Source organism: Massilia sp. UYP11 (assembly GCF_050434805.1).
GTDB lineage: Bacteria > Pseudomonadota > Gammaproteobacteria > Burkholderiales > Burkholderiaceae_D > Telluria.
This window is the reverse complement of sequence record NZ_JBNDJE010000003.1, coordinates 1-56,751: the sequence shown is the minus strand read 5'-3', so window position 1 is coordinate 56,751 and position 56,751 is coordinate 1. Positions and strand designations below refer to the sequence as shown.

At 66.5% G+C, this 56,751-nt stretch carries 50 protein-coding genes and 6 tRNA genes (1 of these 56 only partly in view); 42 read left to right on the top strand and 14 right to left on the bottom strand.

Annotated features, from left to right (window positions below; all coding sequences use genetic code 11):
- From ABIB38_RS06895 to ABIB38_RS06850, 10 genes are all read right to left on the bottom strand, one after another.
- Positions 1–463, bottom strand: partial view of a TssQ family T6SS-associated lipoprotein gene (locus tag ABIB38_RS06895; RefSeq protein ID WP_429202927.1) — the 5' portion only. Its footprint begins 29 nt before the window's first position; 463 of the gene's 492 nt are visible here — the first part of the coding sequence; its start codon is at positions 461–463; the stop codon falls past the left edge of the window.
- Positions 460–1,716, bottom strand: a complete 1,257-nt coding sequence (locus tag ABIB38_RS06890; RefSeq protein ID WP_429202925.1) for a hypothetical protein — start codon at positions 1,714–1,716, stop codon at positions 460–462. Before ABIB38_RS06890 ends, ABIB38_RS06895 begins: the two co-directional genes overlap by 4 nt.
- Before the next feature lie 137 nt (positions 1,717–1,853).
- Entirely contained in the window at positions 1,854–3,263 is a 1,410-nt protein-coding gene (dbpA, locus tag ABIB38_RS06885) for an ATP-dependent RNA helicase DbpA (RefSeq protein ID WP_429202923.1), read from the bottom strand.
- Between the two features lie 28 nt (positions 3,264–3,291).
- Positions 3,292–3,549 carry a hypothetical protein gene (locus tag ABIB38_RS06880; RefSeq protein ID WP_429202921.1) on the bottom strand — a complete coding sequence of 86 codons (258 nt, stop codon included), beginning with the start codon at positions 3,547–3,549 and terminating at the stop codon, positions 3,292–3,294.
- Positions 3,550–3,621: 72 nt separating this feature from the next.
- A tRNA-Met gene (locus ABIB38_RS06875) sits at positions 3,622–3,698 on the bottom strand.
- Positions 3,699–3,777: 79 nt separating this feature from the next.
- Entirely contained in the window at positions 3,778–4,923 is a 1,146-nt protein-coding gene (locus ABIB38_RS06870; RefSeq protein WP_429202919.1) for a methyltransferase, read from the bottom strand.
- 1 nt (position 4,924) lies between these two features.
- A complete protein-coding gene (locus ABIB38_RS06865; RefSeq protein ID WP_429202917.1) occupies positions 4,925–5,134 on the bottom strand; it encodes a hypothetical protein in 210 nt (69 codons plus the stop codon).
- Positions 5,135–5,350: 216 nt separating this feature from the next.
- Complete coding sequence (locus tag ABIB38_RS06860) at positions 5,351–6,505, bottom strand: endo-1,4-beta-xylanase (RefSeq protein ID WP_429202915.1); 1,155 nt, start codon at positions 6,503–6,505, stop codon at positions 5,351–5,353.
- A gap of 37 nt (positions 6,506–6,542) precedes the next feature.
- Positions 6,543–7,562, bottom strand: coding sequence for a glycoside hydrolase family 43 protein (locus tag ABIB38_RS06855; RefSeq protein WP_429202913.1), 1,020 nt, complete (start codon positions 7,560–7,562; stop codon positions 6,543–6,545).
- Between the two features lie 39 nt (positions 7,563–7,601).
- Positions 7,602–9,086 (bottom strand): MFS transporter, encoded by a 1,485-nt coding sequence (locus ABIB38_RS06850; RefSeq protein WP_429202911.1) that lies wholly within the window; start codon positions 9,084–9,086, stop codon positions 7,602–7,604.
- A gap of 415 nt (positions 9,087–9,501) precedes the next feature.
- Between ABIB38_RS06850 and ABIB38_RS06845 the strand changes: the two genes are divergently transcribed.
- The 5 genes from ABIB38_RS06845 to ABIB38_RS06825 all read left to right on the top strand — a co-directional run bounded on the left by ABIB38_RS06845 (position 9,502) and on the right by ABIB38_RS06825 (position 15,726).
- On the top strand, positions 9,502–10,800 hold the full coding sequence (locus ABIB38_RS06845) for an SGNH/GDSL hydrolase family protein (RefSeq protein ID WP_429202909.1): 1,299 nt from the start codon (positions 9,502–9,504) through the stop codon (positions 10,798–10,800).
- 219 nt (positions 10,801–11,019) lie between these two features.
- A complete protein-coding gene (locus ABIB38_RS06840) occupies positions 11,020–12,204 on the top strand; it encodes a fumarylacetoacetate hydrolase family protein (RefSeq protein WP_429202907.1) in 1,185 nt (394 codons plus the stop codon).
- A gap of 39 nt (positions 12,205–12,243) precedes the next feature.
- A complete protein-coding gene (locus ABIB38_RS06835; RefSeq protein WP_429202905.1) occupies positions 12,244–13,047 on the top strand; it encodes an SDR family NAD(P)-dependent oxidoreductase in 804 nt (267 codons plus the stop codon).
- The gene (locus tag ABIB38_RS06830; RefSeq protein ID WP_429202904.1) at positions 13,044–13,946 is read left to right on the top strand and encodes an SMP-30/gluconolactonase/LRE family protein; all 903 of its coding nucleotides are present in this window, start codon (positions 13,044–13,046) and stop codon (positions 13,944–13,946) included. The genes ABIB38_RS06835 and ABIB38_RS06830 overlap by 4 nt, the downstream gene beginning before the upstream one ends.
- Positions 13,936–15,726: an IlvD/Edd family dehydratase gene (locus tag ABIB38_RS06825; protein ID WP_429203377.1), complete on the top strand. Its 1,791-nt coding sequence runs from the start codon at positions 13,936–13,938 to the stop codon at positions 15,724–15,726. Before ABIB38_RS06830 ends, ABIB38_RS06825 begins: the two co-directional genes overlap by 11 nt.
- Before the next feature lie 112 nt (positions 15,727–15,838).
- On the opposite strand, the gene ABIB38_RS06820 is transcribed toward ABIB38_RS06825, so the two are convergent.
- Both ABIB38_RS06820 and ABIB38_RS06815 read right to left on the bottom strand, forming a co-directional pair.
- Positions 15,839–19,588 (bottom strand): AAA family ATPase, encoded by a 3,750-nt coding sequence (locus tag ABIB38_RS06820; protein ID WP_429202902.1) that lies wholly within the window; start codon positions 19,586–19,588, stop codon positions 15,839–15,841.
- Entirely contained in the window at positions 19,585–20,865 is a 1,281-nt protein-coding gene (locus ABIB38_RS06815) for an exonuclease SbcCD subunit D C-terminal domain-containing protein (RefSeq protein ID WP_429202900.1), read from the bottom strand. Before ABIB38_RS06815 ends, ABIB38_RS06820 begins: the two co-directional genes overlap by 4 nt.
- 346 nt (positions 20,866–21,211) lie before the next feature.
- Between ABIB38_RS06815 and ABIB38_RS06810 the strand changes: the two genes are divergently transcribed.
- The 8 genes from ABIB38_RS06810 to ABIB38_RS06775 all read left to right on the top strand — a co-directional run bounded on the left by ABIB38_RS06810 (position 21,212) and on the right by ABIB38_RS06775 (position 32,599).
- Complete coding sequence (locus tag ABIB38_RS06810) at positions 21,212–21,796, top strand: hypothetical protein (protein ID WP_429202899.1); 585 nt, start codon at positions 21,212–21,214, stop codon at positions 21,794–21,796.
- A gap of 78 nt (positions 21,797–21,874) precedes the next feature.
- Complete coding sequence (locus ABIB38_RS06805; RefSeq protein WP_429202897.1) at positions 21,875–24,532, top strand: DUF349 domain-containing protein; 2,658 nt, start codon at positions 21,875–21,877, stop codon at positions 24,530–24,532.
- Entirely contained in the window at positions 24,529–24,984 is a 456-nt protein-coding gene (moaE, locus tag ABIB38_RS06800; protein ID WP_429202895.1) for a molybdopterin synthase catalytic subunit MoaE, read from the top strand. The genes ABIB38_RS06805 and moaE overlap by 4 nt, the downstream gene beginning before the upstream one ends.
- Position 24,985: 1 nt before the next feature.
- Positions 24,986–25,381 carry a fluoride efflux transporter CrcB gene (gene crcB / locus ABIB38_RS06795; protein ID WP_429202893.1) on the top strand — a complete coding sequence of 132 codons (396 nt, stop codon included), beginning with the start codon at positions 24,986–24,988 and terminating at the stop codon, positions 25,379–25,381.
- Positions 25,382–25,470: 89 nt separating this feature from the next.
- Positions 25,471–28,080 (top strand): ATP-dependent chaperone ClpB, encoded by a 2,610-nt coding sequence (clpB, locus tag ABIB38_RS06790; protein WP_429202891.1) that lies wholly within the window; start codon positions 25,471–25,473, stop codon positions 28,078–28,080.
- Positions 28,081–28,377: 297 nt separating this feature from the next.
- A complete protein-coding gene (gene aceA, locus ABIB38_RS06785) occupies positions 28,378–29,676 on the top strand; it encodes an isocitrate lyase (protein WP_429202889.1) in 1,299 nt (432 codons plus the stop codon).
- Between the two features lie 208 nt (positions 29,677–29,884).
- On the top strand, positions 29,885–31,180 hold the full coding sequence (locus ABIB38_RS06780) for a 23S rRNA (adenine(2030)-N(6))-methyltransferase RlmJ (RefSeq protein ID WP_429202887.1): 1,296 nt from the start codon (positions 29,885–29,887) through the stop codon (positions 31,178–31,180).
- A 132-nt stretch (positions 31,181–31,312) separates the two neighbouring features.
- Entirely contained in the window at positions 31,313–32,599 is a 1,287-nt protein-coding gene (locus ABIB38_RS06775) for an EAL and HDOD domain-containing protein (RefSeq protein ID WP_429202885.1), read from the top strand.
- Positions 32,600–32,678: 79 nt separating this feature from the next.
- Here the strand turns inward: ABIB38_RS06775 and ABIB38_RS06770 are convergent, their stop codons facing one another.
- Both ABIB38_RS06770 and ABIB38_RS06765 read right to left on the bottom strand, forming a co-directional pair.
- A complete protein-coding gene (locus tag ABIB38_RS06770; RefSeq protein ID WP_429202883.1) occupies positions 32,679–33,428 on the bottom strand; it encodes an SAM-dependent methyltransferase in 750 nt (249 codons plus the stop codon).
- A 20-nt stretch (positions 33,429–33,448) separates the two neighbouring features.
- Positions 33,449–34,045 carry a Maf-like protein gene (locus ABIB38_RS06765; RefSeq protein ID WP_429202881.1) on the bottom strand — a complete coding sequence of 199 codons (597 nt, stop codon included), beginning with the start codon at positions 34,043–34,045 and terminating at the stop codon, positions 33,449–33,451.
- Between the two features lie 122 nt (positions 34,046–34,167).
- Here ABIB38_RS06765 and ABIB38_RS06760 point away from each other — a divergent pair, with 122 nt between their 5' ends.
- The 29 genes from ABIB38_RS06760 to ABIB38_RS06620 all read left to right on the top strand — a co-directional run bounded on the left by ABIB38_RS06760 (position 34,168) and on the right by ABIB38_RS06620 (position 56,488).
- Positions 34,168–34,665 (top strand): YceD family protein, encoded by a 498-nt coding sequence (locus ABIB38_RS06760; RefSeq protein WP_429202879.1) that lies wholly within the window; start codon positions 34,168–34,170, stop codon positions 34,663–34,665.
- A gap of 248 nt (positions 34,666–34,913) precedes the next feature.
- Complete coding sequence (rpmF, locus tag ABIB38_RS06755; protein ID WP_005666806.1) at positions 34,914–35,096, top strand: 50S ribosomal protein L32; 183 nt, start codon at positions 34,914–34,916, stop codon at positions 35,094–35,096.
- A gap of 222 nt (positions 35,097–35,318) precedes the next feature.
- Positions 35,319–36,383: a phosphate acyltransferase PlsX gene (gene plsX / locus ABIB38_RS06750; protein ID WP_429202877.1), complete on the top strand. Its 1,065-nt coding sequence runs from the start codon at positions 35,319–35,321 to the stop codon at positions 36,381–36,383.
- A gap of 20 nt (positions 36,384–36,403) precedes the next feature.
- Positions 36,404–37,390 carry a beta-ketoacyl-ACP synthase III gene (locus ABIB38_RS06745; protein WP_429202875.1) on the top strand — a complete coding sequence of 329 codons (987 nt, stop codon included), beginning with the start codon at positions 36,404–36,406 and terminating at the stop codon, positions 37,388–37,390.
- Positions 37,391–37,434: 44 nt separating this feature from the next.
- The gene (fabD, locus tag ABIB38_RS06740; protein ID WP_429202873.1) at positions 37,435–38,370 is read left to right on the top strand and encodes an ACP S-malonyltransferase; all 936 of its coding nucleotides are present in this window, start codon (positions 37,435–37,437) and stop codon (positions 38,368–38,370) included.
- Positions 38,371–38,386: 16 nt separating this feature from the next.
- Complete coding sequence (gene fabG / locus ABIB38_RS06735; RefSeq protein WP_429202871.1) at positions 38,387–39,124, top strand: 3-oxoacyl-ACP reductase FabG; 738 nt, start codon at positions 38,387–38,389, stop codon at positions 39,122–39,124.
- Positions 39,125–39,317: 193 nt separating this feature from the next.
- Positions 39,318–39,557, top strand: coding sequence for an acyl carrier protein (gene acpP, locus ABIB38_RS06730; RefSeq protein ID WP_005666812.1), 240 nt, complete (start codon positions 39,318–39,320; stop codon positions 39,555–39,557).
- Positions 39,558–39,588: 31 nt separating this feature from the next.
- Positions 39,589–40,836, top strand: coding sequence for a beta-ketoacyl-ACP synthase II (gene fabF / locus ABIB38_RS06725; protein ID WP_429202869.1), 1,248 nt, complete (start codon positions 39,589–39,591; stop codon positions 40,834–40,836).
- A gap of 199 nt (positions 40,837–41,035) precedes the next feature.
- Complete coding sequence (locus ABIB38_RS06720; RefSeq protein WP_429202868.1) at positions 41,036–41,653, top strand: hypothetical protein; 618 nt, start codon at positions 41,036–41,038, stop codon at positions 41,651–41,653.
- Between the two features lie 71 nt (positions 41,654–41,724).
- Positions 41,725–42,327, top strand: a complete 603-nt coding sequence (gene rpoE, locus ABIB38_RS06715; RefSeq protein WP_040776532.1) for an RNA polymerase sigma factor RpoE — start codon at positions 41,725–41,727, stop codon at positions 42,325–42,327.
- A 60-nt stretch (positions 42,328–42,387) separates the two neighbouring features.
- Positions 42,388–42,687 carry an RseA family anti-sigma factor gene (locus ABIB38_RS06710; protein WP_429202866.1) on the top strand — a complete coding sequence of 100 codons (300 nt, stop codon included), beginning with the start codon at positions 42,388–42,390 and terminating at the stop codon, positions 42,685–42,687.
- A 162-nt stretch (positions 42,688–42,849) separates the two neighbouring features.
- A complete protein-coding gene (locus tag ABIB38_RS06705; RefSeq protein WP_429202864.1) occupies positions 42,850–44,301 on the top strand; it encodes a DegQ family serine endoprotease in 1,452 nt (483 codons plus the stop codon).
- Positions 44,298–44,609, top strand: a complete 312-nt coding sequence (locus ABIB38_RS06700; protein ID WP_429202863.1) for a glutaredoxin family protein — start codon at positions 44,298–44,300, stop codon at positions 44,607–44,609. The genes ABIB38_RS06705 and ABIB38_RS06700 overlap by 4 nt, the downstream gene beginning before the upstream one ends.
- 226 nt (positions 44,610–44,835) lie before the next feature.
- Complete coding sequence (gene lepA / locus ABIB38_RS06695) at positions 44,836–46,629, top strand: translation elongation factor 4 (RefSeq protein WP_429202861.1); 1,794 nt, start codon at positions 44,836–44,838, stop codon at positions 46,627–46,629.
- Positions 46,629–47,558 carry a signal peptidase I gene (gene lepB / locus ABIB38_RS06690; protein WP_429202859.1) on the top strand — a complete coding sequence of 310 codons (930 nt, stop codon included), beginning with the start codon at positions 46,629–46,631 and terminating at the stop codon, positions 47,556–47,558. The genes lepA and lepB overlap by 1 nt, the downstream gene beginning before the upstream one ends.
- Before the next feature lie 12 nt (positions 47,559–47,570).
- Entirely contained in the window at positions 47,571–47,969 is a 399-nt protein-coding gene (locus ABIB38_RS06685; protein ID WP_429202858.1) for a DUF4845 domain-containing protein, read from the top strand.
- Positions 47,970–48,019: 50 nt separating this feature from the next.
- Complete coding sequence (gene rnc / locus ABIB38_RS06680) at positions 48,020–48,826, top strand: ribonuclease III (RefSeq protein WP_429202856.1); 807 nt, start codon at positions 48,020–48,022, stop codon at positions 48,824–48,826.
- The gene (era, locus tag ABIB38_RS06675) at positions 48,823–49,719 is read left to right on the top strand and encodes a GTPase Era (protein ID WP_429202854.1); all 897 of its coding nucleotides are present in this window, start codon (positions 48,823–48,825) and stop codon (positions 49,717–49,719) included. Before rnc ends, era begins: the two co-directional genes overlap by 4 nt.
- 24 nt (positions 49,720–49,743) lie before the next feature.
- On the top strand, positions 49,744–50,538 hold the full coding sequence (recO, locus tag ABIB38_RS06670) for a DNA repair protein RecO (RefSeq protein WP_429202853.1): 795 nt from the start codon (positions 49,744–49,746) through the stop codon (positions 50,536–50,538).
- Positions 50,539–50,548: 10 nt separating this feature from the next.
- On the top strand, positions 50,549–51,328 hold the full coding sequence (pdxJ, locus tag ABIB38_RS06665) for a pyridoxine 5'-phosphate synthase (RefSeq protein ID WP_429202851.1): 780 nt from the start codon (positions 50,549–50,551) through the stop codon (positions 51,326–51,328).
- Between the two features lies 1 nt (position 51,329).
- Entirely contained in the window at positions 51,330–51,749 is a 420-nt protein-coding gene (gene acpS, locus ABIB38_RS06660; RefSeq protein WP_429202850.1) for a holo-ACP synthase, read from the top strand.
- Positions 51,750–51,853: 104 nt separating this feature from the next.
- A complete protein-coding gene (gene uvrC, locus ABIB38_RS06655; RefSeq protein WP_429203376.1) occupies positions 51,854–53,728 on the top strand; it encodes an excinuclease ABC subunit UvrC in 1,875 nt (624 codons plus the stop codon).
- A 261-nt stretch (positions 53,729–53,989) separates the two neighbouring features.
- A complete protein-coding gene (pgsA, locus tag ABIB38_RS06650; protein WP_429202849.1) occupies positions 53,990–54,568 on the top strand; it encodes a CDP-diacylglycerol--glycerol-3-phosphate 3-phosphatidyltransferase in 579 nt (192 codons plus the stop codon).
- Positions 54,569–54,654: 86 nt separating this feature from the next.
- Positions 54,655–54,730: transfer RNA gene (locus ABIB38_RS06645), tRNA-Gly, on the top strand.
- Between the two features lie 67 nt (positions 54,731–54,797).
- Positions 54,798–54,873 (top strand) — tRNA-Gly (locus ABIB38_RS06640).
- A 44-nt stretch (positions 54,874–54,917) separates the two neighbouring features.
- A tRNA-Gly gene (locus ABIB38_RS06635) sits at positions 54,918–54,993 on the top strand.
- Positions 54,994–55,023: 30 nt separating this feature from the next.
- Positions 55,024–55,099, top strand: a tRNA-Gly gene (locus ABIB38_RS06630).
- Positions 55,100–55,175: 76 nt separating this feature from the next.
- Positions 55,176–55,249 (top strand) — tRNA-Cys (locus tag ABIB38_RS06625).
- 132 nt (positions 55,250–55,381) lie between these two features.
- Complete coding sequence (locus ABIB38_RS06620) at positions 55,382–56,488, top strand: site-specific integrase (protein ID WP_429202848.1); 1,107 nt, start codon at positions 55,382–55,384, stop codon at positions 56,486–56,488.
- The last annotated feature ends 263 nt before the right edge of the window (positions 56,489–56,751 follow it).

Here is a 56,751-nt window from a genome sequence, read left to right as displayed (position 1 = left end):
TGGCCTGCGCGAAGACGGGCCCCCATTGCGGGTGGCCATGTTCGCCGGGCCCGAGGTCGAACGACGCATCGAGCCTGAAGGCGCGGTCGAACGTCTGGCGGCACAGGGCCTGGCGCCCCGTCAGGCAATAGCTGAACGCGGTGTACTTGAGGGCGGCCAGCCGTTCGCGCTGGCCGGCGCCGTTCATGTCGCCGCCGTTCAGGCGCCGGATCGCGCCTTCGTAGTCGCCCTTGTCGTAGAGGGCGACGCCTTCGCGCAGCGCCGCGTCGTCGCGTTTGGACGCCGGCGCGGCGGGGCGGCTCGCCTGCTGCGCGCGCTGGACGCGCGGCTTGGCGCCGTCGGCGCGTGGATGCGGCCGCGCCTTTTCCTGGCCGCCGAGCATGGGGCCGAACTGGGCGCAGCCGGCCAATGTGGCGGTGGCCAGCGCCAGCGCGGCCAGCCGGCTCATGGTGACGAAGTTCACTGTGCTACCTCCTCGGTGAAATCAAGTTCGATCGTACCCGCCTGGCCCTCGACCGAGTACACGGTGATGGTGTGTTCCGGGAAGCTCGGGTTGACGATGCGGATCGTATGCTCGCCCGGTGGCAGCGTGATGCGCCTGAGCGGCGGGCTGGCGCCGCGTTCGACGCCGTCGACGACGATCGCGCCCCAGGGCTTGATCGCCAGTGTGTACGTGGTGCCGGCAACGGCCGCCTCGGGCGGCGTGCCCTGCGGCGCCAGCTGGACCGAGGTGGGCGGCACCGCGGCGTCGGGCGCGGGCGGGGGCGCGACCGGCGTCCCGGAGGCGCTCTCGTCGATCACCGGGCCTTCCAGGCGCGCCGCGGGTTCCTGGGGCAGCGTCACCAGCGGCGCGTCGGAGGCGTTGTGCGGGTCTTCGAGCGCGGGCGGCACGGACAGGGCCAGCGCATCGCTGGAGTCGGCCTGGCGCAGCAGTGCGAACAGGGCGGCCAGCGCCGCCACCACCACCAGCGCGGCGATGCCGATGAGCAGCCAGCGGCGCGGGCGTTCGGTGGCGGCAGGGGCCGCGGCCGGATCGGGCGCCGAGCGGGTCTGGGGCACGTGGACCGGCGACGCAGGCGAGACAGGCGAAGCAGGCGAGGCAGGCGAGGCGGGCGATGCAGGCGAAGAGTACGCGGGAGCGGGAGCGGGTGTGACGACCGGCTCCGCGTGGATGTCGGCGGGCGGCGCCAGCGGCGCTGGCGCGACGTCGTCTTCCTCGGGCGGCAGCGCCGCCGCGGGCGGCGGGCCGAGCACCACGATGCCCAGCAGTTCGCGCATCTGTTCAATGGTGTGCGGCCGCAGCGCCGGATCGGGCGCCAGGCAGCGGTCGATGGCCGCGATGAAGGCCTCGCTGTAGTCGCCGAGCGGGCGTCCGTGCAGCAGCGTGGTGGGAGCGAGGTCGAGCGTCACCGCATAGTGCACCACCGCCGCCAGGTCGTGCACGTCGCGCGCCTCGATGTCGGGCAGCGTGGCCGGATCCGGTTCTTCGTCCGAGCTGGGCAGCAGCACGGGATCGCCGGAATCGAGGATGAGCAGGGTGTCGGGCGTGATTACGCGATGCGGCATGCGCATGCCGTACTGCACTTCGAGCGATTGCAGCACCTGGCGCACGATACGGCGGCACCAGGCTTCGCTGACCATCTCGTGGTTGTGCTCGACGATTTCGCGGACGGTACGGCCGTCGAGTTGCTGTGTTGGGGTGTCGGAACTGATCATGGCATCATGGCGGACGCTGGGGCGGCGCCCGGTGAATGTTTATTTGTTGCAAATAATGCCAGAATTGCGCCAAAGATGGCGTTGTCCCGCTCAACCGTGCGCGGCAGTTACAACTGCCGGGAGGGGGCGGGGGGCGCTCAGACTTCCATGAAGCGCATCTTGAACCAGCGTCCCTTGATGGCGCCGAAGCCGGGGCCGGGCGAGGCGCCTTCGCCCAGGCGCGCGACCGCGGCCGCCGCCACGCTGCGCTCCAGCGCGATATAGCTGTTGAACTCGCCAATATTGATCTTGCCCACTTGCTCGCGGGTCAGGCCGGCGTCGCCGGTCAGGGCGCCCAGCAGGTCGCCGGGACGCAGCTTGGCCTTCTTGCCGCCGGCCACGCACAGGGTCACCATCGGCGCCGGCGCGGCTGGCTCCTGGTGTTCGCCCAGGGCGTCGAGGTTGTCCCAGATCGCTTCCTGGTTCTGGTATTCCTCGACCAGGCGCACCCATTTCTTTTCGTTCGGCGCCACCAGCGTGTGCGCCATGCCGCTCGCGCCGGCGCGGCCGGTGCGGCCGACCCGGTGCACGTGGACCTCGGGGTCGCGCGAGACGTCGACGTTGATCACGGTGTCGAGGTCGGCAATGTCGAGGCCGCGCGCGGCGACGTCGGTGGCCACCAGCACCGAGCAGCTGCGGTTGCTGAACAGCACCAGGATCTCGTCGCGTTCCTGTTGTTCCAGTTCGCCGTACAGCGCCAGCGCCGAGAAGCCCTGCGCCTGCAGGCTGTCGGCCAGTTCGCGGCAGCGCGCCTTGGTATTGCAGAAGGCGAGGGCCGACACCGGGCGATGCGCCTTGAGCAGGCGGCCGACCGCTTCCTCGCGGCCTTCGAAGCCGATCTCGTAGAAGCGCTGGTCGATCGCCTCCAGGCTGTGCTGGCCTTCGACCTTGACTTCGAGCGGGTCGCGCAGGAAGCCGGCGGTGGCGAAGCGGATGTCGTCCGGGTAGGTCGCCGAGAACAGCAGGGTCTGGCGATGGACCGGCGTGGCCGACACGATGCCCGCGATTTCATCATAGAAACCCATGTCGGTCATGCGGTCGGCTTCGTCGAGCACCAGGGTCTGCACCTTCGACAGGTCGAGCGTGGCGCGGCCCAGGTGGTCGCGGATGCGGCCGGGCGTACCGACCACGATGTGGGCGCCATGCTCGAGCGAAGCGATCTGCGGCCGCATCGACACGCCGCCGGTCAGGGTCAGGATCTTGACGTTGCCGACGCCCCGCGCCAGGCGCCGCAATTCGCCCGCGACCTGGTCGGCCAGCTCGCGCGTCGGGCACAGCACCAGGCCCTGCACCGCGAACCAGGCCGGATTGAGCTTGTTCAGGATGCCGATGCCGAAGGCCGCGGTCTTGCCGCTGCCGGTCTTGGCCTGGGCGATCAGGTCGCGTCCGGCCAGCACCGACGGCAGGGTCTCGGCCTGCACCTGCGTCATGTGGTGGTAGCCGAGCGCGGCCAGGTTGGCGAGGAAACGCGGTTCGAGGGACAGCGAGGTGAACGAGTCGGATTGCATGGCTAAGCCTCCAGCCGGCAGGGCCGGGCTATTCAGGATCGGGCGCCCAGACCGGCAGGCCGGTCAGGTCGAGTTTGTCGTCGCGCTTCCAGACGGGCAGGCCGGTGGTGTCGGTTTCGTCGAGCAGGCGAAGCTGCTCTTGCTTGAGCGCGGTGCGGCGCGGACGGGAGCCGGTGCGCTTCGGCTCCGGCGTCGATTCGGGACTGGAGCCAGGCGCTGCGACGACCGGCGCGGCCGGCTCGAAGCCCGGCAGGTCGAACGTCGCGTTGTCTTTCTTGTCTCTCATCCTCTGCCCTCTGCATGTTTCTGCCGCAGAAAACAAAAGCCCGGCTCGTTGAGTCGGGCTTTGTATTGAATTTGGTTGCGGGGACAGGATTTGAACCTGTGACCTTCGGGTTATGAGCCCGACGAGCTGCCAGACTGCTCCACCCCGCGTCTGAGAACGATAGTATAGCGCCTTCTGCCGGTATTTGCAATGCCGGCATGTGGCGCGGGCTCGACGCTCATCCGGCGCTCAGCCGGCGCTGCGCAGGCGCCACAGCGACGTGACTTCTTTCGCGCGCGCCGCATGCAGCGGATCGTCGGGGTCGCTGGCGCGCGGGTGGACCGGGCGCGTATCGTGGCGCGCCACGACCTCCAGCCCCGCGTCCGCGATCCAGCCCAGCAGTTGCTCGCGGCTGCGCAGACCCAGGTGTTCGGCGAAATCGGACATGATCAGCCAGCCTTCGCCGCCGGGCTCCAGGTGCGCGTCCAGTCCACCGAGAAAGCCGCGCAGCATGCGGCTGTCCGGATCGTAGATCGCGTATTCGATCGCCGAACTCGGTTTGCCGGGCAGCCAGGGCGGATTGCAGACGACCAGCGGGGCGCGGGCATGGCCTTGCGGGAACAGGTCGGCCTGGACCACCTCGACCTGCGCGGCCAGGCCGAGCCGCGCGATGTTCTCGCGCGCGCAGCCGAGGGCGCGCGCATCCATGTCGGTGGCGAGCACGCGCAGGCCGCGCCGCGCCAGCACGGCGGACAGCACGCCGGTGCCGGCGCCGACGTCGAAGGCCGTTTTCGCGCCCGCGGGCAGCGGCGCCTGCGCCACCAGCTCGACGTATTCGCCGCGCACCGGCGAGAACACGCCATACCAGGGATGGATGCGCTCGCCAAGCGCGGGGACCATGACGCCCTTGCGGCGCCATTCATGGGCGCCGATCACGCCCAGCAGCTCGCGCAGCGAAGCGACGTAGGGTTCGTCGGCCGGGCCGTAGGCTTCCAGGCAGGCCAGGCGCGCATCCGGCGCGCGCCGCAATGGGATGCCGTGGTCGGCCTCGAACGGGATCAGGAGCATGGCTAGCAGGCGGGCGCGCTGCAGCTGGGTCAGGCGGTGGCGGTGGAAGGCTTCGGTCGGCGTGGCCGGCGCCCTGGGCTTGGCGCGGCGGCCGCGTTCGCCCTTGTGCTCGATGCGGCGCACCAGCGCCTGCAGCAACTGGCGTGCATTCTGGAAGTCGCCGCGCCAGAGCAGGGCGGTGCCGTCCAGCGCGAGCCGATAGGCGGCGTCGGCGCTCATGGTGTCGTCGGCCAGCACCACGTTCTTCGGCGCCGGCCAGCCGCTCTCGGAACGCCACAGCGCCGAGCGCGTCTCGCCGCCTTCCACCCACTCGATCCGCGTCGTCATGTCAGTGATGGTGATGCCAGTTGCCGTCGGCCGACGCCAGATAGGACTTCACCGCGTCCGGGCTGCCGGTCGCGTGACGCTTGACTTCGCCGCAGGCGCAGATGCCCTGGTAAGGCTGGATGTGCGAGCAGGCGGACACTTTTTGAAGGAAGACTTTGACCGGCTTGGTGCACTTGGCGCACTTGAAGGTCAGGATGCGGGCGGGCTTCATGGTTGGGCGATGGTGTGGATGAAAAGAGCGGCATTTTACACCTGCCGCCGGGACGCCTCCGCTGGCGCTGCAGGAATTGACAAACGCCAAGCCCATACACGAGTGATCGCGCCGACAATCAATGTTATCGCTTGCTCCGGGCCTGGTGGTGCGGGGCAGCGCATGACGCGCACTGCCCTTGCGCACTGCCCTTGTTGACGTGCCGAGGCCGAAGAATCAGGCCCGACGCATCGGCATCGCGCGCAGCGAGGCGGCGATGGCTTCGCGCATCGGCTTGGCGCGCAGCTGGCTGTCGTAAGGCGTCGGACGCTGCGCCAGGCCGTCGGCACGCCTGGCTTCGCTCCAGGTCTGCAGCCAGTTCACGTGGTCCGCCATGCCCCACAGCAGGAAATCGCGGCAGCTCGGGTAGCTCAGGGTCACGTCGAGGTAGTCGCGCGCCAGCGCCGCGCTGGCCGCGTCGCGCCTGGCGACATCGGCGGGGAAGCCCTTGTCGTTGACGTCGAACTCCGTGATCAGGAGGTCCAGGCCCATGCCGGTGACCTCGTCCAGGAACTTGCGCCATTCGCGCAATACCGCCGCGTTGGCGGGGCCGGACATGGCGTCGCCCGCGCTGATATGGCTTTGCAGGCCCAGGGCGTGGATCGGGGCGCCGCGTTTTTTCAGTTCCGCCAGCAGCTTGAGCACGCCGGCGCGGTGCCTGGCGTCATTGCCCGGGCCGGGGCCCATGAAGTCGTTGTACACCAGTTGCGCCTTCGGCGCGTGCTCGTGGGCCTGGCGGAAGGCGAATTCGATCTGCTCGACGGCGCCCATGCGCCTGGTGAACACGTTCTCGATCAGTGAGCCGTCTTGCGGCGACACCGCCTCGTTGACGACGTCGTGGCTGATGACGTCCTGCCCCATGTGCGCGCAGACGGTCTTGATGTGCTCGCGCAGGATCGCTTCGGCGTCGCCGACCGGCCTGGACTTGAGGTCCAGCGCATTCACCCAGCCGGGCAGCCATTTCGGATCCTGCCAGATCAGGGTATGGCCGCGCACCGCCATGCCTTCCTTGCGCGCCCAGGCGAACATCTCGTCGGCCGGTCCCCACTGGTACGGCCCCGGTTTGGGTTGCAAGGCCTGCCACTTGGTCTCGTTCTCGGCGACGATCAGGTTGCACTCGCGCGCCATCAGCGCGCGGTAGGCAGGATCGCGGAAACTCTTGCGGGTGTCCTGGTCTTCCAGCATGCCCACGGCGTTACCGAAGCGCATGCCCTTGGCCTTGGCCAGGTCCTTGAGGGCGGGGCCGGCGTCCTGCGCGGCCAGTGCATGGGGGGCGAGCAAGGCGCCGGCCGCGGTGCCAAGCAGTTTCAGGGTGTCGCGTCGCGATGTCATTGGGTGGTGTCTCCTTTTTTGTGTTGATCGATATCGTTCAGGCCTCGCGATAAGGCGAGATGGTGACGATCCTGCCGTCGTCGTCGTAATGCAGCTCGGTCACCTTCACCGAGCGCAGGTGGGTGACGCCGCCAGAGAGGCTGCTGTCGTGATAGAACAGGTACGAGCGGCCTTCGAACTCGCAGATCGAGTGGTGGGTGGTCCAGCCGATCACCGGGGTCATGATCCGGCCCTGGCAGGTGAACGGGCCGTAGGGGTTGTCGCCGGTCGCATAGCACAGCAGGTGGGTGTCGCCGGTCGAGTACGAGAAATAGTATTTGCCATCGTGCTTGTGCAGCCACGGCGCCTCGAAGAAGCGGCGCTCGTGGTCGCCGGCCAGCAGGTCGTTTCCATCCTGGTCGAGGATGCGCACCGCGCGCGGCGCTTCGTCCAGCTCGAGCATGTCGCCGCGCAGGCGCGCCACGCGCGGCTGCAAGGCCGGCTCATGGGCCGCCGGTTCCTCATGGCCGGGGCTATAGGCGTTGTCGCGGTACTTCTGCAGCTGGCCGCCCCAGATGCCGCCGAAATACAGGTAGAACGCGCCGTCGTCATCGCCGAACACGGCCGGGTCGATCGAATAGCTGCCGGCGATCGGCTGCGGCTGCGCCGTGAACGGGCCGGTGGGACTGTCGCTGACCGCGACGCCGATCTGGAAGATGTCGTCGGGCCGCTTGGCCGGGAAGTACAGGTAATACCTGCCGTCCTTGCGCGCGCAGTCGGGCGCCCACATCTGGCGCGCCGCCCACGGCACGTCGCGCACGTGCAGGGCCACGCCATGGTCGATCGCGTCGGCGGCCGGATGGTCCATCGAGACGACGTGGTAGTCCTCCATCGCGAAATGGGCGCCGTCGTCGTTGAAGGGCACGCCGGCTTCGATGTCGTGCGACGGGTAGATGTAGATGCGGCCGTCGAACACGTGGGCGGACGGATCGGCGATGTAGATGTGTTCGAGCAGGGGCGCGGAGATGGCGCGTTCCTTCAGGGACTGCACGCGGTCTTGGTCGATGGTTTCGGACATGGTGTCGGGGTCTGGGTCTGGGTCTGGTTCAGGAAAAGGTCATTGCCGGGCGAGGGCGCGGCGTGCGCCGAGTTCGCGCTCGATCTGCAGCTCGGTGATCTTGCGGATGTCGTAGGCCGCCAGGCAGCACACGGCCAGCAGGAAGGGAATGGCGGCGTACACGCTGATCGACAGCCGCACGCCATCGGCGACCTGGGCCGGCTGGACGGCCTGGGCGGCGTCGTAGCCATAGGCCGACAGCAGGGCCGCCACCAGCGCGCCGCCGATGGAGAGGCCCGCCTTGAGGCCGAAGATCATGGCCGAGAACAGCAGGGCGGTGGCGCGGCGGTTGTTCTTCCATTCCGAGTAGTCGGCGACGTCGGCGATCATCGCCCACAGCAGCGGGATCGTGATCCCGTAGAAGAAGCCGTACAGGACCTGGGCGCCGAACACCAGGGCGATCGAACCCGGGCCGATCCAGTAGTAGCCGAGGCGGAGCACGGCGGCCAGCAGCAGGGCGGCGCCGAACACGTCGCGCTTGCCGAAGCGGTCGGCCAGGGGCTTGGAGAAACCGATCCCGACGATCATCAGGATGATGCCGACCGCGTTGAACAGGCTAAAGCCCGAGGTGGCGGCGTCTTCCGGCCAGTGGAACTGCGTCAGGCCCATGCCAGTGAGCACCGCATTGAGCCCGTCGATGAAGGCCAGGAACCCCACGTCGTCGAGAAAAGCCGCCAGCGCCGGCTCTTCCAGGAAGTTGCGGAAGTAGAAGATGTACATGCCGCCCTTGAGCGACAGCGTGATGAATACCAGGATGGTCAGCACCAGCATCACCACCCAGGGGCGGTTGCGCAGCAGGTCGGCGATGTCCTGCCTGATGCTCGAGCGCTGGCTCGGGTCCGGAATGACGCGCTCGCGGGTGGTCAGGAAAGTGATCAGGAAGCAGATGGTGCCGGCCACCGCGAAGAACATCATCACGGTCTGGAAGCCGGCCACCTTGTCGCCGCCGCCCAGGATCAGCACCAGCGGCAGCAGCAGCACCTGGATCACCAGCTGCGCGACCAGCACCGCCACGAAGCGGTACGACGACAGGCTGTTGCGGTCGGCCATGCTGCCGGTCAGCACGCCGCTCAGGGCCGAGTAGGGCAGGTTGTTGGCCGAATACACCAGCATCAAGAGGATATAGGTCAGCAGCGCGTAGATGTATTTGCCGCGCTCGCCCAGGTCGGGCGTGCTGAAGGCCAGGATCGCCACCAGGCCGAACGGCACCGAGGTCCACAGGATCCAGGGACGGAACTTGCCCCAGCGGGTCGAGGTGCGGTCGGCGATGATGCCCATCAGCGGATTGAAGAAGGCGCCGACCAGGCCGCCGATGAAGATGATGCTGGCCGCGGCGTTGGGCGAGATCTGATAAACGTCGGTGTAGAAGAAAGCGAGGAAGGTGAGCAGGGTCTGGAAGATCAGGTTGGCGGCCAGGTCGCCCAGTGCATAGCCGATTTTTTCCGTTGTCTCCAGCGTCGGCTGCGCCTTGTTAATTATAGTCATTGTCTTATCAATCTCTATGTTGAAAAGCACTTGTGGCCCTCGACCGCCAGGCACGCGGCGAGCGCGTTCATGGCGGTCGGCGCCACGCATGGTTCGCCCCAACCTCCCAGAAAGTTAGCGCAATCATTGTTGTCGATTGTGGATGAGATGCTAACGCCCGTCAACCGCTTTATGGCCCGGCCGTGTGGCCGATATCCGCGCACGAAAGACGAACATTCGCCGGCGTCGCGGGGCCGCGCTGCAGGGGGCGCGACCGGAGTGTCAAGCGCGAGTCGACCGTGCGCGATCCGCATCGGCTGCCTGTGGCGCAGCATCGCCAGATTGCTGGTCACTTCAAATTGATTGCGCTATCATTCGCATCACAGATTTGGCAGTCCCGCCTTTTGCAGGCCATGCCAATCACCGGAGACCCTTCATGCATGCTTTTCGCCCTGGCCGCCTGGCCATCGCCGTCCTGGCCGCGCTCGGCCTCGGCGCCTGTGGTTCGACCGATCGCTTGTCGCCACCTGTTTCCGATCACGGTCCCCACCACTGGGTGGCCAGTTGGGGCACGTCCCAGATGCGCTTCGGGCAGGCCGAAGGCATGCCGGCCGGGTTGTGGAAGGACGGCACCGTGCGCCAGGTGGTGCGGCTGTCTCTCGGCGGCAGCCAGGTCCGGGTCCGGATCAGCAATGCCTACGGCAGCGATATGCTGGTCGTCAACGAGGCCAGCATCGCGCGCGCGGTGCGGCCGGGGTCTTCCGGGGTAGTCGCCGGCTCGCTCCAGGCCCTGCGCTTCAACGGCGGCGCCGCGGTGCGCATACCGGCGGGCGCCGAATACGTCAGCGACCCGGTCGACCTGGCGGCCGTGAGCGGCCTCGATGTCGCGGTCACCCTGCACCTGGCGAATGCGGCGGACCAGCAGACCGGCCACGCCGATGCGCGCACGACGACCTTCCTGGCCCCGGGCCGCCAGACCGCGGCGGCCAGCCTGGAAGGCGCGCAGAGCGTCACGCGCTGGCACCAGCTGGCCGACGTCGAAGTGAGCGCCGCGCCGCCGGCGCGGGCCGTGGTCGTGATCGGCGACTCGATCACCGACGGCTACGGCGTCACCATCGATGCGAACAACCGCTGGACCGATCACCTGGTGCGGCGCATCGCCCGGGACGGCAAGCGGCAGCTCGCCGTGATCAATGCCGGCATCGGCGGCGGCCGCCTGCTGCGCGAGGGCCTGGGCCCGAGCCTCGTCACGCGCTTCGAGCGCGACGTCCTGGCCAGGAATGGGGTGAGTCACGCGATCGTCTTCATCGGCGTCAACGACATCGGCGTGCTGCGCCGCGCGAAAGAGGACACGCCGCAGGCGATCGAGGCGATGCTGGCCGACGTCAAGCAGGCGCATTTGCAGATGATCGCGCGCGCGCATGCAAAAGGGATCTGCGTGATCGGCGCGACCATCACGCCGTTCATGGGTAGCGACTACTATGCGCCGGCGCCGCACAACGAGGCGCTGCGCCAGGCCGTCAACGACTGGGTGAGGACGGCGCAGGCCTTCGACGGCGTGCTCGATTTCGACGGCGTGCTGCGCGACCCGGCGCGCCCGTCCTACCTGGCCGAGGCCTATGACAGCGGCGACGGCCTGCATCCATCCAATGCGGGCTACGCCGCGCTGGCGGCGGCCGTGCCGCTCCGGCAGCTCGACAGATGCGCCTACAGCAGGTCGCCCGGCTTGCGCTAGGGCCGTTCGCGGTACGCGAAGTCATCGACGTCGGCATGCAGAGCGCTGCTGGCCGTGTCCTCCCGCGCTTGCCATGCACCGATGAGCGCCCGGAGGAGTGAAGTCAAAAAAAAGAGCAGACGCCGGCCAATGATTGCGTTAACATAAATGTTAGAATCATGTCAGGCGATGTTCCCATCACAGGCGATGTTCCCATCACGAACCTTCCATAGAGGAATCATGACTACTCTTCAAGCCAATCCGCTTCCCGATGACCTCGACCGCGCGCTGCTGGTCGGCCGGGTCTGGCGCACCGGCGCCAACGCAGGTCCGGCCGTGGTCGCCGTGCGCGGCGGCCGCCTGGTCGACATCACCCGCCATGCGCCGACCGTGGCCGACCTGTTCGAGCGCCGCGACCTCCTGGCCATCGTGGGCGGCGCCGAGGGCACTGACCTCGGCGCGGCGCACGCGCTGATGGACGCCGCGCTGCGCGGCGCGGACGGCGCGGACGGCATGCGCCTGCTGGCGCCATGCGACCTGCAGGCGATCAAGGCCTGCGGCGTGACCTTCGCCGTCAGCCTGCTGGAGCGCGTGATCGAAGAGCAGGCCAAGGGCGACCCGTCGCGCGCGCAAGATCTGCGCGCGCAGCTGCAGGCGACCCTCGGCGCCGACCTGTCGGACATCGTGCCGGGTTCCGAGGCTTCGCAGCGCCTCAAGACCGAGCTGTCGGCGCGCGGCTTGTGGTCGCAGTACATGGAAGTGGGCATCGGCCCGGACGCCGAAGTCTTCACCAAGTCGCAGCCGATGTCGTCGGTGGGCCACGGCGCCGACATCGGCCTGCATCCGACGTCGCACTGGAATAATCCCGAACCCGAGATCGTGCTGGCGGTGAACAGCCGCGCCGAGATCGTCGGCGCCACCCTGGGCAACGACGTCAACCTGCGCGACATCGAGGGCCGCAGCGCACTGTTGCTGGGCAAGGCCAAGGACAATAACGGCTCGTGCGCCATCGGCCCCTTCATCCGCCTGTTCGACGGCGCGTACACGCTCGACACCCTGCGCCAGTGCGAGGTGAACATGCTGATCGAAGGCGTGGACGACGGCTTCATCCTGGAAGGCAGCAGCCGCATGCGCGAGATCAGCCGCGACCCGCTCGACCTGGTGGCCCAGACCTGCGGCGCGCACCACCAGTACCCGGACGGCTTCATGCTGTTCCTCGGCACGATGTTCTCGCCGATCAAGGACCGCGACGCCGAGGGCGGCGGCTTCACCCACCACCTGGGCGACAAGGTCGCCATCTCGACCCCATCGCTCGGCACCCTGGTCAACACCGTGCAACGCAGCGACGCGATCACGCCCTGGACCTTCGGCGTGCGCGCGCTGTACGCCAACCTGGCGCAGCGCGGCCTGCTGGTCCCGGAATGAACACAGTCCTCAGCGACCTACCTGGAATACGAAAAACCCATGTCTGACACCAATCTACCAGTCTTTGTATATGCGAATTATCCGGACCTGGACGGCAAGCGCGTCGTCATCACCGGCGGCGGCAGCGGCATCGGCGCCGAGCTGGTCACCGCCTTCGTCGGGCAGGGCGCCCGGGTCTGGTTTCTCGACATCGCCGAGGACGCAGGACGCGCCCTGGCCGCGTCGCTGGCTGAATCGGTGGCCAACCCGGCCCAAGCGCCGCGCTTCGTCCACTGCGACCTGACCGACCTCGATGCGATCGAGCGCGCCTTCGATGGCATCGTGCGGGACGCCGGCGCCGTCGACATCCTGCTCAACAACGCGGCCAACGACGACCGCCACACCATCGGCGACGTCACCCCGGCCTACTGGGAGAGCCGGATGAACGTCAACCTGCGCCACCAGTTCTTCTGTTCCCAGGCCGTCATTCCTGGCATGAAAGAACAGGGCCATGGCGTGATCCAGAATTTCGGCTCGATCTCATGGCATTTGCCGCATACCGAGCTGGCGCTGTACATGACGGCCAAGGCCGGGGTCGAGGGCATGACGCGCGCCCTGGCGCGCGAGCTGGGACCGCACGGCATCCGCGCCGTGGCCCTGGTGCCGGGCGCGGTGCGCACCCCGCGCCAGGATGCAATGTGGCATACGCCGCACGAGGCAGCGCGCATCCTGAACGGCCAGTGCCTGCAGGAGCGCGTGGAAATGCAGGACGTGGCGGCGCTGTCGCTGTTCCTGGCCTCGAACAATGCACGCCGCTGCAGCGGCCGCGAATACTTCGTCGACGCGGGCTGGTACGGCGCATGAACGTGACGCCGCACTGCCTGTGGGAGGTGGGCGCCACGCTTGGCGAAGGCGCGCTGTGGCACGGCGCGGCGGGCCAGGTGTGGTTCGTGGACATCAAGGGCCGGCGCCTGCATTGCTACGATACCCGGGACGGCGCAAAGCGCAGCTGGGATGCGCCGGGCCAGGTGAGTTTCGTGGTGCCGGTCGCGGGCGGCGGCTTCGTCTGCGCGCTGGAGGACGGCCTGTATCGCTTCATTGAAGCAAGCGGCGAATTCGCCCCCTTGCTGAAGGTCGAGGGCGACCTGCCGGGCAACCGCTTCAACGACGGCCACGTCGACGCCGCGGGCCGCCTGTGGTTCGGTTCGATGGACGATGCCGAGGAACAGGCCAGCGGCGCCCTGTACCGCTTCGACGGGCGCGCGGTGCGCCGCATGGACGACGGCTACGTGATCACCAATGGCCCGGCCATCAGCCCCGACGGCCGCACGCTCTACCACACCGATACGCTGGCGCAGCGCATCCATGCCTTCGACCTGGACGAGGACGGCCTGCTCGCGCGCAAGCGCCTGTTCGCGCAGCTGGCGGACGGCGGCTACCCCGACGGGATGGCGGTAGACGTCGAGGGCTGCCTGTGGGTGGCCACCTTCGGCGGCTGGCGCATCGACCGCTTCGACCCGCGCGGACGCAAGGTGGGCGAAGTGCGCTTCCCGTGCGCGAACGTCACCAAGCTCGCCTTCGGCGGCGACGACCTGCGCACTGTCTACGCCACGACCGCGCGCAAGGGCCTGTCGGCCGCCCAGCTCGAGGCGCAGCCGCTCGCGGGCGCGCTGTTCACCTTCCGCGCCGACGTGCCGGGCCTGCCGCAGCATGCGCTGCGGCTGCAGGATCAACCATGGAATGACCGACACAATGGCCAATAACGAGAGCAACAACGCCACGCGTCGCTACCGGTCCCAGGACTGGTTCGACAATCCCGAGCGCATCGACATGACCGCGCTCTACCTCGAGCGCTTCATGAACTACGGGATCACGCCCGAGGAGCTGCGCTGCGGCAAGCCGATCATCGGCATCGCCCAGAGCGGCAGCGACATCACGCCGTGCAACCGCATCCATCTGGAGACCGTCAAGCGGGTGCGCGACGGCATCCGCGACGCCGGCGGCATCCCGATGGAATTCCCGCTGCATCCGATCTTTGAAAACTGCCGCCGCCCGACCGCGGCGCTCGACCGCAACCTGGCCTATCTCGGGCTGGTCGAGATCCTGCACGGCTATCCGATCGACGCCGTGGTGCTCACCACCGGCTGCGACAAGACCGTGCCGGCGCAACTGATGGCCGCGGCCACGGTCGACATTCCCGCCATTGTGCTCTCGGGCGGGCCGATGCTCGACGGCTGGTTCGAGGGTGAGCTGGTGGGCTCCGGCGCTGCCATCTGGAAGGCGCGCCGCCAGCTGGCGGCCGGTTCCATCGACGAAAAGAAGTTCGTCGACATCGCCACCGCTTCCGCGCCGTCGGCCGGTCACTGCAACACCATGGGCACCGCTTCGACCATGAACGCCGTGGCCGAGGCGCTGGGCATGTCGCTCACCGGCTGCTCGGCGATTCCCGCGCCTTACCGCGAACGCGGGCAGATGGCCTACGAGACCGGCCGCCGCATCGTCGAACTGGCCAGGGACGACGTGCGCCCCTCGCAGATCATGACGCGCGAGGCCTTCCTGGACGCGATCGTGCTCAACGCCGCGATCGGCGGCTCGAGCAACGCCCAGCCGCACATCGTGGCCATGGCGCGCCATGCGGGCGTGGAGATCACGCCCGAGGACTGGATGGAATACGGCTACGATGTGCCGCTGCTGCTGAACATGCAGCCGGCCGGAAAATACCTGGGCGAGCGCTTCCACCGCGCCGGCGGCGTGCCGGCCGTGATGTGGGAGCTGGAGCAGGCGGGCAAGCTGCGTTCGCAACGCCTCACCGTCACCGGCAAGAGCATGGCCGAGAACATCTATAACCGGGAGGCCGACGACCGCGAGATGATCAAGCCGTTCGCCGAACCGCTCAAGGAAACGGCCGGTTTCCTGGTCCTGAAGGGCAATCTGTTCGATTTCGCGATCATGAAGACCAGCGTGATCTCGCCGGCCTTCCGCGCGCGCTACCTGGCCCATCCGGGGCACGAGAACTGCTTCGAGTGCAAGGTGGTCGTGTTCGACGGCTCGGACGATTATCACGGTCGGATCAACGATCCGAGCCTGGGCATCGACGAGAACACGATGCTGGTGATCCGCGGCGCAGGTCCGGTGGGCTGGCCCGGTTCGGCCGAGGTGGTCAATATGCAGCCGCCCGATCGCCTGATCAAGGACGGCATCAACAACCTGCCGACGCTGGGCGACGGCCGCCAGTCGGGCACCTCGGACAGCCCGTCGATCCTGAACGCCTCGCCCGAGAGCGCGGCCGGCGGCAACCTGGCCCTGCTGCGCACGGGCGACGTGATCCGGGTCGACCTGAACCAGGGCCGCTGCGACGTGCAGCTGTCCGACGAAGAGCTCGAAGCGCGGCGCCAGGACACGCCGCCGCCGATCCCCGCCAGCCAGACCCCGTGGCAGGAGATCTACCGCGCCACGGTGGGCCAGCTGCACCGCGGCGCCTGCATGGAACTCGCCTTGCCGTATCGCGGCGTCGGGCGCGACATGCCGCGGCATAATCACTAAGCTGGCTGGGCGAGCAAGCTTGATCGTTAGCTCGGAAACGTCGTCCCCGCCTGCGCGGGGAGTCGTTTTTGCCAGTGGCAGAAACGACGGCTTTGGGCGAACAATACGGTATTTACTCCACCACCACCGCGCTGCTGCCTCCACCGGTGGGCCGCACCAGCACCTTGGTCGCGATCCGCTCGGTCATCTCCTGCACGTGCGAGATCACGCCGACCTTGCGGCCCATCGACTGCAGCGCATCCAGGGCGTCCATCGCCACCCCCAGCGTTTCGCTGTCGAGGCTGCCGAAGCCCTCGTCGATGAACAGCGATTCGACCCGCACCCGGTTCGAGGACAGCGAGGCCAGGCCCAGCGCCAGCGCCAGCGACACCAGGAACGATTCGCCGCCCGACAGCGAGTTGACCGAACGCACTTCGCCGCCCATGTCCTGGTCGCGCACCATCAGCGCCAGCGACGGCATGCCCTGGTAGCCGACGCGCTCCAGGCGGTAGCGCCGGGCCAGCTGCTTCAGGTGCTCGTTGGCGTAGCCGAGCAGCACGTCCAGCGTGAATTGCTGGGCGTAGTTGCGGAACTTTTTGCCATCGCTGGAGCCGATCAGCTCCGACAGCTTGCCCCAGCGCTGCTCGAGCGCCTGCTGGCGCTCGATCTCGGCCAGGCTGGATTCGGCCTGGCGGCGCCGTTCGTCGTCCTGCAGCGCGCGCAGGCGCAGCGCGGTCGCCGCTTCGATCGCCGCCTGGCGCTCGGCCACCAGCGCGTCGAAGGTGGCCTTCACGGCCTCGAACGGCTGGCCGTCCGGCGGCGCGGACGCGAGATGCGCGGCGCGCTGGGCGCGCCGTTCATCGAGGATCGTGGTGGCACTGGCGACCGCGGTCTCGATCGCGTTCAGGGCGCTGCGCTCCTGCGCGAGCCAGGCGGCGCCGACCTGCAACAGGCGCGCCAGTTCGTCGGTGTCCTGGATGTCATCCAGGCCGTCGGCCTGCCGGCGGTAATCGTCGAGCCACTCGGCCAGCGCCGCGCTGGCGCCGGCGCCGGCCTGGTCGAGTTCCGCGATGCGCTCGATCAGCTGGGCCTGCGCGGTGCGGGCGCGGGTTTCGGCTTGCGCCGCCTCATTGGCGGCTTGCTGGCGCGCCGTCACCTGCGCGCGCGCGCCGCTCACGGCGGCGTTCAGTTCGCGTTCGACCTCGCCCGCCGCGCGCCCTTGCCACAAGGCGGCGCGCGCCGCGCGTTTCGCGCCCGATTCCTTGTCGATGCGCTCGTACTCGAAGGCCAGCCGGGCGCCCGCCGCGTCGATCTCGGCGATGCGCGCCTGGAGCGCGCCGGCCTCGACTTCCAGGGTCGCGCTCGCGGCAGCGGCGCGGCCCTGGGCCTCGGTCTGCTCGCGCCATCCGGCGGCTTCCGTCGACCGGGCCTGGCGCCAGCCGGCGGGATCGTGGCGCCACGCCGTCTGCCAGCCGTCGCCGTGGGCGGCCGCCATGGCAGGGTCGAGCTCGGCGAGCAGGGCGTCCAGTTGCGTGCCTGCCGCCTGCTGGCCGGCGTCGAGTGCTTTCAGTTCGTTCTGCAGGCGGGCCGCCGTTTCGCGCTCGGCCTCGGCATCCTGGCGCAGCCTGGCCAGCACCGACTGCGCGCCGTCGACGTCGCGCTGGGCCGCGTCGCGCGCGCCGGCGGCGGCGCGCCAGGCCTGTTCGTGCCGCGCCAGCGCGTCGAGGGCGTCGCGCAACGCGCCGCGTTGAACGCCGAACCAGTCGCTGCGCTCCTGTTCGCCTGGGGCTTCGGCCGCCAGTGGATCGGCATCCCAGGCGGCGGCCAGGCCGGCGATGCGCAGGTCGATCGCCGTACGGTCATGGGACAGCGCGGCAAGACGCTCCCGGGCGCCGGCGAGCGCGGCGTTGTTGGTCGCCTGCAGCGCGGCATTCTCGCGCACCCGCGTGCGGCAGCCGTCGACCTCTGCACGCAGGCCCGTCAACATCGCCTTCAGCGTCGCGTCCTGGTGGGCGTAGGGGTGCTCGAGCGCGCCGCACACGGGGCAGGGATCGTCGTCCGTGAGGTTCGCGCGCAGTTGCTCCACATTGGCGGCGCAAGCCAGTTCGGCGGCGCTCAGCGAGCGTTCGGCCTGCGCCATTGCCGCTTCCAGCGCCGGCGCCGCGGCGCGCGCCTCCTGCAGCGCGCATTCGGCGCCGGCCGCCGCGGTCGCGGCGCGTTCGGATTCACGCGCGAGTCCGGCCAGCGTCGCGCGCGCCGCCGACAGGTCGAGCCAGACGCGTTCGGCCGCCGCCAGCCGCTCGCGGCGTCCTTCCAGATGCTGGCGCTCGGCGTCGATCGCCTCGGCGTCGAACTCCGCCAGCGCCGCCATCGCCCCGCGCCGGTTCGCCTCCAGGGTGTCGAGGCGTTCGATGGCCTGCGCCAGCGCGGCGGCCGCCTGGGCGTCGCGCCCGCGCGCCTGGTCGGCCGCCGTGCGGGTGGCCGCCAGCGCCGTTGCGCCAGCGGCGAGCGCGGCTTGCGCCTGGCCGGCCTGGCGCAGCAGGTGTTCCCACTGCTGCCAGCCGGTGGCCAGGGCTTCGTGCCCGCGCCGGGCCGCCAGCCACGCGGCGGCGGCCTCGACCAGGCCGCGCGCGCGCGCCAGTTCCTCGGACTTCGCCGCATGCTGGATACGCGCCGCGCGGGCCTGCCGGCGCGCCGCTTCCAGTGCGGCGCTTGCCTGGGCATGGCCGGGGGCCAGCGCCTCGAGCGCCGCATCCAGCGCCTTGGCCTGGTCCAGCAGCGGGGCGGCGGCGCGCAGTTGCGCTTCGACGGTGTCGAGGCGCGCGATGGCGGCATCGACGTCGGCGTTGCCGGCGCTGCGCGCGTCGAGCGCCGCCGCCAGTTCGGCCTCCAGCCTGGCGACGGAAGAATGGGCCTGGCGCCGTTCGGTTTCCAGGCGCTGGACCTCGACCGCCAGGGGTCGCGCGGGCTGCACCGCTTCCAGCGTGGCCAGGCGCTGGCGTCGTTCGGCAGCCGCGACGCGTTCGCCGTTGGCGGCGGCCAGCGCTTCCTCGGCCTGGGCCTGGCCGCGCTGGAGCTTGTCGAGCTCCTGGTGCCAGCGCAGTTGCTGTTCCAGCAGGGCGTGGCGGCTGTCGAGCGCTTCCCGCGCGGCGTCGGCGGCGCCCCGCTCGAGGTCGAGCTGCGCGCGTTCGTCTGGTGCCAGCGGCGCCACGTTGGCCAGTTTCGCCTGCAGCACCTGGGTGCGCTGCTGTTCGAGCTTGTGGCGCTCGAAGGCGCGGCGCGAGATCGCGCTGTAGATCGTGGAGCCGGTGAGCGTTTCCAGTAGCTCGCCGCGCTCGTTCTCGTCCGACTTCAGGAAAGCGGAGAACTCGTTCTGCGCCAACAGCACCGCACGCGTGAATTGATCGAACGACAGGCCGACACGCCCGATGATTTCGCCGGCCGCTTCGGTGTTGGTGCCGCCCAGAGGGACCAGTTCGGGCAGCCGGTGGAGGGTGATCTTGACCGGCTGCAGCGCGCCTCCCGGCTTGTTGCGCGAGCGGCGCACGGCCCAGCGTGCACGGTAGCGGCCTTCGTCGCTACCGACGAAATCGACTTCGGCCCAGCCTTCCGCCGCGCCGCGCCGCAGCAGGGTGCGGGGATCCTGCGCCGTCACCGTGTCTTCCCCGACGTCCGGCAGGCGGGTGCCGGAACGCTTCAGCAGGCGCGGCGTATCGCCGTAGAGGGCGAGGCACAGCGCGTCGAGCAGGGTGCTTTTCCCCGCGCCGGTCGGGCCGCTGATGGCGAACAGGCCGGTGGCGGCCAGCGGTCCGGATTCGAAGTCGACCGCGAATTCGCCCGCCAGCGAGGCCAGGTTCTTGCCGCTGATACGGAGGATCTTCATGGCGCGTCTCCTTCGGTGGCGTGGAACAGCTCGGCGAACGCGTCGATCTGGTCGGGCGGCGCCTCGTCGCCATATTTTTGGCGCCACAGGCGGCGGAAGATGTCGTCCGGCTGCAGCTGCGCCAGCTGGTCCAGGCTCAGCGCTTCGGCCTCGCCGGCCGCCGCGACGGGCTTGCGCGTCGGCTCGATCTTGGCCAGCCGCACGGGTTTGCCCGCCAGCACCGCCTCGATGCGCGCGCGCAGGCCCGGCTCGGGGCCGTCCAGCAGCACCCGCACCTCGAGATAGGGCCAGGCCTGCTGCGGCAGGTCGGCATCCAGTTCCAGTGCTTCCAGCGCCGCCAGCGCTTCTTCGAGCGGCGCAGGCAGGGCCGGCACGCGCAGCAGCTCTACCGCACGCGGCACGTACAGGGGAGTGATGGCGGCGACGCTGGCGCCGTCGAGGTCGATGCGCAGCACCTGGTGCCGGTAGCCGACTTCGGAGAACGACAGCGGCAGCGGGCTGCCGCAATAGCGCACGTGGTCGAGCCCGCCGACGCGCTGGGCCAGGTGCAGGTGGCCCAGCGCCGCATAGGCGATGCCGGCGTCGAACATGCCGACCGGCAAGGCTTCGCTGCCGCCGATGACGATGCGGCGCTCGGAGTCTTCGGACGGCTGGCTCCTGGCCATATGGCAGTGGCCCATGGCGACGATGGCCTGGCCCGCGGCCGCCCGTTCGCGCGCCAGCGCCTGCGCCTGGCGGTAGAGCAGGGCGGCGCCGTGCAGATAGGGATCCTGCGGCGCCGCCTCGGCCGCTTCGGCCGGCTCGCCGCCGTCGGCGGCGCGCAGGCGCGGCAGGTCGCCGGGCCGCAGGAAGGGCACGGCCAGGCACCAGGCCGCCGTGTTGCCGTCGCGGTCGCGCAGCGGCACCAGCAGGCGTTCCAGGTCGATCTCGCCGTCGTCGCGGCGCAGGACGTTGCCGACCACGATCGTGCCATGGGCTTCCAGCAACGGCGCGGGCGCTTCCAGCCGGCCCGGCGAATCGTGGTTGCCGGCGATCACCACCACCTGCAGCTGCGGCGTGCGGGTGCGCGCCTGCTGCAGGAAGCGGTACAGCTGGCGCTGGGCGCTCGAGGACGGATTGGCGGTGTCGAAGATGTCGCCCGCGATCAGGAGCACGTCGATGCGCTCTTCCACCAGCGTATCGGCCAGCCAGTCGAGGAAGCACTGGTGTTCGTAGGTCCGGTCGTGATTGTGCAGGGTCTGGCCGAGGTGCCAGTCGGAGGTGTGCAGCAGCCGCATGAGAGACTCGAGAAAAGTGGAACGACAAATCGGCGCCTACTATAGCGCAGCCGGCGGCCGTTCTGCTCAAGCATGTCGATCGACCCGGCCGCTTTCGATAACATGTTGAAAGATTATTTGGTGAAGGAAATTCACCCCGACTGACCTCGCTCGCATTGTGAAATCGGGTTTGAGCAATGTCAAACCTGCCCCCCTTCTTCTCTCTACACTACGAAGTTCCTGTCGGCCGGCGCATGACAAGCCAGAAGCGCAAACCAATAGCCGGCTTACCCCTATAAAGCATCCCCCACCGCCCCAGGCGTGGACTATCCGCGCGCGCCGGAGGAGCAAATTGAGAGGAGACACCATGCTGACATCCACCTATACGCTGGTCGCCTTGTCCGTCGAGCAGGCACGCGCGCGGATCGAGGTGCAGGCGTTGCTCGAACGCTGGCGACCTTGCGCCTGGTGGGGCGAGCCGCCCGCCATGCCCCAGTACGAACAGGCATGCGACGCCCTGCGCCAAGTGTGCGACGCCTGCCACTGGCGCAAGCTCGACAAGTTCGTGCTGCCGGCGCTGCGCCGCTGCGGCGAGGATGCCGCCCGGCTGGTGGCCGAGCTGGATGGATTGAGCCGGCAGGCGCTCGAAGCGCGCCGGGCGGCGCAGGCGGCCGCCGTCGACGGCGATCCGGGCTGCCTGGCGGCGCTCGAGCGCTGCTGCGAGTTGTTGCTCGAGCGCCTCGACCGCGAAGAGCGCGAGTTGCTGCCACTGGCGCGGACGATGATCCCGGGCGAGGCCTGGTTCGCCATCGCCAACCAGATGCTGGCGCACGACGCCCACCAGAGCGAGAATCGTGGCGACGGCCGCGGCGCCGACCTGGGCATCATGCGCGGGCTGCCGCCAGCTGAACTTTCTTCAAGGAAAAACCACGCCTTGCCGCTCGCAAACTAAGGCTCCAGCCGGGCCGGACATGCCGAACGATACCGGGGTTCTTTGCTATGATGGGAGTTTTGGAAGTGCGATTTCATCATGTTCGAATTCCTATTCAAGCGGCAGGGCGGGAAATCCGGCGACAAGCCGGAGGCCAAGCCGGCCGCGGCGAAGGCTTCCGCGCCTGCCGGCGCCAAGTCCGGCGCCGGCAGGTCGGGCAGTGCGGTGTCCGCTCCAGCGACCGCGCCTGATGGGCCGCATGCTGCCCGCCTGGCGCTCGCCGACGCCCGCGCGCGCCAGGCCGAACGGCTCAAGCAGTTGGGCGCCGACGAAGCGGCCGCCGTCGATTTCATCCTCCAATCCGAATTCTCCGAACTGCGCCTCGCCGCGGCCGAACTGATCCACGGACGCGACCACCTCGAGCGCGTGCACGCGGCGATGCGCAACGTCGACCGCCGCGTCGCCAAGCTGGTGCAGGGCAGGCTGGACGCGATCCGCCACCACGAATCCGAGCTGCGCCGCGGCGAAGAAGCGCTGGCCCAGGCCAGGTCGCTGCTGAACGATACCCTCTTGACCCCGAACCACGTGGCCGAGCTGGACCGCAAATGGTCGGTCATCCGCGCTCCCGAGCTGACGGCCGAGTTCGATACGGTGCGCGCCGAACTCGGGCGCCGCCTCGCATCGCAGGTGGCGCTGCAGCGCGCCATGATCGACCGCCTGTCCGCCCTGCGCGCCCTCGAGGCCGGCGGGCTGGACGCGGCCGCGCTGGCCGCGCGCCTGGCCGGGCTGTGGCAGGAGCACGAGGCGGCCCTGCAAGACCCCGGCCACGCCTCGCTGCCGCGCGCCCTGGTGGCCGAATTCGCGGCCGAACACGCGCGCCTGACGGCCGGGCTGGCGACGATCGAGCAAGACCAGGCCGCGCTGGCCGCACGCGAGGCGGCCCTGGCCGCATGGCAGGCCCAGGCTCCCGCCGAACTCAAGCGCGAGACGCTGCGCAGGGAGTGGCAGCGCCTGCCGGCCCTGCCGTCGAACGCCGCCGCCACCGCCGTGCAGGCGGGCTTCGACGCGCTGCTCGCGAGCTTGCCGCAGGAAGCGCAGCGACCCGCGCCGGCCGCGACCACGGTAGAAAGCGCCAGGCCGGCCGGCAAGCCGGCCGCGCGCGGCGCCGACCAGGCGTTTCTGGACAAGCTCGATGCGCTCGAAGCCGCCTTGCAGCAGGGCTCGCTGGGCACCGCTGCCGATCTCGACAAGGCGTTGAAGGAAGCCAAGGACAAGGGCATGCGCCTCTCCGCGCCGCAGGCCGACCGCCTGGCCCATCTGCGCGCCGAGCTCAAGCGGTTGTCGGACTGGGCGCGCTGGGGCGGCAACGTCTCGCGCGAAGAATTGATCAAGACCGTCGAAGCGCTGCCGACCCAGGGCCTGGAGATGGCCGAGCTGGCCAAGAAGGTGGGCAGCATGCGCGATCGCTGGAAAGCCCTGGACAGCCTGTCCGGCCCCGCGCCGCGCAGCCTGTGGGAGCGCTTCGACGCCGCCTGCAGCGCCGCCTATGCGCCGGCCGCGGCCCACTTCAGGCAGCTGGCTGACGAACGCCACGCCAACGCCGCGCGCGGCCAGGCCCTGGTCGAGGAAGCCATGGCCGAGGTGGGACGCCTGCAATCGGGCGAGGCCGACTGGAAGCACGTGTCCGGCACCGTGCAGCGCCTGCGCACCGCCTGGAGCCACCTGGGCGCGGTCGATCGCAAGGAAAAGAAGCGCCTGGACGCGCTGTTCGCCGAAGCGCTGACGACCTTGCAGCGTCCGCTCGAAGACCAGCGCAGGGTCGAGATCGCGGTGCGCGAGCAGCTGATCGAAGAAGTGCGCAAGCTCGACCCGCACGAACGCCATGCGGTGGACATGCTGCGCGAGCTGCAGGCGCGCTGGCAGGAGCACGCGCGTGCGCTGCCGCTCGAGCGCAAGGCCGAGCAGGCGCTGTGGCAGCGCTTCCGCGGCGCCTGCGACGCGCTGTTCGCCGCGCGCAAGGAGCAGGCGCACGCGGCCGACAGCGAGCGCCGCGCCCACGAGAGCGCCAAGGAAGCGCTGTGCGAACGGCTCGAGGCCGCCGCGCCGGATGCCTCACCCGCCAACGTCGGCAAGCTGCTGCGCGAGGCGGCCGCCGAATGGCAGGCGATCGGCCCGGTGCCGCGCGCCCACGAGGCGCGCATCGACAAGCGCTATCACGCCGCCATCGCCCGCGTGCAGCAGCATGCCGACGCCGCCCGCCGCGCCCAGGATACGGTCCTGGCCGGCACCGTGCGCGACAAGCTGCGCCTGGTCCAGGCGCTCGAGATGGCGCTGGCCAATCCCGGCGCCCCTACCCAGGCCGCCGACTGGCGCGCGCGCTGGGACGCCATGCTGGCGCTCGAAGGCGGCTACGAGCCGATCCTGCGCTCGCGCTTCGAGGCCGCCCTCGCGGCCCTCGAAGCGTCCGAGGACGAGCGCGCCGCCTACGTGCGCGCGATGGAAGACAACCGCGGGCGCCTGCTGAACGACTTGCTGCGCCTCGAGATCGCGGCCGGCATCGACAGCGGCCCCGAATTCGCGCGCGAGCGCTTGCGCCTGCAGGTCGAGGTGCTGCAAAGCTCGCTCAAGTCGGGCCAGAAACCCGGCGCGCAGGCGGCCGAGCTGCGCGTGCTGCTGGCGCTGCCGACGCTGCTCGACGTGCGCACCGAAACCCGTATCGAACACCTGCTGTTGCGCCAGCCGAAGGACAATCCATGAATGAAGTGAGGGTACAGGCCGGGGATTTCGACCTCGGCCATGAAGTGGCGCGCCTGCGCGCGAACGATGCGCGCATCGGCGCCGTGGTGTCTTTCGTCGGCACCGTACGCGACCTGAACGACGGCGCCAGGGTCTCCGAGATGGAGCTCGAACACTATCCGGGCATGACCGAAAAATCGCTGCAAGAGATCGCGGAGCGGGCCCGCGCGCGCTGGCCCCTGTACGGCACCCTGGTCATCCATCGCGTCGGCCCGCTGGCCCCGCTGGACCAGATCGTGCTGGTGGCCTGCAGCGCCGCGCACCGGGGCGATGCCTTCGCGGCCTGCGAGTTCATCATGGACTACCTCAAGACCGAGGCGCCGTTCTGGAAGAAGGAGCAGACGCCGGACGGCGCGCGCTGGGTCGACGCCCGCGTCAGCGACGATACGGCCAGGGCCAAGTGGGCGCGCTAGCGTGGGTGGCCTGGTGACGCCGCTGGGCTTCGCCGCGGTCGGCCTGGGCGCGGCGCTCGGTGCCTGGCTGCGCTGGGGCCTGGGCCTGTGGCTCGGTGGCCTGCACGGCCTGGTGCAGGTCGGGACGCTGGCGGCCAACCTGGCCGGCGGCTACCTGGTGGGCCTGGCGCTCGGCTTTTTCGCCGGCCAGCCCGACCTGGCGCCGGCGTGGCGCCTGTTTTTGATCACCGGCTTTCTCGGCGGCCTGACGACCTTTTCCAGCTTCTCGGGCGAGTCGGTGACCCTGCTGCAGCGCGGCGAGGTCGGCTGGGCGCTGGCGCACACGGCCTTGCACCTGCTTGGCTCGCTGCTGCTGTGCGCGGCCGGCTTCGCCACCTGGCGCGCGCTGCGCGGCTAGTCGCCGCGGGCGGCGCCGGCCGCCTTGAAAACCGTGCCCCCACCCCCATTTTGCTCTCACGCTAAGAACTACATCGAGGGAGCACCACCATGCGGCAAGATAAATTGACGACCAAGCTCCAGGAAGCCCTGGCGGACGCCCAGAGCCTGGCGGTCGGGAACGATAACCAGTACATCGAAACAGTCCACCTCCTGCTCGCCCTGCTGAACCAGGACGATGGGGCCGCGCGCTCGCTGCTGCAGCGCGCCGGCGTCAATGTCGGCGCGCTGACCAATGCGCTGAAAGCGGCGCTCGAGCGCCAGCCCAAAGTGACCGGCGCCGGCGGCAACGTCCAGGTCGGGCGCGACCTGATGGCGCTGCTCAACCTGGCCGACCGCGAGGCGCAGAAACGCGGCGACCAGTTCCTGTCGTCCGAGATGGTGCTGCTGGCGCTGACCGAAGACAAGTCCGACGCCGGCCGCCTGGCGCGCGAAAACGGCCTGGCGCGCAAGTCGCTGGAGTCGGCGATCCAGGCCGTGCGCGGCGGCGAAACGATGGATTCGCCCGAGGCCGAAGGCCAGCGCGAAGCCCTCAAAAAATACACGCTCGACCTGACCGAGCGCGCCCGCGCCGGCAAGCTCGACCCTGTGATCGGCCGCGACGACGAGATCCGGCGCGCGATCCAGGTGCTGCAGCGGCGCAGCAAGAACAACCCGGTGCTGATCGGCGAACCCGGGGTCGGCAAGACCGCGATCGTCGAGGGCCTGGCCCAGCGCATCGTCAACGGCGAGGTGCCCGATTCGCTCAAGGGCAAGCGCGTGCTGTCGCTCGACATGGCCGCGCTGCTGGCCGGCGCCAAGTTCCGCGGCGAGTTCGAAGAAAGGCTGAAAAGCGTACTGAAGGAGCTGGCGCAAGATGAGGGCCAGACCATCGTCTTCATCGACGAGATCCACACCATGGTGGGCGCCGGCAAGGCCGAAGGCGCCATGGACGCCGGCAATATGCTCAAGCCCGCGCTGGCGCGCGGCGAGCTGCACTGCGTCGGCGCGACCACGCTCGACGAGTACCGCAAGTATGTCGAGAAGGACGCCGCGCTCGAGCGCCGCTTCCAGAAGATCATCGTCGACGAGCCGAGCGTGGAGGCGACCATCGCCATCCTGCGCGGCCTGCAGGAGAAATACGAGCTGCACCACCAGGTGGACATCACCGACCCGGCGATCATCGCCGCGGCCGAGCTGTCGCACAGGTACATCACCGACCGGTTCCTGCCCGACAAGGCGATCGACCTGATCGACGAGGCGGCAGCCAAGATCAAGATCGAGATCGATTCCAAGCCCGAGGTCATGGACCGCCTCGAGCGGCGCCTGATCCAGCTGAAGATCGAGCGCGAGGCGGTGCGCAAGGAAACCGACGAGGCGTCGCAGCGCCGCCTGGAACTGCTGGGCGAAGAGATCGCGCGCCTGGAGCGCGAGTACAACGACTACGAAGAAGTGCTGAAGGCCGAGAAGGCGGCGGTGCAGGGCACCACCCACATCCGGGAAGAGATCGAGCGCGTCCGCTTCCAGATGGAAGAGGCCAAGCGCCAGAGCAACTGGCAGAAGGTGTCGGAGCTGCAGTACGGCCGCCTGCCGGAGCTGGAAGCGCAGCTGCGCCAGGCCGAGGAAGCCACGGCCCGTGCCGACGCCGACAACAAGAAGCCGAAGCTGCTGCGCACGCAGGTGGGCGCCGAGGAGATCGCCGAAGTGGTCTCGCGCGCGACCGGCATCCCGGTGGCGCGCATGATGCAGGGCGAGCGCGACAAGCTGCTGCACATCGAGGACGAGCTGCACAAGCGCGTGGTGGGCCAGGACGAGGCGATCGTGGCGGTGTCGGACGCGATCCGCCGTTCGCGCGCCGGGCTGTCGGACCCGAACCGCCCGTACGGCTCCTTCATGTTCCTGGGCCCGACCGGGGTCGGCAAGACCGAGCTGTGCAAGGCGCTGGCGGGCTTCCTGTTCGATACCGAGGATATGCTGATCCGCATCGACATGAGCGAATTCATGGAGAAGCATTCGGTCGCGCGCCTGATCGGCGCGCCGCCGGGCTACGTCGGCTACGAAGAGGGCGGTTACCTCACCGAGGCCGTGCGCCGCAAGCCCTACAGCGTGATCTTGCTCGACGAGATCGAGAAGGCGCACCCGGACGTGTTCAACGTGCTGCTGCAGGTGCTGGATGACGGCCGCATGACCGATGGCCAGGGCCGCACCGTGGACTTCAAGAACACGGTGATCGTGATGACCTCGAACCTGGGCTCGCACCGGATCCAGTCGATGGACACCGACGAGCCGGCAGTGGTCAAGCTGGCCGTGATGGCCGAGGTGCGCGGCCACTTCCGTCCCGAGTTCATCAACCGGATCGACGAGATCGTGGTGTTCCATGCGCTCGACGAGAAGAACATCGGCGCCATCGCCCGCATCCAGCTGCACAACCTGGAGGCGCGCCTGGCCAAGATGGAAATGACGCTCGACATCGACGACGAGTCGCTGCAGAAGATCGCGGAGGCCGGCTACGATCCGGTGTATGGCGCGCGCCCGCTCAAGCGCGCGATCCAGCAGCAGATCGAGAACCCGCTGTCCAGGGCGATCCTGGCCGGCCGCTTCGGACCGAAGGACACGATCCCGGTGCGGGTGCGCAATGGCGAACTGGTGTTCGGCGAGGAGACGGTCGACCTCGCCAAGTAATCAGGCGATGGTCCGGCAACGAGGGCGCGGCAATGGCCGCGCCCTCGTTGTTTTCACGATGCGAAATCATGGTCCTGCAATGTGGGATACGCAGCAAATGCGCACCCCGGTTTGTTCTCACGGGAAGAAATTTTATTCCATATCGCGGAATGTTCAATTCAAGTCATTGAATTTACAGCCTAAAATTTTACTTATCTGTCTTATATAAGAGTGATGGTGCTGCGCACAAAGCGGGCTATGATGGTGTCAACGGATTCGCACCACCTTCAATCATGCCGTCGACTTCAGGAGAACATCATGACTAGCCGTGAACAGCAAATCGCCGAACTGCAGCAGGAATGGGACAACAATCCACGCTGGAAAGGTGTGACCCGCAACTACACCGCGGCCGACGTCGTTCGCCTGCGTGGCTCGGTCCCGATCGAGCACACGCTGGCCAAGCGCGGCGCCGACAAACTGTGGAAGCTGGTGCACGACGAGCCCTACGTCAACGCCCTCGGCGCCCTGACCGGCAACCAGGCCATGCAGCAGGTGAAAGCCGGACTGAAGGCGATTTACCTGTCGGGCTGGCAGGTGGCGGGCGATGCCAATGCCGCCGGCGAAATGTATCCCGACCAGTCGCTGTATCCGGCCAACTCGGTGCCGCTGGTCGTGCGCCGCATCAACAACACCTTCCAGCGCGCCGACCAGATCCAATGGTCTGAAGGCAAGGACGACATCGATTACTTCGCGCCGATCGTGGCCGATGCCGAAGCCGGCTTCGGCGGCGTGCTCAATGCCTATGAGCTCATGAAGTCGATGATCGAGGCGGGCGCCGCCGGCGTGCACTTCGAAGACCAGCTGGCTTCGGTCAAGAAATGCGGCCACATGGGCGGCAAGGTGCTGGTGCCGACCCGCGAGGCGGTCGAGAAACTCAACGCCGCGCGCCTGGCCGCCGACGTGATGGGCACCTCGACCCTGGTCATCGCCCGCACCGATGCCGAGGCGGCCGACCTGCTCACCTCGGACGTCGACGCCAACGACAAGGAATTCTGCACCGGCGAGCGCACGGTGGAGGGCTTCTTCCGCGTCAAGCCCGGCATCGAGCAGGCGATCGCGCGCGGCCTGGCCTATGCGCCCTATGCCGACCTGGTCTGGTGCGAGACCGGCAAGCCCGACCTCGAGTTCGCGCGCCGCTTCGCCGACGCCATCCACGCGAAATTCCCGGGCAAGATGCTGGCCTATAACTGCTCGCCCTCGTTCAACTGGAAAAAGAACCTGGACGACGCCACCATCGCCAAGTTCCAGCAAGAACTGGGCGCGATGGGCTATAAATTCCAGTTCATCACGCTGGCCGGTTTCCACTCGCTCAACTATGGCATGTTCAATCTCGCCCATGGCTACGCCCGCAGCGGCATGTCGGCCTTCGTCGAGCTGCAGGAAGCCGAGTTCGCGGCGGCCGAGAAGGGCTTCACCGCCGTCAAGCACCAGCGCGAAGTGGGCACCGGCTACTTCGACGCCGTGACCCAGGCCATCCAGCAGGGCCAGAGCTCGACCACCGCATTGCATGGCTCGACGGAGGACGAACAGTTCTTCGAAGACAAAAAGGTAGCGTGATCGTAGCGTCGGCGGCGATGCCGCCGACGCGGTGATTGCCAGCGGTTCCGATTTCATACCGGATGATCTCGCTGTCAACCATCACCGCGTCGGCGGCATAGCCGCCGACCCTACTGGAATTCCCAGCCGCAGTCGGTTGTAGTGGATAATGGCGCCTGATTCTGCCGCCAAATTTCTCGCGGCAAACCTCTTTTAGGAATTCCAGCTTATGTTGAGCTACCGCCACGCCTTCCACGCGGGTAACCACGCCGATGTCCTCAAGCATTTCGTACAGGTGCAGCTGCACTTGTACATGAATCAAAAGGATGCCGCCTATACCTATATCGACACCCACTCGGGCGCCGGCGTCTATGCGCTCGACAGTTTTCAGGCGACCAAGACCGCCGAGTTCGATACCGGCATCGGCCCGCTGTGGACCTGCACCGATGTCCCGGCCGCGCTGAAGGAATACCTCGACCTGATCAAGGGGATGAACCCGAGCGGCAAGATGCGCTATTACCCGGGTTCCCCCTACGTCGCCGAGCAGATGTCGCGCGAGCAGGATCGCCTGCGCCTGTTCGAACTGCACCCGGCCGATTGCAAGATCCTGGCCGATAACTTCCGCAAGCTCGACGCGCACAAGGCCGAGCAGGGCGAGCGCTCGCGCGGGCGCCGCGTGATCATCGAGCATGGCGACGGCTTCCACAGCATGAAGGCGCTGCTGCCGCCGCCGTCGCGCCGCGCGCTGGTGCTGATCGATCCGCCCTACGAGATCAAGGACGACTACAAGCGGGTGCGCGACGCGCTCGACGAGGCGCTGGGTAAATTCCCAAGCGGTATTTATGCGATCTGGTATCCCGTGCTGCAGCGCATGGAGTCGCGCCAGTTCGCCGACCGCCTCAAGCGCCTGCCGGCCAAGGAGTGGCTCAACGTCACGTTCACCACCACTACCCCGACCCCGGACGGCACCGGCCTGCACAGCAGCGGCATGTTCATCCTGAATCCGCCGTACACGCTCGAGCCGATCCTACGCGAAGTCATGCCCTACCTGGTGCGCGTGCTGGGCAAGGACGCCGGCGCCCGCTTCACGATCGAGAAGGGCGTGCAGGTGACGGGCGCAGCCGCCGGCCGCATGGTGGGCGACGCGCCGCGCGCGCCGGTGGGCAATGCGCGCCGCGCCAGCCCGCTGTCGGGCAAGGGCAGCCTGCGCCTGCCAGGCCAGAGCATGCCGCGCGCCGACGAAGCGCCGGCCGCCCCGGCCAGGCCGGCGCGCGCGGATGGTCCACGCAACACCGCGCCGCGCGATGGCGCGCCACGCGGCAGTGCGGCGCGCGATGGGGCGCAACCAGGCAAGGCGGCGCGTGATGGCGCGCCACGCAGCAGCGCCGCGCGCACGCGCGCCGACGCGGCTGCCGGCCCGCGCGATGGTGCAGCGCGCAGCGCGCGCAACGACGCCGCCCGGCCGGCGGCGCCGAGCGCGCCGCGCACCGGGCGCACCCGCCAGGGCGGTGGTGGTCGCGGCTGACCCGAGCGTCGTACGATTCGATGTCGAAATGCTAAGATTGGCATTCTTGTAGTATAGTCGGCGTAGATGGGTGGCGCGTGCCGTCCATCGGGCGCGGCGCGCTGCCGTGACTGTTTCCAGGAGTATTTTTCGATGCACGCCGATGCAACGGCAGCGGTCTCCGTGCCGGCCGATGATTTCTTTCTTGCGCGTCAGCCCATCCTTGGGCGCGACCAGCATCTGGTGGCGTTCGAGCTGCTGTTCCGTGCCGCCGGCGAGGATGACGACGCCAAGCTGACCGACGGCGCGGCAGCCACCGCCGCCGTCATCTCGCATGCATCCCAGCTTGGCATGGAGCAGGTGGTGGGCGAGCAGCTTGCCTTCGTCAACGTCGACGAAGTGGTGTTGATGAGCGACTTCGTGCGCTTCTTACCATCCCACAAGGTGATCCTGGAAATCCTCGAGACGGTGGAGCCGACGCCGGAACTGCTGGCGCGGGTGGCCGAGCTCAAGGAACTGGGATTCAAGTTCGCGGTCGACGATGTGGTCGAGCATTCGAGCGAGCTCGACAAGCTGGTGCAGCTGGTCGACATCATCAAGGTCGACGTCAAGGGCGTTGCCCCGAACGAGCTGGCCCAACTGGTCGACTCGCTGCGCGCCACCGGCAAGCGCCTGCTGGCCGAGAAGGTCGAAACCATCGACGAATTCAAGCTGTGCATGGAACTGGGCTTCGAGTATTTCCAGGGCTATTATTTTGCCCGTCCCGCCATTCTGAGCGGACGCAAGATCACGCCGTCCGAGATCACCATCCTGCGCCTGCTGGAACTGGTCAACTCGAACGCCGACAGCCAGGCGATCGAGACCGCCGTCAAGCGCGACGCCCTGATCAGCCTGAACCTGCTGCGCCTGGTGAACAGCCGCGCGGTGCCGGGTCCGCGCATCGAGTCGCTGTCGCAGGCCCTGGTCCAGCTCGGCCGGCGCCAGCTGGGGCGCTGGCTGCAGATCCTGCTCTATACCGCGGCCGGCGCCAAGGTCGAACTGAAGTCGCCGCTGCTGCAGCTGGCCACGACGCGCGGCAAGCTGCTCGAACTGATGACCCTGCGCGTGCGGCCGGGCGACACCGCCAGCGCCGACCGCGCCTTTACGGTCGGCATCATGTCGCTGGCCGAAGCCCTGTTCTCGGTGCCGATGGCCGACATCCTGGCCCACGTTGACATCGCGCACGACGTGCGCCAGGCCCTGCTTGCGCGCGAAGGCGACTTCGGCACCATGCTGCGCATCGCCGAACTGCTCGAGGCGGCCGAAGGCGGCAGCAAGCTGACCTGCGCGCTCAAGAAGATCGGCCTGACGGTGGCCGAAGTGCGCGAGATCGAGCTGGCGGCCTTCGACTGGGTGCGCGAATTGACCCACGACGCCCAGCAGCCAGCGCCGGTTGCGTGAATTTTTCGTGAGCGCGTAGCGGCGCGCCCGGCCGCAGTACTGGCGCGAGCTTGACTGCGCCAGGATGACTGCCCGGGTATTACTGACCCAAAAACAGGAACACGGTCGGCTTCTTGTGGAAGTCCGGCCCTTTATTGGCCGCCAGCGCCGTCTTCCACTTGGCCGCCGTCAAGGTGCGCACCGATTCGCTCGGCAGCGACAGGTCGGTCGCCACGCAGACCAGGGTGCCCGGCTGGCAGCTCGCCGCCAACGCCTCCAACATGGCGCCGTTGCGATACGGCGTTTCGATCAGCAACTGGGTCTGGCGCTCGGCGCGCGAGCGCTTTTCCAGTTCCAGGATCCGCTTGCTGCGCTGCGCTGCATCGGTCGGCAGGTAGCCATTGAAGGCGAAGCTCTGGCCGTTCAGGCCGCTGGCCATGACGGCCAGCAGCAGCGACGACGGTCCCACCAGCGGACGCACATTGATGCCGTGCTGGTGGGCCAGGCGCACCAGGTCGGCGCCGGGGTCGGCCACGGCGGGCACGCCGGCTTCCGACACCAGGCCCGCGTCGCGGCCCGCCAGCAGCGGCGCCAGCAGTTGCGCCAGCGCCGCCGGCGGCGTGTTCACGTTCAGTTCCGCGATCTCGATTTCCTGCAGGGGCTTGGCCAGCGGGTGGTCGATCGCGATCAGTTTCAGGAAGGCGCGCGCGGTCTTGGCGTTCTCGGCCACGAAGTAATCGAGTTTGCTGGTCAGCGCCTGCACCTGGGTCGGGAGCAGGGCGTTCAGGGAGCCTGGGGTGGCGTCGGTCGGGCCGAGGGTGTTCGGAATCAGGTACAGGGTGCCGGGCATGATGGAAAGAAATTGATGAGTCAGCCGCCAAAGAAGGGGACGCCGGCCTTGCGCAGCATGCCGGTCAGGGCAATCAGCGGCAGGCCGGTGAGGGCGGTGGGGTCGTCCGACTGGACGCGTTCGAGCAGGGCGATGCCGAGCCCCTCGTTCTTGGCGCTGCCGGCGCAGTCGTAGGGCTGCTCGATGCGCAGGTAGGCGTCGAGTTCATGGTCTGGCAGGTCGCGGAAAGCGACGCGCACCTGCACGTTCTCGAGCTGGGCCGCCTGGCGCGGGTCGGCAACGCGGCCGTCCCACAGGCACAGGGCGGTATGGAACACGACTTCGCGCCCGCGCATCAGCTGCAGCTGGGCCAGCGCGCGTGAATGGTCGCCGGGCTTGCCGATCTGCAGCCCGTCCAGCGTGGCGACCTGGTCGGAGCCGATCACCAGCGCGCCGGGGTGCAGGGTTGCTACGGCCTGCGCCTTCTCGCGCGCCAGGCGCAGCGCGGTGGCGGGCGGCGCTTCGCCCTCCAGCGCGGTCTCGTCGATGTCGGGCGCGACGGTTTCGAAGGGCAGGCCCAGGCGCTCGAGCAGTTCACGGCGGTAGGCGGAACTCGAAGCGAGGATGAGCGAAGGCATAGGTATCATGGCGCTGGTGTTCGAGAATACGTCGGGAGAATACGCCGGAAGAATGCGACGGTTTTTTGACGCTGGTGCGAAAATCCTGCTATTATCGCAGGTTTTCCGGGGTGACTTTCTAAATGAGCGCTTTTGTCATCGACGCCTTCGAGTTTTGCAAGAACGACGGCCATCGTGAAGGCGCTACGCCCCTGGTCGACATGCCGCGTCTTGCCGCCGAAAGCACGGACAAGGGCGGCGACATCCGCTGGTCCATCCAGGGCGGCCGGACCCGCCAGGCGTATCCGTCGCTGACCCTCACGGTCGCCGGACATGTCAAGCTGGTGTGCCAGCGTTGCCTGCAGCCTATGGACTACGAGATCGATTCGTCGACCATGCTGGTGCTGGGCGAGAACGACGAGGATGCCGACGCGATCGAGGCAATCCTCGACGATGAAAGCATCGACGTGATCGTCGGCAGCCGCAGCTGCGACATCCGCGAGTTGCTCGAGGACGAGGCCCTGCTGGCCTTGCCGCAATCGCCGCGGCACGATGTTTGTCCGGATACGGGCTTGCTCGATCGCCTGAAAACCGATAAAGTGTCGCCTTTCGCCGCTCTGAAGAACCTGAAGACGGACTAAGAAGAAATAGTAACAACAATCAGCATTACAGGTTTCGCAGTACGGTGGCGGCAGCGTAGAAACAATGTCGTCCAAAATCTGCAAAAAAACGTGTCAAACGCGTGCAATCGAGTATGGCATTCGCGGTAGTTGTAGCAGCGTTCAACATGTCGGCAGTCGTCAAAAAGCTTGCCGCCGAGATACTCGATTTGCAGCTGGTTTGCCTATCGAATGTGTTAAAATTTTAGAACTTTGTACTAGGAGTTATCATGGCAGTTCAGCAGAACAAGAAATCCCCATCGAAGCGCGGCATGCACCGTTCGCACGATTTTCTGACCGCCCCGAACCTGGCAGTCGAGCCGACCACCGGCGAAACCCACCTGCGTCACCACATCTCGCCGAACGGCTTCTATCGTGGCCGCAAGGTCCTGAAGACCAAGAACGACGAGTAATCGACGTTCTGGCTTTTAGCATCATGAAAGCGGCGCAACGTATGTTATCTGCGTGGCGCCGCTTTTTCTTTGGCATCTGCTCAGTAACCGGCTGCATCCTGGGAGTCCGTCCCGACGCTCCTGGCACCGTCATGTTGAACAGCCTGGATCCCGTGCGCATGTGCGCCACGACCCGATCCCCTCTCGCCGCTCGTCCTGCGTGAGCCGCGGCATCTCCAACAAATGACAATTAAAATATCCATTGACTGCATGGGCGGCGATCACGGCCCTTCAGTTACCATTCCGGCAGCCATCTCCTTCCTCAAAAAGCAAGCTGACGCCGAGCTCGTGCTCGTGGGCGTCGAAGAGGTGCTGCGCGCAGAACTCAAGAAGCATCATGCGGAGAACAACCCGCGCCTGACCGTCAAGCACGCCTCCGAAGTCATCACGATGGACGACCCGGTCGAAGTGGCCCTGCGCCGCAAGAAGGATTCGTCGATGCGGGTGGCGATCGAGGCCGTCAAGGATGGCAGCGCCCACGCCTGCGTCTCGGCCGGCAATACCGGCGCCCTGATGGCCGTCTCGCGCTACGTGCTCAAGACCATGGCCGGCGTCGACCGCCCGGCGATCTGCTCGATCATGCCGAACCAGAAGGGTGGCCCGACCTATATCCTTGACCTCGGCGCCAACGTCGACTGCGAGCCGGACCACCTGCACCAGTTCGCCATCATGGGATCGGTGCTGTGCTCGGCGATCGAGGGCATCCCGCGCCCGACCATTGGCCTGCTCAACGTCGGCACCGAGGACATCAAGGGCAACGAGGCGGTGAAAGCCGCCGGCGTGCTGCTGCGCGCCGACGCCGAACGTGGCAAACTCAACTTTTTCGGCAATGTCGAAGGCAATGACATCTTCAAGGGCACGGTCGACGTCGTCGTGTGCGACGGTTTCGTCGGCAACGTCATGCTCAAGGCGATTGAAGGCCTGTCGCGTTTCATGAAGGCCACGTTCAAGGAAAGCGTCCTGTCGATGCTCGGCGCGTTGCTGGCGCGCAAGTCGCTCAAGAAGCTCAATCCGGAACGCTACAACGGCGCCGGCCTGCTGGGCCTCAAGGGCCTGGTGTTCAAGAGCCACGGCGGCGCCGGTGCCTATGCCTTCGAGTGGGCGATCAAGCGCGCCTACGATGCCGCGCACAATAATGTGCAAGAGCACCTGTCGGCCCTGATCGCCGAACTGATGCCAAGCTCCCCGGTAACGGCGCCCGTAGTCGCGCCGGCGCCGACGCTCGACAGCCAGCGCCAGGCGCAATAACCCAGCAGAATGGTGAAGCAATGACCATGTATAGCAAAATTACCGGCACCGGCAGCTACCTGCCAGCCAATCGCGTTACCAACGACCAGCTCGCCGCGCAGTTGGCGCAGCAGGGCGTCGAGACGTCGCACGAGTGGATCTTCACCCGCAGCGGCATCGAGGCGCGCCACTTCGCCGCGGCCGACGAACTCTCGTCCGACCTGGCGGTGCACGCCGCCCGCCGCGCGCTCGAGATGGCCGGCAAGACCCCGCTCGATGTCGACCTGGTGATCGTCGCCAGTTCCACTCCCGACTTCCACGGCAGCTTCCCGAGCACGGCATGTATCGTGCAGCAGAAGCTGGGCATGGCCAGCGGCAGCGCCGCCTTCGACGTGGCCGCCGTGTGCAGCGGCTTTGTGTACGCGGTCTCGACCGCCGACGCCTTCATCCGCGCCGGCAACCACAAGCGCGTGCTCGTGATCGGTTCCGAAGTGTTCTCGCGTATCGTCGACTTCAGCGACCGCACCACCTGCGTGCTGTTCGGCGACGGCGCCGGCGCCGTGCTGCTCGAAGCCTCGAACGAGCCGGGCATCCTGGCTGCCCGCCTGCATGCCGATGGCAGCCATGCCGGCATCCTGTCGATCCCGGGCAACCTGGCCAATGGCGCGGTCGCCGGCAGCGGCTTCCTGCACATGGACGGCCCGGCGGTGTTCAAGCTGGCTGTCACCGTGCTGGAGCAGGTGGCGCACGAAGTGCTGGATCACGCCGGCGTACGCCCGGCGGACGTCGACTGGCTGGTGCCGCACCAGGCGAACATCCGCATCATGAACGGCACCGCCAAGAAGCTCGGCCTGCCGCTGGAAAAGATGGTCGTCACCGTCCACGAGCACGGCAATACCTCGGCCGCCTCGATCCCGCTGGCGCTCGACCAGGCGGTGCGCGACGGCCGCATCAAGCCGGGCCAGAACGTCCTGATGGAAGGCGTGGGCGGCGGCTTTACCTGGGGCGCGGTGCTGGCGCGCATGTAAGCGTGAGCACCAGCCTCCAAGAACAACAACTACGGAAAACAACGATGAGCAAATTCGCATTCCTGTTCACCGGACAAGGCGCCCAGGCAGTGGGCATGCTGAACGGCTTCGCCGGTAACCCGACCGTCGATCAGACGGTGCAAGAAGCGTCCGACGCCCTGGGCTTCGACCTCAAGCGCATGATCGCCGAGGGACCGAAGGAAGACCTGGACCTGACCACCAATACCCAGCCGGTCATGCTGACCGCCGCGGTTGCCGTCTACCGCGCCTGGATCGCGGCCGGCGGCCCGGCGCCGAGCGTGGTCGCGGGCCACAGCCTGGGCGAGTATTCGGCCCTGGTGGCGGCCGGCGTGATCCCGTTCGCCGACGCCGTGCCGCTGGTACGCTTCCGCGCGCAATCGATGCAGGACGCGGTGCCGGTCGGGCAGGGCGGCATGGCCGTCATCCTCGGCCTGCAGGCCGCCGATGTGCAGGCCGTTTGCCTTGAGGCAGCGCAGGGCGAAGTGGTGGAGGCCGTGAACTTCAACGAGCCGACCCAGATCGTGATCGCCGGCCATACCGCCGCCGTCGAGCGCGCCTGCGAGATCGCCAAGGCCAAGGGCGCCAAGCGCGCCATGAAGCTGGCGGTATCCGCGCCGTTCCACTCGTCGCTCCTGAAGCCGGCATCCGACCGCCTGCGTACCTATATGGCGGAGCTGAAATTCGCCGCGCCGCAGATCGACGTCATCAACAACGTCGACGTCGCCGTGCTGAACGATCCCGAGCAGATCAAGGACGCGCTGGTGCGCCAGGCCGCCGGTCCGGTACGCTGGGTCGAGACCATGCAGAAGATGGCGCTCGATGGCGTGACCCAGGTCATCGAATGCGCACCGAGCAAGACCCTGATCGGCATGGCCAAGCGTATCGATGCGAACCTGGCCGGCGAAGCGCTGGTCGACCAGGCTGCGCTGGAGCGCGTGCTGGCGTCGCTCTCCGAATAAAAGATAAAGGAAAACCATGAATCTGCAGAATCAAGTCGCCCTTGTCACCGGCGCATCGCGCGGCATCGGCAAGGCCATCGCGCTGGAACTGGCGCGCCAGGGCGCCAAGGTCGTCGGCACCGCCACCAGCGAGTCGGGCGCGCAGGCGATTTCCGACTATCTGGCCGAGTTCGGCGGCAAGGGCGTGGTCCTGAACGTGCTCGACGCGGCCGGCTGCGCGCAAGTCGTGGACGACGTGCAGAAGGGCTTCGGCAGCCTGTCGATCCTGGTCAACAATGCCGGCATCACCCAGGACAACCTGGCCATGCGCATGAAGGACGACGAGTTCGACAACGTGATCGCCACCAATCTCACCGCCGTCGGTCGCATGTCGCGCCTGGTGCTACGCGGCATGATGAAGGCCAAAGCCGGTCGTATCATCAGCATCACCTCGGTGGTCGGCGCGGCCGGCAATCCGGGCCAGATGAACTACGCGGCCGCCAAGGCCGGTGTGGCCGGCATGACCCGTGCGCTGGCGCGCGAGATCGGCAGCCGCAACATCACCGTCAACTGCGTGGCCCCGGGCTTCATCGATACCGACATGACCCGCGCGCTGGGTGAAGGGCAGCACGAGGCGCTACTGACCCAGATTCCGCTGGGCCGCCTGGGCCTGCCGGAAGACATCGCCCACGCGGTGGCGTTCCTGGCCGGGCCGACGGCCGCCTACATCACGGGCACCGAGCTGCACGTGAATGGCGGCATGTATATGAATTAATCAGTAAAGTAATGAATTGATAAAAACCGCGTCCCAATTGGTCCCGGCGAGCCGGGCCCGATTAGGACGCAATCTCGACTTTTAGCAGGACTTTCCGGCGAAATGGCCGCAGTCGCCGAAAATAGTTTTTCGGGTCGCAAACCTGATAAAATGCGCGCACTTTCCGCAACACATACCTTAATGGAGCCAAAACATGTCGGATATCGAACAACGCGTTAAAAAAATCGTCGCTGAGCAACTGGGCGTTGCCGAAGCAGACATCAAAATCGATTCCTCGTTCGTTGACGACCTCGGTGCAGACTCGCTGGACACCGTGGAACTGGTGATGGCACTGGAGGACGAGTTCGAAATGGAAATTCCTGACGAGCAGGCTGAGAAGATCACCACCGTCAAGCAAGCCATCGACTACGCAACCGCGCACGTCAAGGCCTGAGTAGTCGCTTTACCGTTTTTGGGAGAATCGCTTGAGTCGTTCACGCAACCGCCGTGTCGTCGTCACCGGCCTGGGCTGCATTTCACCGATCGGCAACACCGTTGCCGAGACGTGGGATGCGGCATTGGCCGGCAAGTCGGGCATTGCCAACATCACCAAGTTTGATGCAGCGCCATTCACGACCCACTTTGCTGGTGAGGTCAAGAACTTCAACGTCGAAGACTACCTGCCGGGCAAGGAAGGCCGCCATATGGATACCTTTATCCATTTCGGCATGGCAGCCGGCATCCAGGCCCTGAAGGACTCGGGCCTGGAAGTCACCGAAGAGAACGCGGACCGCATCGGCGTGGTGATCGGTTCGGGCATCGGCGGCTTGCCGATGATCGAAGCGACCAAGGACGAATACGCGAACCGCGGCGCACGCCGCATCTCGCCGTTCTTCGTGCCGGCATCGATCATCAACATGATTTCGGGCGATCTCTCGATCAAGTTCGGCCTGCGTGGCCCGAACCTGGCCATCGTCACCGCCTGCACCACCGGCCTGCACAGTATCGGCGCGGCAGCGCGCCTGATCGAGTACGGCGATGCCGACGTGATGATCGCGGGCGGCGCCGAATCGACCGTGTCGCCGCTGGGCCTGGGCGGTTTCGCCTCGGCACGCGCGCTGTCGACCCGCAACGACGACCCGTCGACCGCCTCGCGTCCATGGGACCGCGACCGCGACGGCTTCGTGCTGGGCGAGGGCGCCGGTGTCATGGTGCTCGAAGAGTATGAACACGCCGTCGCGCGCGGCGCCCGGATCTATGCTGAAGTCATCGGCTTCGGCATGAGCGCGGACGCCAACCACATCACCTCGCCGGTCGAGGATGGCAGTGGCGCGGCGCGTTGCATGGTCAATGCGTTCCACAACGCCGGCATCAACGTCGACCAGGTGCAGTACGTGAACGCGCACGGCACGTCGACGCCGCTGGGCGACGTGGCCGAAGTGCGCGGCATCAAGCGCGTGTTCGGCGACCATGCCAAGAGCCTGGTCGTGAACTCGACCAAGTCGATGACCGGTCACCTGCTCGGTGGCGCCGGCGGCCTGGAGTCGGTGTTCACCGTGCTGGCGATCCACAACCAGGTGTCGCCACCGACGATCAACATCTTCAACCAGGATCCGGAGTGCGACCTGGACTTCTGCGCCAACACGGCGCGCGAGATGCAGATCGACTACGCGGTGAAGAATTCCTTCGGTTTCGGCGGCACCAACGGTACGCTGATCTTCGCCAAAGTCTGAACCACTTCGCCCCATCCAGGTCTAACTGGATGGGCGCTTCCAACAGCCCGGCCTGTCGCCCGTTCGTGGCGGCCTGCCGGCGCTGGCGGTAGAAGGGCTGTCTCCGGGGCTTGCTCCGGAGTTTCCTCCGCCCGCCATCCTGCTCATTGTGCTCATTGTGCTCATTCGCAGGCCATTTCCTCGATTTGTCCTGTGCTTCATGTCGCTTGCGGTGTCCGCCGTCATCGCGCCGTCGCGTCGCCTGCGCGGTCTGCTCGCAGCCTTCTGCGCGGCCCTGTGCGCGGCTGCCCTGGCCGTGGGCCTGCTGCTGCCTGAACGCTTCGCATTCGGCGGCGCTGTCGCATGCGCGCCGCTGCTGGCCGCGCTGTCGCTGGCGCGCCTGCCTGTCGCCGTCCCGGCCGGCTGGCCGCGCCGTCGTTGGCGCGCCAAAGGGAGCGCCAAAGGGGGCGCCCGCCGCGCGGCTGATTCCACGGTGTTTTTGCCTGGGATTGCAACGGTGCGCCGGATTGATATTTCTGGAGTTGGTCAGGTACGCCTGACGGTACAACAGGAGTTGGGGAAAGGCGCGCCAGCGGCCGGGAATCCTGAGCCGGGCCCGACCATGACGCTGCTGCCCGGCGCCATGGTCTGGCCCTGCTGCATCGTGCTGCGACTGCGCGCCGAGGATGGCGCGACCTGGCCGCTGGTGCTGCTGCCAGACGCCGTGGGCGCCGGCCAATACCGCGCGCTGGCGGTGGCCGTGCGTGCGCTCGCCAATGGCGCGGCAACAATACCGATACAAAACAGTGTGAACTTATTGCAGGTGGCCAACTCTTAAGGATGTACCGATTCACGCTGCGCGCATGAATCGGTGCCTCCTCGCGAGAGGCCGCCAATGGGGCATGGTCCGTGACGACAGAACGCGAGTGTGATCAGTTGCTGGTAGAGCGCGTCCAGGCCGGGGACCAGGGGGCTTTTGATTTACTGGTCTCCAAGTACCAACGTCGCCTGATGCGCCTGGTGTCGCGTCTCGTCCACGATCCGGCCGAAGCCGAAGACGTGGTGCAAGAGACCTTCATCAAAGCATACCGGGCCCTGCGTCATTTTCGTGGGGATTCGGCTTTTTATACATGGCTTTATCGAATAGGAATCAACACCGCCAAGAATTTTCTAGTAACCCAGGGAAGGCGCGCACCGACGTCGACCGAGACGGACGCCGAACGCGCCGAAGGATTCGATGATGCAGATAGCTTGCGCGACATTAATACACCTGAATCCATGCTCGCCAGTAAACAGATCGCCCATACAGTCAATGCGGCCATGGAAGCATTGCCGCTCGAACTGCGCACGGCGATCGTCTTGCGCGAAATCGAAGGCCTCAGCTATGAGGAAATCTCCGAAGTGATGGCCTGTCCAATAGGTACGGTGCGCAGCCGGATTTTCCGGGCGCGCGAAGTCATCGCCGAGAAATTACGCCCTTTACTCGATTTCCCGGTTGACAAACGTCGGTAGGTAGCGGGATCGTACGAACACAGCACATATTGAACACCACCGACGTCGATGGAACCACCGATGGACACCAATAGAAAACTACGCGAGCAGATTTCTGCCCTGAAAGATGGCGCCTTGCCCGAAGCCGACCTGGAACTGGCATTGGCCGCGTTGCAGGGAAGCGACGGCCGCCAGGCATGGGATCTGTATCACCTGATCGGCGACGCGCTGCGCGACACGGCCACGCCGGCGCTGTCGCCGGAATTTCGCGCCCGCCTGGCCGAACGCCTCGCCGGCGAGCCGCCGCCGCTGCGCCGTGCGGCCGTCGCGGCCGAGCCCACCGGCCTGGCGGCGGTGCTCGCCAAGACCGCGTCTTCCTGACAGTTTCCGACCGTCCTGTCCGGCATCCTTACCCCAGGCTTAAATTCCTTCCTTTCGTCGCCGGGCCAGGGCTTTTATGGCCGGCGCGCGGCTGGCATGGCGCGACAAAGTGCGCAATTTGGCTTACCATTCAGTCAATCTTAGCCATTCAATAGCGAATCCATGACCAGTAAAACTGCCAGCCTGCTTCTGTCGGCACTGCTCGTGTCCGGCGCCACGGCCTTCGTTCAACCCGTCCACGCCGCTGCCCCCGTTCCCACCCCTACCGTTACCGGTCTGCCCGACTTCACCGACGTCATCGACAAGGTGGGGCCGGCGGTCGTCAATATCCGCACCACCGAGCGCGTGCGCACCCGCGGCGGTGCGCCGGGCGAGGAAGAGATGCAGGAATTCCTGCGTCGCTTCTTCGGCGGCCAGATGCCGCCGCGCGGCGGCGGCCGGCGCGGCCCGCAGCAGGAAGAAGAACGCGAAGTGCAGCGCGGCGTCGGCTCCGGCTTCATCATCTCGGCCGACGGCTTCGTGCTGACCAACGCCCACGTGGTCGAAGGCGCCGACGAGGTCACGGTGACCCTGAGCGACCGCCGCGAGTTCAAGGCCAAGGTGCTGGGCGCCGACCGCCGCTCCGACGTCGCGCTCCTGAAGCTCGCCGCGACCAACCTGCCATACCTGCGTACCGGCGACTCCAGCAAGATCCGGGTCGGCGAGTGGGTGCTGGCCATCGGTTCGCCGTTCGGCCTCGAAAACACCGTGACCGCCGGCATCATCTCGGCCAAGTCGCGCGATACCGGCGAATACTTGCCGCTGATCCAGAGCGACGTGGCGGTCAATCCCGGCAATTCGGGCGGCCCCCTGATCAACCTGCGCGGCGAAGTCATCGGTATCAACTCGCAGATCGCGACGCTGTCGGGCGCCTATAACGGCATTTCGTTCGCGGTGCCGATCGACGAGGTCATCCGCGTGTCCGATCAGCTCAAGACCACCGGCAAGGTCACCCGTGGCCGCCTGGGCGTGCAGATCAGCGAAGTCACGCGCGACGTGGCCGAATCGCTGGGCCTGGGCAAGGCGCGCGGCGCCGAAGTCTCGATGGTCGAACCGGGCGGCCCGGCCGAGAAGGCGGGCATCAAGGTCGGCGACATCATCCTGGCCTTCAACAAGCAGCCGATCCAGTCGACCACCGACCTGCCGCGCCTGGTGGGCGCCTCCAAGGTCGGCAGCCGCGCCAGCGTCACCGTCTGGCGCCGCGGGGCCCAGGTCGAGGTGCCGGTCACCATCGTCGAGTTGCAGGAGGAACGTGCGGCCCAGGGCCAGCAGCCGAAGAAGCCGGCGCCGGGCGCCGCGCCGGACGCGCTGGGCCTGCACATGTCGAATATTGCGCCGGCCGACCGCAAGGAGCTGGGCATCGACCACGGCCTGCTGGTCGAAGAGGCGCAGGGCCCGGCCGCCAGCGCCGGCATCCAGCCGGGCGACGTGATCTTGCAGTGGAACAATACGCCGATCACCAGCGTCGAGCAGTTCAAGTCCCTGCTGGCCAAGCACGACAAGTCGAAGGCGGTGGCCCTGCTGGTGCAGCGCGAGGGCGCCACGCAATACCTCACGCTCAAGCCGCGCCAGTGACGCAGCAGGGGAGTGCGCCGCACCGCGCCGCACGCCGCGCCCCGCGCTTCACCTTGTATTCGCGCAGCTGGTGCCACCTGTGCGAAGACATGCTGGCGGCGCTGCGCGCGCTCGAGCCGCCCGGGCAGCCGTTCGACGTCACCGTGCTCGACGTCGATGCCGACCCGGTGCTGGTGGCGGCCTTCGACGAGCTGGTGCCGGTGCTGTATGGCGACCCGGCCCAGCCCGAGCTGTGCCATTACTTTCTGGACGAGGCGGCGGTGCGGGCCTACCTGGCCGCCTGCGCCGGCGCGCAGGCGACGTCCTGAGCCACCCGCCGGAAACCGGCCTTTCTGCCTCGAAATCCGGTAAAATGCCGGGTCGGAGCGGTGATGTCCAACCTTCCAAGATTGCCAAGGCGCTCGCCTGGGGACCGGCACGGCCCCCGACGCAGCGCGTTTTCGTATTGCGCGGCCCGTTCGTCCTGCATCGCAGTGCGCCATATTTCGTCGTAGTCGCCGCCTTTCGCGGCCTTTCTGGTTTTGAGCTTTGTTAATGAACAACATACGTAACTTCTCCATCATCGCCCACATCGACCATGGCAAATCGACGCTGGCCGACCGCATCATCCAGCTGTGCGGCGGCCTGTCGGACCGCGAGATGGACGCCCAGGTGCTCGATTCGATGGACCTGGAGCGCGAGCGCGGCATCACCATCAAGGCCCAGACCGCGGCGCTGCAGTACAAGGCGCGCGACGGCCAGGTCTACAACCTGAACCTGATCGATACCCCGGGCCACGTCGACTTCTCGTACGAAGTGAGCCGCTCGCTGTCGGCCTGCGAAGGCGCGCTGCTGGTGGTCGACGCCTCGCAGGGCGTGGAAGCGCAGACGGTCGCCAACTGCTACACCGCGCTCGACCTGGGCGTGGAAGTGGTGCCGATCCTGAACAAGATCGACTTGCCGCACGCCGACCCGGACAACGCCAAGAAAGAGATCGAGGACGTGATCGGCATCGACGCGTCCGACGCCACCGTGTGCTCGGCCAAGACCGGCCTGGGCGTGGAAGACGTGCTGGAAACCCTGATCGCCAAGGTGCCGCCGCCCAAGGGCGACCCGGAAGCGCCGCTGCAGGCCCTGATCGTCGATTCCTGGTACGACCCGTACGTCGGCGTCGTGATGCTGGTGCGCGTGGTCAACGGCACCCTGCGTCCGAAAGACAAGATCCTCCTGATGGCCACCGAGTCGGTGAATCTGGTGGAAAACATCGGCGTGTTCACCCCGCGTTCGGTGTCGCTGCCGCAACTGACCGCCGGCCAGGTGGGCTTCATCATCGCCGGCATCAAGGAACTGACCGCCGCCCGCGTGGGCGACACGGTGACCCTGGCCAGCCGTCCGGCGTCCGAGCCGCTGCCCGGCTTCAAGGAAGTGCAGCCCCAGGTGTTCGCCGGCCTGTTCCCGGTCGAGGCGAACCAGTACGACGCCCTGCGCGATTCGCTCGAGAAGCTGAAGCTGAACGACGCCGCCCTGATGTACGAGCCGGAAGTCTCGCAGGCGCTGGGCTTCGGTTTCCGCTGCGGCTTCTTGGGCCTGCTGCACATGGAGATCGTGCAGGAGCGCCTCGAGCGCGAGTTCGACATGGACCTGATCACGACGGCGCCGACCGTGGTGTACGAGGTCGAGATGAAGGACGGCACCATCATCCGCGTCGACAATCCGTCGAAGATGCCGGAACCGTCGAAGATCAACGAAGTGCGCGAGCCGATCGTCGACGTCAACCTGTACATGCCGCAAGAGTACGTGGGTGCGGTGATGACCCTGTGTAACGGCAAGCGCGGCGTCCAGATGGACATGGCCTACCACGGCCGCCAGGTCAAGTTGCACTACGAGATCCCGATGGCCGAGATCGTGCTGGACTTCTTCGATCGCCTCAAGTCGACCTCGCGCGGCTATGCCTCGATGGACTACGAGTTCAAGGAAAATCGCGCGGCCGACGTGGTCAAGGTCGACATGCTGATCAACAGCGAAAAGGTCGACGCCCTGGCCATCATCGTCCACCGCGCCAACGCGCCGTATCGCGGACGCCAGGTGGCGGCCAAGATGCGCGAACTGATCCCGCGCCAGATGTTCGACGTGGCGATCCAGGCCGCCATCGGCGCCACCATCATCTCGCGCGAAAACGTGAAGGCGCTGCGCAAGAACGTCCTGGCCAAGTGCTATGGCGGCGACATCTCGCGCAAGAAAAAGTTGCTCGAGAAGCAAAAGGCCGGCAAGAAGCGCATGAAGCAGGTCGGCTCGGTGGAGATTCCCCAAGAAGCCTTCCTGGCCATTCTCCAGGTGGAAGATAAATAATGAATTTGCAACCCATCCTGGGCAATTTTGCCCTGATCCTGTTCGTCGCTATGGTCATCACGGGCATCATCTGGTGCCTGGACACGTTCTATCTGGCGAAACAGCGGCGCCGCGCCGCCGATGCCGCCTTGCGCGAGTACGATGCGCGCAATGACAAGCTGATCGCGGATGGGATCAAGGTGGACCACAATGGCAATCGCGCCGCGATCGAGCAGGCCCATCTGCGCCAGCCGACCTGGATCGAGTATTCGGGCAGCTTCTTCCCGGTGATCGCCCTGGTGTTCATCTTGCGCTCGTTCCTGTGGGAGCCGTTCAAGATCCCGTCGTCGTCAATGGTGCCGACCCTGCTGGTGGGGGATTTCATTTTGGTGAACAAGTACACCTATGGTATCCGGCTGCCGATCGTGAATAAGAAAATCATCCAGATGAATAATCCCCAGCGCGGCGACGTAATGGTGTTCAAGTACCCAAAGGACATGAACCAGGATTACATCAAGCGCGTCATTGGCGTGCCGGGTGATAAAATCACCTATGAGGACAAGCGCCTGACGGTCAACGGCAAGCCGGTGGAATATACGGCGCTGGACGACTACCTGGACGACCAGCATCCGATCTACCACAAGCAGTTCGTCGAGAAACTGCCGAGCGCGGCTGGCGTTACCCAGCACCGCATCCTGAATACGGCCGACAAGCGCAATATCGACCTGGGCAGCGTGGAAAACTTCCCGCTGCGCGAAAACTGCGAATACACCTACGACAAGTTTACTTGCGTGGTGCCGGAAGGACAGTATTTCATGATGGGCGATAATCGCGACAATAGCGCGGACAGCCGTTATTGGGGTTTCGTGCCTGATCGCAATATCGTCGGCAAGGCCTTCGTGGTCTGGATGAACTTCAGCAATCCGAAACGTGTCGGCAGTATCCAATAACAAGGGGCGGGCATGGATCGCAGCAAGCTGTTGAACAAGCAAGCCGGACTGTCCCTGTCCGGCCTGATCGGGGCGCTGGCGCTCATCGGCGTGGTCGGCATCTTTGCCATGCGCATGATTCCGGCCTATATCGAGTACGGCGCGATCAAGTCGGCGATCGTCCAGGCCAAGGACGCCGGCGGCGGCATCCGCGACATGCAGCAAGCCTTCAACCGCCATACCAGCGTCAATGACGTCGAGGCCGTACGCGGACAAGACCTGGTGTTTACCCGTGACGGCGAAGAAGTGCAGATCAGCTTTGCCTACGAAAAGCGGCTGCCACTGATGGGCAACGTCAGCCTGCTGATCGACTTCGCCGGCACCACCGACCCCAGCGGCGTGGTGGCCGAAGCCGACAGCGCCGCCCAATAGGGCTTTATAAAAATGCCGTGGTCCGCCCGGCCACGCACACGACATCGACAATGAATCTTCAGTTATTGCAAACGCGCTTGGGGTATACGTTCCGGGAAATCGGGCTGCTGCAGCAAGCCCTGACCCACCGTAGCCATAGCAGTCTGCATAACGAGCGCCTGGAATTCCTGGGCGATTCGGTTCTCAACTGCGTCGTCGCGTCGGTGCTGTACGAACGTTTCGGCATGCTCGACGAGGGCGACCTGTCGCGCCTGCGCGCCAACCTGGTCAAGCAGCAGGCGCTGTTCGAGATCGCCCAGAAACTCGACCTGTCGCAATTCCTGCGCCTGGGCGAGGGCGAACTCAAGTCCGGGGGCTTCCGCCGGCCCTCGATCCTGGCCGACACGCTGGAAGCGCTGCTCGGCGCGATCTTCCTCGACAGCGGGTTCGACAGCGCGCGCGGCGTGATCCGCGCCTTTTACATTCCGCTGCTCGAGACGGTCGACCCGGCCACGCTCGGCAAGGACGCCAAGACGCTGCTGCAGGAATTCCTGCAGGCGAAGCGCATCGCGCTGCCGACCTATAATGTGGTGGCCACCCACGGCGCCGCCCACAGCCAGGAATTCGAAGTCGAATGCCTGGTGCCCAAATTTGGCGTGCAGGTGTTCGGCCGCGGCGGCAGCCGCCGCGCGGCCGAGCAGGCCGCCGCCGGCCTGGCGCTGGACGCGGCCCAGAAGGCGCTGGCCAAGACGCCGGGCGCGCGCAAGCCGCGCCAGCGCTCGGCCCAATTGAAGCTGGCCGGCATTGCCACCCCCCAGGGCGAAGCTGCCGCATCCGGCGCGCCCCACGCAGCACAACCAGGAACAGAAAAAGCATGAACGCCACTCCCGACAATTTCCGCTGCGGCTATATCGCCATCGTCGGCCGCCCGAACGTCGGCAAGTCGACCCTGATGAACGTCCTGATCGGCGCCAAGGTATCGATCACGTCGCGCAAGGCCCAGACCACGCGCCACCGCATCACCGGCATCCAGACCCGTGACGACGCGCAGTACATCTACGTCGACACCCCGGGCTTCCAGACCCGCCACGCGAATGCGCTGAACAAGACGCTCAACAAGACCGTCTCGAACACCCTGACGTCGTCGGACGCGATCCTGTTCCTGGTCGAAGCCGGCACCTTCGGTCCGGCCGACCAGCAGGTGCTGGAGATGTTGCCAAAGAATGTCCCGGTGATCCTGGTCATCAATAAATCGGACCGCGTCAAGGACAAGGCGGTCCTGATGCCGTTCGCGCAAAAGATCGCGGCCCTGTTCAATTTTGCCGCGATCGTGCCGGTCTCGGCCAAGCTGCGTTTCCAGGTCGATGCACTGGAAACCGAGATCAAGCGCCACCTGCCGGAAAATCCGCCGGTGTTCGGGCCGGACGACATCACCGACCGCAGCGAGAAATTCCTGGCGGCCGAGATCGTGCGCGAAAAAGTGTTCCGCCTGCTGGGCGACGAACTGCCGTACACCAGCACTGTCGTGATCGAGCAGTTCGAACAGGAAGGCAACCTGCGCCGGATCTTCGCGGCCATCCTGGTCGAGCGCGATACCCATAAATCGATGATCATCGGTAACAAGGGTGCGCGCCTGAAAGAGATTTCCACCCAATCGCGCCTGGATATGGAAAAACTGTTCGGCGGCCCGATTTATCTGGAGATCTGGATCAAGGTCAAGTCCGGCTGGGCCGACAACGAAGCGGGCCTGCGCGCTTACGGCTACGAGTAAGGGCACAGGACGCAAGCCGCGCGCATGTCCAGCCACGACCAATTCGTCGATGACCTGCCCGAGCAGGGCGCGCCCGCCGCGGGCAAGCGCACGCGCGCGCCGGCACGCGACAGCCGGATCACCGGCCAGCCCGGCTTCGTGCTGCACAGCTATCCCTACAAGGAAACCAGCCTCATCATCGACATGTTCACCCGTGACCATGGCCGGGTGGGGGTGGTGGCGAAGGGCGCCAAGCGCCCGTTTTCCAAGCTGCGCGGCGTGCTGCAGACCTTCCAGCCCCTGTCGGTGTCATGGAGCGGCAAGTCCGAGCTGCGCACGCTGATCGATGCCGAGTGGGTGGGCGGCATGCTGCCGCTGGAGCGCACGGCGCTGTTGTGCGGCTTTTACCTGAACGAGCTGCTGGTCAAGCTGCTGGCGCGCGACGACCGCCATCCGGCCCTGTTCGATCACTACGTCTCGACCCTGAACCAGCTCGCCCACGGCGAACCGGCGCCCATCGTCTTGCGAAAATTCGAAAGAGCCTTACTTAAGGAAACAGGCGTGGCAGCCGATCTCGGCCGCTGCACGAGCAGCCGCGGTCCGGTCGCGCCGGACCGTGACTACGTGGTCGATCCGGAGCGCGGCGCGCGTGCGGCGGGTCTGGGGGAAGTCTGGCCCGTTGTGTTGGGCAAGACCCTGCTGGACATGGAGCGCGAGGACTATACTGATCCGGCGACCCAGGCGCAGAGCAAGCAATTGATGCGCTTCCTGCTGGCGCATCACCTGGGCGGGCAGCCGCTCAATACGCGCCAGATTTTGATCGACTTGATGCAATTGTAAAAATAACACTATGAGCTTCCTGCAACCCGCCGGCCAGGTGATCGACCTGGGCGTGAACATCGACCACATCGCCACCGTGCGCAATGCGCGCGGGACCACGTATCCGGACCCGCTGCGCGCCGCGCTGCTGGCCGAGCAGGCGGGCGCCGACCTGATCACGCTGCACCTGCGCGAAGACCGCCGCCACATCAAGGATGCCGACGTGCTGGCATTGCGTCCGCTGCTGGCGACGCGCATGAACCTGGAAGCGGCCGTGACCCGCGAGATGATCGACTTCGCCTGCCGGGTGCAACCGCAGGACGTGTGCCTGGTGCCGGAGCGGCGCGAGGAAGTCACGACCGAGGGCGGCCTGGACGTGCTGCGCTATTACAACGAGGTCGAGGCAGCCGTGAAGCAGTTGCAGCAAGAAGGCATCCGCGTCTCGCTGTTCATCGATGCCGATGCGCGCCAGATCGAGGCCGCCTGCGCCGTCGGCGCCACCGTGATCGAGCTGCACACGGGCCGTTATGCCGAGGCCGAAGGCGAAGAAGTGGCGCACGAGCTCGAGCGCATCCGGCTGGGCGTGCATGAAGGCGCGAGACGCGGCCTGCGCGTGAATGCCGGCCATGGCCTGCACTACACCAACGTGCAGCCGATCGCGGCGATTCCCGACCTGCACGAGCTGAACATCGGCCACGCCATCGTGTCGCATGCGCTGTTTGCCGGCTGGGAAAACGCGGTGCGCGAGATGAAGGCGATCATGGTCGCGGCGCGCCTGGGCGTATCGTATACTGCGAAAGCCGGAGCCTGAGATGATCTACGGCATCGGCACCGACATCGTCCAGATCTCGCGTGTCGAGGCAGCCCTCGCGCGCAGCGGCCCGCGCTTCGTCGAGAAGATCCTCGGCCCGCAAGAGCTGGAAAAATACCATGCCCGCAGCGCCAAGAACGCGGTGCGCGGCCTGCGCTTTCTGGCCACCCGTTTTTCGGCCAAGGAGGCGTTCTCGAAAGCCATCGGTCTGGGCATGCGCATGCCCATGACCTGGCGCAGCGCCCAGATGCTCAATGACCCGAGCGGCAAGCCGGTCATCGTCTGTAGCGGCGCCCTTGGCGACTTCATGCGCGAGCACCGGCTCAGCGCCCAGGTGACGATCAGCGACGAGGCCGACTACGGCGTCGCCTTCGTGATCGTGACCCAGGCGCCGTTGGCATCACCATCATTGGCAGAGTAATGTCCGAAGCAAAACCCGCAGCAGCCGGCAACCCATCCGTCGAACTCACCCCCGAACTGGCCGCGCGGCTCGGCCGCGAGCGCCTGTCGGAAGCGCGCGAGGAAATGCGCGCCGAAGCCAACCGCGAACTGAGCCCGAAGGTGGAGGCCGAGATCCGTGCCCAGGTGCTGGCCGTCGTCAACCGCCTGCCGGGCTTGCCCGGCGTGTACCGCTACTTCGACGCCGCCGACAACGTGCTCTACGTCGGCAAGGCGCGCAACCTCAAGAACCGCGTCTCGAGCTACTTCCAGAAGAACCTGGCGAGCCCGCGCATCGCGATGATGGTGTCGCAGATCGCGCGCCTGGAGACGACGGTGGTGAGCAGCGAGGCCGAAGCGCTGATCCTGGAAAACAACCTGATCAAGTCGCTCAAGCCGCGCTACAACATCCTGTTCCGCGACGATAAGTCTTACCCCTACATCAAGATCACGGGCGGCGAGGCGCCGCGCATGGCGTATTACCGCGGCGCGCTGGACAAGAAGAACCAGTACTTCGGTCCTTTCCCCAGCGCCTGGGCGGCCAAGGAATCGATCCAGCTGCTGCAGCGCGTCTTCCGGCTGCGCACCTGCGAGGACAGCGTCTATGCGAACCGCACGCGGCCCTGCCTGCTGCACCAGATCGGCCGCTGCAGCGCGCCCTGCGTGAAGCTGGTCGCGCCGGAGGATTACCAGCGCGACGTCGAGAACGCGGCGCGGTTCCTGCGCGGACGCCAGAGCGAGGTGATGGCCGACCTCGAGCAGAAGATGCTGGATTACGCGATGGCGCTCAAGTTCGAGCAGGCCGCGTCGGTGCGCAACCAGATCCAGGCGCTGTCGAAAGTGCTGCACGCGCAGAGCATGGAAACGACGGGCGACGCCGACGTCGACGTGATCGCGGTGGTGGTGCAGGGCGGGCGCGCCTGCGTCAACCTGGCCATGGTGCGTGGCGGTCGCCACCTGGGCGACCGCGCCTATTTCCCGAGCCACGTCGGCGAATCGCTGGGGGAATGCCCGATCGAGGTCGAGGTGCTGTGCGCCTTCCTGGCTCAACATTACGCCGGCCAGTTCATTCCGGGCACCCTGATCCTGAACGTGGAATTCGACCAGCCCGAGCTGATCATGGCCTTGCAGGAGCAGTGCGGCCACCGCATCAACCTGGTGCTGCAGCCGGGCGGCCAGCGCCGCCAGTGGCTCGAGATGGCCTGCAAGGGCGCCGAGATCGCGCTGGCGCGGCTGCTGGCCGAGCAGGGGTCGCAACAGGCGCGCACGCGCGCGCTGGCCGACACGCTGCAGCTCGACAACGAAGACCTGGACGCCTTGCGCATCGAATGCTTCGACATCAGCCATACGGCGGGCGAGGCGACGCAAGCGTCGTGCGTGGTGTTCCACCACCACCAGATGCAGAACGGCGAATACCGCCGCTTCAACATCAACGGCATCACCCCGGGCGACGACTACGCCGCCATGCGCCAGGTGCTGACGCGCCGCTACGAGAAGGTGGCCGGCGGCGAGGGCGTGATGCCCGACATCGTGCTGGTCGACGGCGGCAAGGGACAAGTGGAGATGGCGCGCCAGGTATTTACCGAGCTGGGGCTCGAGATCTCGATGATCGTCGGCGTGGCGAAGGGAGAAGGGCGGCGCGTGGGCCTGGAGACCCTGATCTTCGCCGATGGCAGGCCGGCGCAGGAACTGGGCAAGGAATCGGCGGCGCTGATGCTGGTGGCCCTGATCCGCGACGAGGCGCACCGCTTCGCCATCACCGGCATGCGCGCCAAGCGCGCCAAGGCGCGCCAGGCCTCACGCCTGGAAGAGATCGAGGGCATCGGCGCCAAGCGCCGCCAGCGCCTGCTGGCGCGCTTCGGCGGCCTGCGCGGCGTGATCGACGCCAGCGTCGAAGACCTGATGACGGTCGAGGGGATTTCGAGCGCGCTCGCGGAAGAGATTTACAAGCAGTTGCATTAGCACTGTCGCTACCGGTAGGGTTGGCGGCTCTGCCGCCGACGCGTCGATTGTTTGCGGTTCCGATATCGTGCGCGATGATCTGGCTGCTAACAATCACTGCGTCGGCGGCGTAGCCGCCAACCCTACGGTCAACCTCCATTGCTTGCCAATCGTTAGCTAGAAGCATCTCCTTCCGTGTCATACAGATGAGTCAACTGGCCCAAACCAGCATACCCATGTAGACTAACGGCCAAGCATTTTTCCACGGTAATCAGCTCTCTCATGCCCTTCAATATACCGATTCTCCTGACCTGGTTACGCGTCGCGCTCATTCCCCTCGTTGTCGGATTGTATTACTTGCCGGTTGACTGGATGACGCTCCCCGAGCGCAATCTCGCGGCCACCGCCGTGTTCATCATTGCCGCGGTCACCGACTGGTTCGACGGATTCCTGGCCCGCCGCTGGAACGAAACCTCGGCCTTCGGCGCCTTCCTCGACCCGGTCGCGGACAAGCTGATGGTGGCCGGCGCCTTGCTGGTGCTGGTCCAGCTGGATCGGGTGGATGCGATCATCGCCGGCATCATCATCGGCCGCGAGATCACGATCTCGGCCCTGCGCGAATGGATGGCCCAGATCGGCGCCACCCGCTCGGTGGCGGTCAGCTCGCTCGGCAAGGTCAAGACCGCGGCCCAGATGACGGCGATCCCGATGCTGCTGTTCCACGACCGCCTGTTCGGCATCGACATCCACTTCTGGGGCGAGTACCTGCTGTGGGTGGCGGGCGTGCTGACGGTGTGGTCGATGTTCTACTATTTGCGCCGTGCCTGGCCCTTGATCAAGGAGAAAGCCGGGACGATTTAATTTGTTCGTGGCATCCTTGACGTACAGAATAGAATCTCTATAATGCCTGCCTGTTGCGACGACAACGCAGCAGGATGAAAGACGAAGCGGGAGTAGCTCAGTTGGTAGAGCGCAACCTTGCCAAGGTTGAGGTCGAGAGTTCGAGACTCTTCTCCCGCTCCAAAGATTGCAAAGCTGCAAAGCGATCTTGGAAAAAAGTCAAAGTTCTGTCATAATCGTTGTTCTGTACGCGGGAGTAGCTCAGTTGGTAGAGCGCAACCTTGCCAAGGTTGAGGTCGAGAGTTCGAGACTCTTCTCCCGCTCCAGTTTTCCGAACTGGCGCTGCGGTTGGTAAATAGTAGGACTCCATGCGGGAGTAGCTCAGTTGGTAGAGCGCAACCTTGCCAAGGTTGAGGTCGAGAGTTCGAGACTCTTCTCCCGCTCCAGGTTTTACGAAGATGTAGCAACACTCCTAAGCGGGAGTAGCTCAGTTGGTAGAGCGCAACCTTGCCAAGGTTGAGGTCGAGAGTTCGAGACTCTTCTCCCGCTCCAGAATTCAGGAAGACACTTTCTTCCCTTGTTGATGTGAGACATAACCGCTCTCGTCGATAAGCGCATTATATCCTCTGGCGAGGTAGCAAAGCGGTTATGCAGCGGCCTGCAAAGCCGTCTAGACGGGTTCGACTCCCGTCCTCGCCTCCAAAAATCAAGGACTTAGCCTGCATCAGGCTGGTTCACCAAGCGGTGAAACCTCCCGGAACGGGAGGTGCACCTACCACTGAAACGGCTAATTGGCTGTTACCTCCCGGATGCAGGCTTTGAGAGAGCTTAGCCATGGCATCCATCAAGCAAACCCCATCCGGCGCATTCCAACTTTGCGTCAAGAACAAACTTCTCCCCAAGACGTTGTGGGCGACGTTCGACACGCGCGACGCCGCCGAGCAGTACGGTGCGCAGCTCGAGCGTCTGCTGGGCCAAGGCATCGTGCCCTCGGCGCTTCTCGAGCAGACGCCGCCGAAACCACAGGCCTGGACAGTCGGTCGCTGCATTGTCGAGTACCTGAGGCATAACGCGGTTCCGGAGTCCGACGTCAAGCTGCTCGACACGGTCCGTCCCAGCGTTGCATTGTTCGCGACGAGCACACTCAACTACGACTGGGCTGAGGCTTGGATCAAATCGATGAAGCGCGTCGACCATCTGGCTCCTTCGACCATCCGTCACCGCCATGGCGCCCTGGCGCGCTGTTTCGACTGGATGCTGCGAAAGCATCCGGACATCATGGCGCAGAACCCGCTGCGTCTGCTCAAACGCGGATTCTCGACCTATACGCCTGAAGATGCTGCCGTGCTGGCGCAGGAAGGCAAGGAACCGCGGCTTGACATCGAGCGTGACCGTCGTGTGGCAGAGGCGGAGGAGGCCGCCATTCTCGGGGTGCTTGAAGAACGCAGTGAGGACCGCGTCTTCTTCAACCTTGCGCTCGAAACGGCGATGCGCATGCGCGAGTCCTACACTCTGTACGCCGACCAGGTGAGCCTGCAGAAGCGGACCATCCATCTCGAACGCTCGAAGAATGGTGAAACACGGCAGGTGCCGCTCTCGTCCGTCGCGCGCGAACTGCTCGACAGCTTCATGCGCGAATACCAGGCCGAAATCACCGCACGTGAGGGCCGACTGTTCAGTTACTGGAACGGCGACCTTGCCGTACGCAACCTCGACCGCACGACGGCGGAAGTCTCGCGCCGGTTCCGCATCGTTTTCACTGAAGCTGGAGTGCAGGGACTTAATTTCCACGATTTGAGGCATGAGGCGACATGCCGGCTGTACGAACGTACTTCGCTCTCCGATGTGCTCATCGCGAAGATTACAGGACATCGTGATCCGCGCATGCTGCGGCGCTACGCCAGCTTGCGGGGTAGCGACCTGGCGGCTCATCTCTGGTAACGCTTCTGAATGGGCTACTTGAGTACCACCACGATTACAGTGTTGCACCAGTCACGGCCTAGGATGAGGCAACGTCACCGGCCCCTAATAGCCGCAAGTCGACTTCGAACACGTTAACTGTGGGTAATGGGTGCTAAAGCCAAAGGCGACGAGGCTTGGATGTCACCTTGAACCGCCCCGGGTTTTGTAGAGGCTCCATTCTTTGAGAAAATGGAGCTATGAAGAAGCAACCGAAGTATTCCCCCGAAGTCATCGAGCGCGCT

Bases quoted from the DNA above. Each gene is read 5' to 3' on its own strand.
- dbpA (WP_429202923.1), bottom strand. From the start codon at position 3,263: ATGCAATCCGACTCGTTCACCTCGCTGTCCCTCGAACCGCGTTTCCTC.
- ABIB38_RS06780 (WP_429202887.1), top strand. From the start codon at position 29,885: ATGTTGAGCTACCGCCACGCCTTCCACGCGGGTAACCACGCCGATGTC.
- lepA (WP_429202861.1), top strand. From the start codon at position 44,836: ATGAACAACATACGTAACTTCTCCATCATCGCCCACATCGACCATGGC.
- ABIB38_RS06720 (WP_429202868.1), top strand. From the start codon at position 41,036: ATGTCGCTTGCGGTGTCCGCCGTCATCGCGCCGTCGCGTCGCCTGCGC.
- acpS (WP_429202850.1), top strand. From the start codon at position 51,330: ATGATCTACGGCATCGGCACCGACATCGTCCAGATCTCGCGTGTCGAG.
- ABIB38_RS06860 (WP_429202915.1), bottom strand. From the start codon at position 6,505: ATGACATCGCGACGCGACACCCTGAAACTGCTTGGCACCGCGGCCGGC.
- lepB (WP_429202859.1), top strand. From the start codon at position 46,629: ATGAATTTGCAACCCATCCTGGGCAATTTTGCCCTGATCCTGTTCGTC.
- ABIB38_RS06850 (WP_429202911.1), bottom strand. From the start codon at position 9,086: ATGACTATAATTAACAAGGCGCAGCCGACGCTGGAGACAACGGAAAAA.
- ABIB38_RS06830 (WP_429202904.1), top strand. From the start codon at position 13,044: ATGAACGTGACGCCGCACTGCCTGTGGGAGGTGGGCGCCACGCTTGGC.
- ABIB38_RS06835 (WP_429202905.1), top strand. From the start codon at position 12,244: ATGTCTGACACCAATCTACCAGTCTTTGTATATGCGAATTATCCGGAC.
- ABIB38_RS06845 (WP_429202909.1), top strand. From the start codon at position 9,502: ATGCATGCTTTTCGCCCTGGCCGCCTGGCCATCGCCGTCCTGGCCGCG.
- ABIB38_RS06840 (WP_429202907.1), top strand. From the start codon at position 11,020: ATGACTACTCTTCAAGCCAATCCGCTTCCCGATGACCTCGACCGCGCG.
- fabD (WP_429202873.1), top strand. From the start codon at position 37,435: ATGAGCAAATTCGCATTCCTGTTCACCGGACAAGGCGCCCAGGCAGTG.
- aceA (WP_429202889.1), top strand. From the start codon at position 28,378: ATGACTAGCCGTGAACAGCAAATCGCCGAACTGCAGCAGGAATGGGAC.
- rnc (WP_429202856.1), top strand. From the start codon at position 48,020: ATGAATCTTCAGTTATTGCAAACGCGCTTGGGGTATACGTTCCGGGAA.
- ABIB38_RS06855 (WP_429202913.1), bottom strand. From the start codon at position 7,562: ATGTCCGAAACCATCGACCAAGACCGCGTGCAGTCCCTGAAGGAACGC.
- ABIB38_RS06810 (WP_429202899.1), top strand. From the start codon at position 21,212: ATGCTGACATCCACCTATACGCTGGTCGCCTTGTCCGTCGAGCAGGCA.
- acpP (WP_005666812.1), top strand. From the start codon at position 39,318: ATGTCGGATATCGAACAACGCGTTAAAAAAATCGTCGCTGAGCAACTG.
- ABIB38_RS06760 (WP_429202879.1), top strand. From the start codon at position 34,168: ATGAGCGCTTTTGTCATCGACGCCTTCGAGTTTTGCAAGAACGACGGC.
- ABIB38_RS06825 (WP_429203377.1), top strand. From the start codon at position 13,936: ATGGCCAATAACGAGAGCAACAACGCCACGCGTCGCTACCGGTCCCAG.
- ABIB38_RS06710 (WP_429202866.1), top strand. From the start codon at position 42,388: ATGGACACCAATAGAAAACTACGCGAGCAGATTTCTGCCCTGAAAGAT.
- ABIB38_RS06765 (WP_429202881.1), bottom strand. From the start codon at position 34,045: ATGCCTTCGCTCATCCTCGCTTCGAGTTCCGCCTACCGCCGTGAACTG.
- ABIB38_RS06880 (WP_429202921.1), bottom strand. From the start codon at position 3,549: ATGAGAGACAAGAAAGACAACGCGACGTTCGACCTGCCGGGCTTCGAG.
- ABIB38_RS06685 (WP_429202858.1), top strand. From the start codon at position 47,571: ATGGATCGCAGCAAGCTGTTGAACAAGCAAGCCGGACTGTCCCTGTCC.
- clpB (WP_429202891.1), top strand. From the start codon at position 25,471: ATGCGGCAAGATAAATTGACGACCAAGCTCCAGGAAGCCCTGGCGGAC.
- moaE (WP_429202895.1), top strand. From the start codon at position 24,529: ATGAATGAAGTGAGGGTACAGGCCGGGGATTTCGACCTCGGCCATGAA.
- ABIB38_RS06805 (WP_429202897.1), top strand. From the start codon at position 21,875: ATGTTCGAATTCCTATTCAAGCGGCAGGGCGGGAAATCCGGCGACAAG.
- ABIB38_RS06815 (WP_429202900.1), bottom strand. From the start codon at position 20,865: ATGCGGCTGCTGCACACCTCCGACTGGCACCTCGGCCAGACCCTGCAC.
- plsX (WP_429202877.1), top strand. From the start codon at position 35,319: ATGACAATTAAAATATCCATTGACTGCATGGGCGGCGATCACGGCCCT.
- ABIB38_RS06870 (WP_429202919.1), bottom strand. From the start codon at position 4,923: ATGACGACGCGGATCGAGTGGGTGGAAGGCGGCGAGACGCGCTCGGCG.
- ABIB38_RS06705 (WP_429202864.1), top strand. From the start codon at position 42,850: ATGACCAGTAAAACTGCCAGCCTGCTTCTGTCGGCACTGCTCGTGTCC.
- uvrC (WP_429203376.1), top strand. From the start codon at position 51,854: ATGCGCGCCGAAGCCAACCGCGAACTGAGCCCGAAGGTGGAGGCCGAG.
- pdxJ (WP_429202851.1), top strand. From the start codon at position 50,549: ATGAGCTTCCTGCAACCCGCCGGCCAGGTGATCGACCTGGGCGTGAAC.
- ABIB38_RS06820 (WP_429202902.1), bottom strand. From the start codon at position 19,588: ATGAAGATCCTCCGTATCAGCGGCAAGAACCTGGCCTCGCTGGCGGGC.
- ABIB38_RS06890 (WP_429202925.1), bottom strand. From the start codon at position 1,716: ATGATCAGTTCCGACACCCCAACACAGCAACTCGACGGCCGTACCGTC.
- ABIB38_RS06770 (WP_429202883.1), bottom strand. From the start codon at position 33,428: ATGCCCGGCACCCTGTACCTGATTCCGAACACCCTCGGCCCGACCGAC.
- fabG (WP_429202871.1), top strand. From the start codon at position 38,387: ATGAATCTGCAGAATCAAGTCGCCCTTGTCACCGGCGCATCGCGCGGC.
- rpmF (WP_005666806.1), top strand. From the start codon at position 34,914: ATGGCAGTTCAGCAGAACAAGAAATCCCCATCGAAGCGCGGCATGCAC.
- ABIB38_RS06865 (WP_429202917.1), bottom strand. From the start codon at position 5,134: ATGAAGCCCGCCCGCATCCTGACCTTCAAGTGCGCCAAGTGCACCAAG.
- era (WP_429202854.1), top strand. From the start codon at position 48,823: ATGAACGCCACTCCCGACAATTTCCGCTGCGGCTATATCGCCATCGTC.
- pgsA (WP_429202849.1), top strand. From the start codon at position 53,990: ATGCCCTTCAATATACCGATTCTCCTGACCTGGTTACGCGTCGCGCTC.
- recO (WP_429202853.1), top strand. From the start codon at position 49,744: ATGTCCAGCCACGACCAATTCGTCGATGACCTGCCCGAGCAGGGCGCG.
- ABIB38_RS06775 (WP_429202885.1), top strand. From the start codon at position 31,313: ATGCACGCCGATGCAACGGCAGCGGTCTCCGTGCCGGCCGATGATTTC.
- ABIB38_RS06745 (WP_429202875.1), top strand. From the start codon at position 36,404: ATGACCATGTATAGCAAAATTACCGGCACCGGCAGCTACCTGCCAGCC.
- ABIB38_RS06620 (WP_429202848.1), top strand. From the start codon at position 55,382: ATGGCATCCATCAAGCAAACCCCATCCGGCGCATTCCAACTTTGCGTC.